At 72.9% G+C, this 55,875-nt stretch carries 52 protein-coding genes, 1 tRNA gene and 1 pseudogene (2 of these 54 only partly in view); 33 read left to right on the top strand and 21 right to left on the bottom strand.

The features are described from left to right. Both AB0Q96_RS08100 and AB0Q96_RS08095 read left to right on the top strand, forming a co-directional pair. Positions 1-293: the 3' portion of a SigE family RNA polymerase sigma factor gene (locus AB0Q96_RS08100; RefSeq protein WP_365323301.1), read on the top strand. It extends 292 nt beyond the left edge of the window; only the last 293 of its 585 coding nucleotides appear in the window; its start codon lies off the left edge, out of view; the stop codon is at positions 291-293. Beyond that, a complete protein-coding gene (locus AB0Q96_RS08095) occupies positions 290-1,396 on the top strand; it encodes a hypothetical protein (protein ID WP_365322849.1) in 1,107 nt (368 codons plus the stop codon). The genes AB0Q96_RS08100 and AB0Q96_RS08095 overlap by 4 nt, the downstream gene beginning before the upstream one ends. A gap of 67 nt (positions 1,397-1,463) precedes the next feature. Here AB0Q96_RS08095 and AB0Q96_RS08090 read toward each other — a convergent pair whose 3' ends face one another. Further along, positions 1,464-2,204: an SURF1 family protein gene (locus AB0Q96_RS08090; protein ID WP_365322847.1), complete on the bottom strand. Its 741-nt coding sequence runs from the start codon at positions 2,202-2,204 to the stop codon at positions 1,464-1,466. 23 nt (positions 2,205-2,227) lie between these two features. Next, positions 2,228-4,135 (bottom strand): prolyl oligopeptidase family serine peptidase, encoded by a 1,908-nt coding sequence (locus tag AB0Q96_RS08085; RefSeq protein WP_365322845.1) that lies wholly within the window; start codon positions 4,133-4,135, stop codon positions 2,228-2,230. Positions 4,136-4,205: 70 nt separating this feature from the next. Here AB0Q96_RS08085 and AB0Q96_RS08080 point away from each other — a divergent pair, with 70 nt between their 5' ends. Next, the gene (locus AB0Q96_RS08080) at positions 4,206-5,036 is read left to right on the top strand and encodes a class I SAM-dependent methyltransferase (protein WP_365322843.1); all 831 of its coding nucleotides are present in this window, start codon (positions 4,206-4,208) and stop codon (positions 5,034-5,036) included. On the opposite strand, the gene AB0Q96_RS08075 is transcribed toward AB0Q96_RS08080, so the two are convergent. Together AB0Q96_RS08075 and AB0Q96_RS08070 are read right to left on the bottom strand one after the other, a co-directional pair. Beyond that, positions 5,014-5,376: a DUF6191 domain-containing protein gene (locus tag AB0Q96_RS08075; RefSeq protein ID WP_365322841.1), complete on the bottom strand. Its 363-nt coding sequence runs from the start codon at positions 5,374-5,376 to the stop codon at positions 5,014-5,016. The two genes, AB0Q96_RS08080 and AB0Q96_RS08075, sit on opposite strands and share 23 nt — an antisense overlap. A 39-nt stretch (positions 5,377-5,415) precedes the next feature. Beyond that, the gene (locus AB0Q96_RS08070; RefSeq protein ID WP_365322840.1) at positions 5,416-6,486 is read right to left on the bottom strand and encodes an Lrp/AsnC family transcriptional regulator; all 1,071 of its coding nucleotides are present in this window, start codon (positions 6,484-6,486) and stop codon (positions 5,416-5,418) included. Between the two features lie 160 nt (positions 6,487-6,646). On the opposite strand from AB0Q96_RS08070, the gene AB0Q96_RS08065 reads away from it, so the two are divergent. From AB0Q96_RS08065 to AB0Q96_RS08055, 3 genes are all read left to right on the top strand, one after another. After that, positions 6,647-8,491, top strand: a complete 1,845-nt coding sequence (locus AB0Q96_RS08065) for a tetratricopeptide repeat protein (protein WP_365322838.1) — start codon at positions 6,647-6,649, stop codon at positions 8,489-8,491. Between the two features lie 61 nt (positions 8,492-8,552). Further along, positions 8,553-9,566, top strand: a complete 1,014-nt coding sequence (locus tag AB0Q96_RS08060; protein ID WP_365322836.1) for a YdcF family protein — start codon at positions 8,553-8,555, stop codon at positions 9,564-9,566. A 100-nt stretch (positions 9,567-9,666) separates the two neighbouring features. Next, positions 9,667-9,948, top strand: coding sequence for a hypothetical protein (locus tag AB0Q96_RS08055; RefSeq protein WP_361620841.1), 282 nt, complete (start codon positions 9,667-9,669; stop codon positions 9,946-9,948). Positions 9,949-10,015: 67 nt separating this feature from the next. Here AB0Q96_RS08055 and AB0Q96_RS08050 read toward each other — a convergent pair whose 3' ends face one another. After that, positions 10,016-11,041: a protein kinase gene (locus tag AB0Q96_RS08050; protein WP_365322833.1), complete on the bottom strand. Its 1,026-nt coding sequence runs from the start codon at positions 11,039-11,041 to the stop codon at positions 10,016-10,018. Between the two features lie 137 nt (positions 11,042-11,178). Then, positions 11,179-12,408, bottom strand: coding sequence for an MFS transporter (locus AB0Q96_RS08045; RefSeq protein ID WP_365322831.1), 1,230 nt, complete (start codon positions 12,406-12,408; stop codon positions 11,179-11,181). 176 nt (positions 12,409-12,584) lie between these two features. On the opposite strand from AB0Q96_RS08045, the gene AB0Q96_RS08040 reads away from it, so the two are divergent. After that, positions 12,585-13,091 (top strand): MarR family transcriptional regulator, encoded by a 507-nt coding sequence (locus tag AB0Q96_RS08040; RefSeq protein ID WP_365322829.1) that lies wholly within the window; start codon positions 12,585-12,587, stop codon positions 13,089-13,091. A gap of 146 nt (positions 13,092-13,237) precedes the next feature. Here the strand turns inward: AB0Q96_RS08040 and AB0Q96_RS08035 are convergent. Further along, positions 13,238-13,311, bottom strand: a tRNA-Pro gene (locus AB0Q96_RS08035). Positions 13,312-13,512: 201 nt separating this feature from the next. Beyond that, a complete protein-coding gene (locus tag AB0Q96_RS08030; RefSeq protein ID WP_365322827.1) occupies positions 13,513-14,451 on the bottom strand; it encodes a metallophosphoesterase in 939 nt (312 codons plus the stop codon). A 74-nt stretch (positions 14,452-14,525) separates the two neighbouring features. On the opposite strand from AB0Q96_RS08030, the gene AB0Q96_RS08025 reads away from it, so the two are divergent. Further along, entirely contained in the window at positions 14,526-14,990 is a 465-nt protein-coding gene (locus AB0Q96_RS08025; protein WP_365322825.1) for a GatB/YqeY domain-containing protein, read from the top strand. Positions 14,991-15,085: 95 nt separating this feature from the next. Here AB0Q96_RS08025 and AB0Q96_RS08020 read toward each other — a convergent pair whose 3' ends face one another. Next, positions 15,086-17,323: a transglycosylase domain-containing protein gene (locus AB0Q96_RS08020; RefSeq protein ID WP_365322824.1), complete on the bottom strand. Its 2,238-nt coding sequence runs from the start codon at positions 17,321-17,323 to the stop codon at positions 15,086-15,088. 361 nt (positions 17,324-17,684) lie between these two features. Between AB0Q96_RS08020 and AB0Q96_RS08015 the strand changes: the two genes are divergently transcribed. Beyond that, positions 17,685-18,029 carry a WhiB family transcriptional regulator gene (locus AB0Q96_RS08015; protein ID WP_207926774.1) on the top strand — a complete coding sequence of 115 codons (345 nt, stop codon included), beginning with the start codon at positions 17,685-17,687 and terminating at the stop codon, positions 18,027-18,029. Positions 18,030-18,047: 18 nt separating this feature from the next. Here AB0Q96_RS08015 and AB0Q96_RS08010 read toward each other — a convergent pair whose 3' ends face one another. After that, positions 18,048-19,346 (bottom strand): ArsA family ATPase, encoded by a 1,299-nt coding sequence (locus tag AB0Q96_RS08010; RefSeq protein WP_365322822.1) that lies wholly within the window; start codon positions 19,344-19,346, stop codon positions 18,048-18,050. Beyond that, on the bottom strand, positions 19,343-20,305 hold the full coding sequence (locus AB0Q96_RS08005; RefSeq protein ID WP_365322820.1) for an ArsA-related P-loop ATPase: 963 nt from the start codon (positions 20,303-20,305) through the stop codon (positions 19,343-19,345). The genes AB0Q96_RS08010 and AB0Q96_RS08005 overlap by 4 nt, the downstream gene beginning before the upstream one ends. 157 nt (positions 20,306-20,462) lie before the next feature. On the opposite strand from AB0Q96_RS08005, the gene AB0Q96_RS08000 reads away from it, so the two are divergent. The 5 genes from AB0Q96_RS08000 to AB0Q96_RS07980 all read left to right on the top strand — a co-directional run bounded on the left by AB0Q96_RS08000 (position 20,463) and on the right by AB0Q96_RS07980 (position 23,954). Next, positions 20,463-20,621: a DUF4177 domain-containing protein gene (locus AB0Q96_RS08000; RefSeq protein ID WP_123954897.1), complete on the top strand. Its 159-nt coding sequence runs from the start codon at positions 20,463-20,465 to the stop codon at positions 20,619-20,621. Beyond that, positions 20,618-21,088: a RidA family protein gene (locus AB0Q96_RS07995; RefSeq protein ID WP_365322818.1), complete on the top strand. Its 471-nt coding sequence runs from the start codon at positions 20,618-20,620 to the stop codon at positions 21,086-21,088. The genes AB0Q96_RS08000 and AB0Q96_RS07995 overlap by 4 nt, the downstream gene beginning before the upstream one ends. Before the next feature lie 121 nt (positions 21,089-21,209). Beyond that, positions 21,210-22,088 carry an NUDIX hydrolase gene (locus tag AB0Q96_RS07990; protein ID WP_365322816.1) on the top strand — a complete coding sequence of 293 codons (879 nt, stop codon included), beginning with the start codon at positions 21,210-21,212 and terminating at the stop codon, positions 22,086-22,088. Next, positions 22,085-22,915 (top strand): MBL fold metallo-hydrolase, encoded by an 831-nt coding sequence (locus tag AB0Q96_RS07985; protein ID WP_365322814.1) that lies wholly within the window; start codon positions 22,085-22,087, stop codon positions 22,913-22,915. Before AB0Q96_RS07990 ends, AB0Q96_RS07985 begins: the two co-directional genes overlap by 4 nt. A gap of 154 nt (positions 22,916-23,069) precedes the next feature. Continuing rightward, positions 23,070-23,954, top strand: coding sequence for a prohibitin family protein (locus AB0Q96_RS07980; RefSeq protein WP_365322812.1), 885 nt, complete (start codon positions 23,070-23,072; stop codon positions 23,952-23,954). A 122-nt stretch (positions 23,955-24,076) separates the two neighbouring features. On the opposite strand, the gene AB0Q96_RS07975 is transcribed toward AB0Q96_RS07980, so the two are convergent. After that, entirely contained in the window at positions 24,077-24,751 is a 675-nt protein-coding gene (locus tag AB0Q96_RS07975) for a Crp/Fnr family transcriptional regulator (protein ID WP_046910193.1), read from the bottom strand. A gap of 144 nt (positions 24,752-24,895) precedes the next feature. On the opposite strand from AB0Q96_RS07975, the gene nth reads away from it, so the two are divergent. From nth to AB0Q96_RS07960, 3 genes are all read left to right on the top strand, one after another. Then, positions 24,896-25,972: an endonuclease III gene (gene nth / locus AB0Q96_RS07970; protein WP_365322810.1), complete on the top strand. Its 1,077-nt coding sequence runs from the start codon at positions 24,896-24,898 to the stop codon at positions 25,970-25,972. Between the two features lie 95 nt (positions 25,973-26,067). Beyond that, positions 26,068-26,766, top strand: a complete 699-nt coding sequence (locus AB0Q96_RS07965) for a CoA pyrophosphatase (protein WP_365322808.1) — start codon at positions 26,068-26,070, stop codon at positions 26,764-26,766. Between the two features lie 47 nt (positions 26,767-26,813). After that, positions 26,814-28,013 (top strand): MarP family serine protease, encoded by a 1,200-nt coding sequence (locus AB0Q96_RS07960; protein ID WP_365322806.1) that lies wholly within the window; start codon positions 26,814-26,816, stop codon positions 28,011-28,013. Positions 28,014-28,037: 24 nt separating this feature from the next. Here AB0Q96_RS07960 and AB0Q96_RS07955 read toward each other — a convergent pair whose 3' ends face one another. From AB0Q96_RS07955 to AB0Q96_RS07930, 6 genes are all read right to left on the bottom strand, one after another. Beyond that, complete coding sequence (locus tag AB0Q96_RS07955; protein WP_365322803.1) at positions 28,038-28,226, bottom strand: hypothetical protein; 189 nt, start codon at positions 28,224-28,226, stop codon at positions 28,038-28,040. 99 nt (positions 28,227-28,325) lie between these two features. Next, positions 28,326-29,294 (bottom strand): alpha/beta hydrolase, encoded by a 969-nt coding sequence (locus AB0Q96_RS07950; protein ID WP_365322801.1) that lies wholly within the window; start codon positions 29,292-29,294, stop codon positions 28,326-28,328. Beyond that, entirely contained in the window at positions 29,291-29,755 is a 465-nt protein-coding gene (locus AB0Q96_RS07945) for a phage holin family protein (RefSeq protein WP_365322798.1), read from the bottom strand. Before AB0Q96_RS07945 ends, AB0Q96_RS07950 begins: the two co-directional genes overlap by 4 nt. A 38-nt stretch (positions 29,756-29,793) precedes the next feature. After that, on the bottom strand, positions 29,794-31,197 hold the full coding sequence (nhaA, locus tag AB0Q96_RS07940; protein WP_365322796.1) for a Na+/H+ antiporter NhaA: 1,404 nt from the start codon (positions 31,195-31,197) through the stop codon (positions 29,794-29,796). A 271-nt stretch (positions 31,198-31,468) separates the two neighbouring features. Next, positions 31,469-33,475, bottom strand: coding sequence for an acetate--CoA ligase (gene acs, locus AB0Q96_RS07935; protein WP_365322794.1), 2,007 nt, complete (start codon positions 33,473-33,475; stop codon positions 31,469-31,471). Positions 33,476-33,618: 143 nt separating this feature from the next. Then, on the bottom strand, positions 33,619-36,072 hold the full coding sequence (locus AB0Q96_RS07930; protein WP_365322792.1) for a SulP family inorganic anion transporter: 2,454 nt from the start codon (positions 36,070-36,072) through the stop codon (positions 33,619-33,621). Positions 36,073-36,340: 268 nt separating this feature from the next. Here AB0Q96_RS07930 and AB0Q96_RS07925 point away from each other — a divergent pair, with 268 nt between their 5' ends. Further along, positions 36,341-37,645 (top strand): hypothetical protein, encoded by a 1,305-nt coding sequence (locus tag AB0Q96_RS07925; RefSeq protein WP_365322790.1) that lies wholly within the window; start codon positions 36,341-36,343, stop codon positions 37,643-37,645. Between the two features lie 16 nt (positions 37,646-37,661). Here the strand turns inward: AB0Q96_RS07925 and AB0Q96_RS07920 are convergent, their stop codons facing one another. After that, positions 37,662-38,648, bottom strand: coding sequence for an ATP-binding protein (locus AB0Q96_RS07920; RefSeq protein WP_365322788.1), 987 nt, complete (start codon positions 38,646-38,648; stop codon positions 37,662-37,664). 102 nt (positions 38,649-38,750) lie between these two features. On the opposite strand from AB0Q96_RS07920, the gene AB0Q96_RS07915 reads away from it, so the two are divergent. After that, on the top strand, positions 38,751-39,569 hold the full coding sequence (locus AB0Q96_RS07915; protein ID WP_365322786.1) for a Fic family protein: 819 nt from the start codon (positions 38,751-38,753) through the stop codon (positions 39,567-39,569). A 325-nt stretch (positions 39,570-39,894) separates the two neighbouring features. On the opposite strand, the gene AB0Q96_RS07910 is transcribed toward AB0Q96_RS07915, so the two are convergent. Then, the gene (locus tag AB0Q96_RS07910) at positions 39,895-40,794 is read right to left on the bottom strand and encodes an HAD-IB family hydrolase (protein ID WP_365322784.1); all 900 of its coding nucleotides are present in this window, start codon (positions 40,792-40,794) and stop codon (positions 39,895-39,897) included. 600 nt (positions 40,795-41,394) lie between these two features. On the opposite strand from AB0Q96_RS07910, the gene ssd reads away from it, so the two are divergent. The 7 genes and pseudogenes from ssd to AB0Q96_RS07875 form a co-directional block, all read left to right on the top strand. Beyond that, entirely contained in the window at positions 41,395-42,438 is a 1,044-nt protein-coding gene (gene ssd / locus AB0Q96_RS07905; RefSeq protein WP_365323299.1) for a septum site-determining protein Ssd, read from the top strand. Then, positions 42,435-43,607 carry a TadA family conjugal transfer-associated ATPase gene (locus AB0Q96_RS07900; protein WP_365322782.1) on the top strand — a complete coding sequence of 391 codons (1,173 nt, stop codon included), beginning with the start codon at positions 42,435-42,437 and terminating at the stop codon, positions 43,605-43,607. Before ssd ends, AB0Q96_RS07900 begins: the two co-directional genes overlap by 4 nt. Further along, positions 43,604-44,479: a type II secretion system F family protein gene (locus tag AB0Q96_RS07895; protein WP_365322780.1), complete on the top strand. Its 876-nt coding sequence runs from the start codon at positions 43,604-43,606 to the stop codon at positions 44,477-44,479. The genes AB0Q96_RS07900 and AB0Q96_RS07895 overlap by 4 nt, the downstream gene beginning before the upstream one ends. Beyond that, entirely contained in the window at positions 44,476-45,225 is a 750-nt protein-coding gene (locus AB0Q96_RS07890) for a type II secretion system F family protein (RefSeq protein WP_365322778.1), read from the top strand. Before AB0Q96_RS07895 ends, AB0Q96_RS07890 begins: the two co-directional genes overlap by 4 nt. Positions 45,226-45,483: 258 nt before the next feature. Beyond that, positions 45,484-45,723, top strand: a complete 240-nt coding sequence (locus AB0Q96_RS07885; RefSeq protein ID WP_365323297.1) for a DUF4244 domain-containing protein — start codon at positions 45,484-45,486, stop codon at positions 45,721-45,723. Next, positions 45,710-46,066: a TadE family type IV pilus minor pilin gene (locus AB0Q96_RS07880; RefSeq protein ID WP_365322776.1), complete on the top strand. Its 357-nt coding sequence runs from the start codon at positions 45,710-45,712 to the stop codon at positions 46,064-46,066. Before AB0Q96_RS07885 ends, AB0Q96_RS07880 begins: the two co-directional genes overlap by 14 nt. Next, positions 46,063-46,401, top strand: a pseudogene (locus AB0Q96_RS07875) (Rv3654c family TadE-like protein); the annotation flags it as partial. The gene AB0Q96_RS07880 and the pseudogene AB0Q96_RS07875, both read left to right, overlap by 4 nt. A gap of 142 nt (positions 46,402-46,543) precedes the next feature. Here AB0Q96_RS07875 and AB0Q96_RS07870 read toward each other — a convergent pair. Continuing rightward, complete coding sequence (locus AB0Q96_RS07870) at positions 46,544-49,039, bottom strand: DEAD/DEAH box helicase (RefSeq protein WP_365322774.1); 2,496 nt, start codon at positions 49,037-49,039, stop codon at positions 46,544-46,546. Between the two features lie 79 nt (positions 49,040-49,118). Between AB0Q96_RS07870 and AB0Q96_RS07865 the strand changes: the two genes are divergently transcribed. From AB0Q96_RS07865 to topA, 7 genes are all read left to right on the top strand, one after another. Further along, positions 49,119-49,472, top strand: coding sequence for an STAS domain-containing protein (locus AB0Q96_RS07865; protein WP_329421731.1), 354 nt, complete (start codon positions 49,119-49,121; stop codon positions 49,470-49,472). A 54-nt stretch (positions 49,473-49,526) separates the two neighbouring features. Next, a complete protein-coding gene (locus AB0Q96_RS07860) occupies positions 49,527-49,985 on the top strand; it encodes an ATP-binding protein (RefSeq protein WP_365322772.1) in 459 nt (152 codons plus the stop codon). Between the two features lie 245 nt (positions 49,986-50,230). Then, the gene (locus AB0Q96_RS07855; RefSeq protein WP_365322770.1) at positions 50,231-52,585 is read left to right on the top strand and encodes a sodium-translocating pyrophosphatase; all 2,355 of its coding nucleotides are present in this window, start codon (positions 50,231-50,233) and stop codon (positions 52,583-52,585) included. A 287-nt stretch (positions 52,586-52,872) separates the two neighbouring features. Then, on the top strand, positions 52,873-53,496 hold the full coding sequence (locus tag AB0Q96_RS07850) for a small secreted protein (RefSeq protein WP_365322768.1): 624 nt from the start codon (positions 52,873-52,875) through the stop codon (positions 53,494-53,496). 92 nt (positions 53,497-53,588) lie between these two features. Then, on the top strand, positions 53,589-55,130 hold the full coding sequence (locus AB0Q96_RS07845) for a methyltransferase (protein WP_365322766.1): 1,542 nt from the start codon (positions 53,589-53,591) through the stop codon (positions 55,128-55,130). Between the two features lie 273 nt (positions 55,131-55,403). Then, on the top strand, positions 55,404-55,601 hold the full coding sequence (locus AB0Q96_RS07840; RefSeq protein WP_329421724.1) for a hypothetical protein: 198 nt from the start codon (positions 55,404-55,406) through the stop codon (positions 55,599-55,601). A gap of 235 nt (positions 55,602-55,836) precedes the next feature. After that, on the top strand, positions 55,837-55,875 hold the start of the coding sequence (gene topA / locus AB0Q96_RS07835) for a type I DNA topoisomerase (RefSeq protein ID WP_365322764.1). It continues 2,811 nt past the right edge of the window; only the first 39 of its 2,850 coding nucleotides appear in the window; it begins with the start codon at positions 55,837-55,839; the stop codon falls past the right edge of the window.

The raw sequence follows: 55,875 nt of genomic DNA, 5'->3' as shown, positions 1-55,875 counted from the left end.
TCTCGCGCTCCGCGCTGCGCCGCCGCATCCTCGGGCTCAAGCTGCTCTCGAAGCCGATGCCCGACATGGCCAGCGCCGAGGAGGGCGCCTACGACCAGCTGGAGCGGGACGCGCTGATCAAGGCGATGCGCGGGCTCCAGCGGCGGCAGCGCGAGGTCCTGGTGCTGCGGTACTTCGCGGACATGACGGAGGCACAGGTCGCCGAGACGCTCGGGATCTCGCTGGGTTCGGTGAAGGCATACGGCTCGCGCGGGATCGCGGCGCTGCGCGTCGCCATGGAGGCGGCGTCATGAGCGGCGGGCCGCACGAAGGCGACGAGCACGATGACCGGAACGACCTGAGCGGACGCGGAATGCTGAACGAAGGGCCGGAATCCGGCGCGGCCGACGAGCAGGCGCTGCGGCGACTGCTCCAGGGCGCGGTGTCCGGACTCGAACCCTCCGAGGGCACGCTGGAGCACCTGCGGCGGGCCGTGCCCGCCCGCCGGGCCCGCAAGCGGCAGGCCGTCGTCGGCATCGCCGCCGCCGTCGTCCTCGTCGGCACGGCCGTCCCGGCCCTGGTGCACGTGGCCTCCTCGGGCGGCGTCGGCGCCGACCAGGCGGTCAACGCGGGCCACGGCGAGCAGGCCCAGGGCGGCACCGGCACCGAGACCGGCGTCGAGGGCGGCCAGAAGAGCCACACCCCGCCCGTCGGGACCGCGGCGCCGGAGCAGGGCGGGACCGGGGGAGCGGGCAAGCCCAGCGTCCCGGTGCCCGGTTCGGGCGGCGGCTCCGGCGGCGAGGCCGGCGTCCCGACCAGCCCGCCGGTCCCCTCGCAGACCTGCGGGGCCGGCCAGCTCAGCGTCAGCGCCGTCCAGGCGGGCTCGCCCGACGCCGAGGGCAAGGTCTACGGCAGCTTCCGCATCGCCAACGTGTCCGGCAAGGACTGCATGGTCGGCGGTCCGGGCCTGGTCGCCTTCCAGGCGCGCGGCGCGGCTGACGCGGGGAAGATCGCGGTCGTCGAGCACACCTTCGGCGACGCGGCGAACGGGCTGCCCGACCCCACGCAGGAGTCGCCGACCCTGGTCCTGACCCCGGCCAACGCCTACGAGGTGCGCTTCGCCTGGGTGCCCAGCGAGACCTGCCCCACCACCGGCCCCGAGCCGACGCCCACCCCGACCCCGACCACGGGCGGCAACGGCGGCCCCGCGTCCAACGGCGGCGCCACCGGCGGCTCGGCCGGCACCGGCACGACCGGCAACACGGCGAGCAGCCAGCTCCTGACCGACGGCACCCCGTCCGACGGCAGCGTCGCCGTGACCCACACCGCGGAGGGCGGCGGCCCGGTGGCCGAGGCGACCATCCCCAACGCCTGCGCGGGCACGATCTACCGGACCGGGGTCCTGGACGCGTCCTGACCCGCCCCGACGGCCGCCGCCCGGGTCTCCCGGGCGGGCGCGGCGGGCGCCCCCGGCGCCCCGGGTGCTACAGCCCGAGGGCCGCGTCCCGCGAGGCCTCGGCCTCGCGGCGCACCAGCCGGAACCACATGAAGAGCACGAAGCCGGCGAAGACGAACCACTCGGCCGTGTAGCCCAGGTTCTGGAAGGCCTTCATGTCCAGGCTCGTGCCGGCGGCGGCCGACGCGGGCACCGGGACGAGCCCGGCGGGGGAGTCCACGAGGGTGATCCAGGCGTCGTAGACGTCGTCCGGCACGACGTTGACCAGCGCCGCGGCGCTGATCATGCCGAGCTGCCCGGTCGGCAGCCCGCCCGCCGTGTTGACGCCCTTGGTGCCCGGGTTCTCCGAGGCCTGCAGCGCGCCCGACACGGTGACCTCGCCGGACGGCGGGGCCGGGGCCGTGGCGCCCGAGGGCAGCCAGCCCCGGACCACCGGCAGCACCTTGCCGCCGTCCGTCTTCAGGAGGGTGAGCACGTACGCGCCGGAGCGCCCGTCCAGCGCCCGGTCGGGGACCAGGAACTGCTCCCCGTACCGCCCGCTGGCCCGCGCCACCCGGCCGGAGGTCTCCTTGTCCACGGGCAGCAGCGAGTCCAGCGGCTCGGTGCGCTGGGTCGCGGGGTCGGGTCGCCGCTCGGCCTCCCGGTGGGAGTCGACGCGGTCCTCGAACTTGCCCAGCTGCCAGGTCCCCATGAACACGCAGAACGGGATCGCCAGCAGGACGAAGACGTTGATCCCCCACCAGCGGGGCGTTCTCAGGAACCGGTACACACCCCCACGGTACGCAAGCGGGCTCAGCCCTCCTGCGGCCGGGTCCCCAGGTGCTTCGCGGCGAAGGCCAGGTCCAGGGCGACCTGCTTGATCCGCTCCTCCACGACCAGCGACCCGTGCCCCGCGTCGTACCGGTACACGTCGTGCACCGCGCCCCGGGCGGCGAGCCGCTCCACGTAGTTGTCGATCTGCCGGATCGGGCAGCGCGGGTCGTTGACGCCGGCCGTGATGTGCACCGGGGCCTTCACCGCGTCCACGTACGTGATCGGCGAGGAGGCGGCGAACCGCTCCGGCACCTCCTCAGGCGAGCCGCCCAGCAGGGTGCGGTCCAGCGCCTTCAGGGCCTCCATCTCGTCCTCGTACGCCGCCACGTAGTCGGCGACGGGCACGGCCGCGAGACCCACCGCCCAGGCATCCGGCTGGGTGCCGAGACCGAGCAGGGTGAGATAGCCGCCCCAGGACCCGCCGGACAGGACGAGCCGCTCCGGGTCGGCCAGGCCGCTCGCCACCGCCCAGGCGCGGACCGCGTCGATGTCCTCCAGCTCGATCAGGCCGACCCGGTGCTTCAGCGCGTCCGTCCACTCCCGGCCGTAGCCGGTGGAACCGCGGTAGTTGACCCGCACCACCGCGTAGCCGTGGTCGAGCCAGGCCGCCGGGCCGGACGCGAAGGCGTCGCTGTCGTGCCAGGTCGGGCCGCCGTGCACCTCGAACACCGTCGGGAACGGGCCCTCGCCCTCCGCCGGACGCTGCACGAGCGCGTGCACCCGCCCGCCGGGGCCGTCCACCCACACGTCCGCCACGGGCACCGACGGCGGCGCCTTCGGGCCGGGCGGGTCCAGGACGACCGAGCCGTCCGTGGAGCGCACCACCGGCGGCTGGGCGGCCGAGGACCACAGATACTCCACCGAGCCGTCCGGGCGGGCCGTCGCGCTCGACACGGAGCCGGCCGGGGTCTCCACCCGGACCAGGGCGCCGGTGCCGATCTCGTACCGCCACAGCTCGCTGCGGGCCTCGAAGCTGTGCACGACGAGCAGCCCCGAGCCGTCCGGGTACCACTCGGCCGACACGTCGCCCGGCAGGTCCAGGCGCAGATCGGTCTCGGTGCCCGTCGCCACGTCCCACAGCATCGGCTCCCAGCGGCCCCGCCGCTGGTGCCCCACGAGCAGCCGGGTGTCGCCGTCCACCGGCGCGAAGCCGAGGACGCCGAGCCCCAGCTCCTCCGTGCCGCCCTTGGTGTCGTCGAGCTCGGCCAGCACCGAGGCGTCGGCCGCGCGCAGGATCCGGACCGAGGAGTGCATCGAGTCGCCGTGCTCGGTGTGCTCGACCGCGATCAGGCTCCCGTCGTGCGACAGGTCGCCGACACCGGCCGACTCGCGATGCCGGTAGATCTCCACCGGCCCGGCCGCGCCCGGGCGCAGCAGGTGCACTGTCGACCCGTCCTCGTCCGTGGACCGGCCCACCACGACGGTGCCGTCCCGGCCGATGGCGAGCCCCGCCGGATAGGAGGCGTCGAGCCCCGGCACGGCCGGCTCGTCCACGCCGGCTTCCGCGCCGCCACCCGCGTGGAAGGGCTGGCGCATCCACACCCCGAACTCGTCGCCGTCGGTGTCGGCGAACCACCAGATCCACTGCCCGTCGGGCGAGAGCGTGCCGTCCGTCGTCCCGTTCGGCCGGTCGGTGACCTGCCGCTGCCCACCGGTCGCCCGGTCCCACGCGTACAGCTCGTACGTCCCCGTCGCGTTCGACACGAACAGCGAGCGGTCCGGGGCCTCCTCGGCCCACTCGGGCAGCGAGACCCGCGGCGCGCGGAACCGCTGCTGCCACCGCGGCGCGTCCGCCGCCCCGGTCGTGGCCCCGGTCGTGCTCGCGGCCGTGCCCCCGGCCTCCGTGCTCTCGGTCGTCGTGCTCTCAGTCGCCTTGCGCTCAGTCATGCAGCCATGATGCTCCGCCCGGCCGACAATTCGTTGGCCGCGTCCGCAGCCTGTGGATAACCTCCCGGACATGTACGCACCGACCCCCGACGACTGGCACGCCGCCAACCGCGCCCGCTGGGACGAACGCGTCCCGATCCACGTCGCCAGCGAGTTCTACGGCCTCGACGACTTCCGCGCCGGCAAGGACCCCCTGCGCGACTTCGAACGCGCGGAGGTCGGCGACGTCTCCGGACGCTCCCTGCTGCACCTCCAGTGCCACATCGGCCTCGACACCCTGTCCTGGGCCCGCCACGGTGCCTCGCGCGTCGTCGGCCTGGACTTCTCCGAGCCGGCCGTCGAGACCGCCCGGTCGCTCGCCGCCGACCTCGGCCTCGCGCCGGACCGGGCGGCGTTCGTCGCGGCCGACGTCCACGACGCCGCGGAGGCCGTGCCGGACTCCTCGTACGACATCGTCTACACCGGCGGCGGCGCGCTGTGCTGGCTGCCCGACCTCGACCGCTGGGCGGAGACGGCCGCCTCGCTGGTCGCGCCCGGCGGATTCCTGTACGTCGCCGAGTTCCACCCGCTGGCCGACTCCTTCGACGACGAGACCGGGACCCGGATCGTCAACGACTACTTCGTGCGCGACCCCTGGGTGGACACCTCGTCCGGCACGTACGCGGACCTCGACGCCGCGACCGTCCACAACCGCAGCGTGGAGTGGGTCCACCCGGTCGGGGAGGTCGTCACGGCCCTCGCGAAGGCGGGGCTGCGCATCGAGTTCCTGCACGAGCACGAAGCGACCCTGTACCCGCGCTTCGAGACCCTCACCCGGCACGAGGACGGCTACTACCGCTTCCCGGCCGACCGGCCCCGGATCCCGCTGATGTACTCGATCAAGGCATCGAAGGCCGCGTAGGGCCCGTCGGCCGGGTAGGACGCGTAGGCCGCGCAGGCGACGCGGGCCGCGCCGAGGACGGCACCCTGATGACGGCGCGCCCGCCCGTCAGATCCACCGTGGAGCGGTGCGGCGGGGCGCCGTCCTCCTCGTCGTCCCGCATCACGAGGGAGCTCTGCCGCTCCTTGAGTTCGTTCTGCTTGCCCTGCGAGAAGGTGGCGTGCAGCTGCTCGAAGCCGGTGGAGGAGATCTGGCCCGACCGCCGCCCGCGCCCGGTGGCGCGCAGGATCTGGTCGCCGAACGCGAGCGCGGTCAGCAGGATGACGAGCCCCGGCAGGGTCACGAACACGGCGAACTCCATGCCGCCATTCTCACCCCCGCCCCCTTGAGGGGGAAAGGGTCAGACGAGCCGGTCCTGCCCCAGCGGCGCGTGCAGATCCGGGCGTACGTGGTGCAGCCGGCGTCCGTCCGGCCCCAGCACCTGCGCGCCCGACTTGTGGGTCCGCAGGCTCAGTGTCGTCCCGGTGATCCGCAGGGCGGGCGCCGCCCGTTCCATCGTGGTGGTGATGTCGTGCAGCTCGCCGACCGAGCGCAGCCAGGCCCCGACGATCAGCTTGTGCCCGCCGGTCACCGAGGTCACCAGCCGGGTCTGCCGTAGCCGGGCCATCGCCGCCGCCGTCGACACCACCGCGAGCGAGGGTACGTCCGCCCTGATCAGCGCCCACACCGGCCGTCCCGAGAAGCGCGGTGCCGGCACGCAGTGGTGGATCAGCAGGTCGCCGGCCGTCAGGGCGTCCAGCCGGCGCCGCACCGTCGACTCGCTCGCCCCGCAGATCCGCGCGAGCTCCGCCGCGCTGCGCCGGGCGTCCCCGGCGAGCTCCAGGACCAGGTTCTCGTCGAGCTCGGTCAGCTGCCGCGGACGCCGCCGCGGCGCCCTCTTCGCGCCCTGGCCGCCCTGCGCGGGCACCGTGGGGCCGAGCAGCTGCCGGGCCTGGCGCGGGGTCAGCTGGTCGAGCTGCCACAGGTTGCGCGCGCTGTGCACCCCCGTGACCAGCTGGGTCCGCGAGCGGGTCACCCCGGGCAGCCGCTGCACCCGCAGCGACAGGTAGGAGTCCAGGGCCGCCAGGTCCGGGCAGAGCACGAGCAGCACCAGGTCGGTGTCCCCGGTCACCTCGTGCACCCCCAGGGTGTACGGGTCGCCGGACAGCGCGATCGCGGTCTCCTCGGAGCGGCCGGCCGCGCAGTCCACCTCCACCCACGCGTACAGCGGCGCCGCCCGGCCTTGATGGCGGATCAGGAAACCGTTCCACGCGTAGCCGCCCGCCGTCAGGTGGTCCCAGCGGCGGGCGAGGGTGTCGGGTCCGGCGCCGAGCACGGCCGAAAGCTGTGTCCAGCTCGCCCTCGGAACGAGTTGCAAGGCGTGGATCAGCGCCAGATCCGGCTCTCCCAGGACGGTTTCCCCGGATGGCATGCGTCTCCTTGGTCGATTCACGGCAAAACCTTGGCCGGTTTGCTTCGGGCCCCCAGGATTTTGACCCAGGGGCATATGCATTCAAGCCGTACCCGCGGTGCCCCGCTTTGAAGTCAGGTTGACGAGACCTGATCCACAGCGACGGGGCGGACAGGGGCAGATGGCTGAAACGGGGCGTTCGTTGGCGGGCCGCGAGCAGGAACTGGCGGTCCTGCGGGGCTCGATACGCGACGGAGCGAGGCTGCTGACCCTGACCGGGCCCCCGGGCCCGCTCAAGTCCCGGCTCCTGAGGGAGGCGTTGCGGCGCGAGGGCGTCGACGCCCTGTGGGAGCCCGCCGAGCTCCTCACCCCGGAGAACCTGCCCGCGCTCGCCCGGGTGCTGCGCCGCCGGCTCACCGCCCCCGGAGCCCCCCGCGTCCTCGTCCTGGACGGCTGGGAGCGGCTCGGGTCCCGTGGCACGGCCCTGGTGGCCGGCCTGCTCCGCGAGGCACCCGCCTTCGCCCCCGGCCTCACCGTGCTCGTCACGGCCCCGCGGTCACTGCGACTCGTGGAGGAGCGGACCCTGGCCGTCGCCCCCGCGCCGGACGGACCGGGCGGACCGGGCGGACCGGGCGGCCCGGACGGACCAGAAGGCTCAGACGGCCTGGACGGCCCGGACGGCCCGGACGGCGCCAGGGAAGACGGCCCGTCCGCCCTCCAACTCGCCGCCGCCGAAGACGGCTACGCCCAGTGCGACCCGCTGGAACAGCTCCTCTGGGAGCGGATCTCCGTCTTCGAGGGCTCCTTCGGGCGCGAGGCCGTCCGCGAGGTGTGCGCCTCCGGGGCGCTGCCCGCCGACTTCGTCCTCGACGTCCTGGACCGGCTGGCCCCGCTCGTCCTGCTCCCCGTGGACGACGGCGATCCCGGCGAGGAGCGCTACTGGATGCCGCCGCCGATGCGCGCGGTCGGCGCCCGCCGCCTCGCCGAGCGCGGGGACCGCTGGGCCGTCGTCCTCCACCACCGAAGGTGGTACGTGAAGGTGGCCCGGCGGGCGACCGACTGGTGGCAGGGCGGACGGCAGCACGACGCCCGCGCGCTCTCCCTCCTCGAACTCCCCGACCTGGCCGCCGCCATGGACCCGACGACCGCGCCGCTGTCGCCGGCCGCCGAGGCGGACACCGCCGTCGAGATCGCCGTCGCGCTGTGGTTCCTGTGGGTGGCCTGCGGCCGGGTCACCGAGGGCCGGTCCCGGCTGCGCCACGCCCTGTCCCTCCACCCGGGCCCCCTGCCCGCCCGCGCCCTGTGGCTCGCCGCCTACCTGGAGCTGGAGGCCGGCCACCCGGAGGACGCCGACCCGCTCCTCGCGCGGTCCTGGGCGGCGGCCGTCCGCGAGGGCGACGACAGGTGCCTGGCCCTGCTGGCCCATCTGCGCGGCTCCACCGCCCTGTACCAGGGCCGTACGGAGGCGGCGGCGGCCGAGTTCCGCGACGCCCTGGAGGGGATCGCCGAGTACCCCGACCTCGGCCCGACCCGGCAGCTCTGCTGGACCTCCCTCGCCCTGGCCCGGGTCCGCACCGACCCGGAGGCCGCCCAGGAGGCCCTGGACCGGGCCGACGTGCGCAGTTGGGCCGGGCGGGACGTCTGGGCCGACGCCTGGGCGCAGTACGCGCGCGCCGAGCTGCACTACTGGGACGGGGAGCCGGGCCGCGCCGCGGAGCGCGCCACCCGCGCCCTGCGGGAGCACCTGCGGATCGGCTGCGTCTCCGGAGCGGCCTGCGCGGCGGAGCTCCTCGCCCAGATGCGGATCCTGCGCGGCCGGCCCACCACCGCGGCCCATCTCCTGGGCGCGGTCGACCTGCTGCGCTCCTCCACCTTCGAGGACGGCTACCGCCCCGCGCACTTCTGCTCGCCGTCCCGCGAGCGCAGCGAGTCGGCCCTGCGCGAGCACCTCTCGGCCGGGGAACTGCGCCGGGCGTACGAGGAGGGCGCGCGGCGCGGCCTGCACGCGCTGGTCGCCGAGCCTTGACCGTACGCGCGCACCGCCCTGCTCCGACAACGGTGTCGGAGGCGCTGTCTACGATGAGCGCATGTTCGCCTACGTCGTGTGCGCCGTGTTCCTGCTGCTGTTCGGGGCGGGTGTGCTGCGCGACCGGCGCCGTTTCGCCAACGCGGTGTACCTGGGACTCGCCGTCACGTTCTTCGGCCTCGGTCTGCTGGCCGGGCTCGACGACACCCACCCCGCGATCTCCGTGACGGTGATGGTCGTCCTGCTGCTGGTGCTGGCCCTCGGCCCGCTCGTCCTGGCGGGGCTGCTGTGCGCGAACGGCGTGAAGATGGTCCGCAAGGAGGGCCGCCGCCCCGCCAACCTGCTCTCGCTCCTGGCCGGTCTGGGCATCTTCGGCGTGATCGCCCTGATGGCCACCGCGGTGATCACCCGCTCGAAGTCCCTGGGCATCGTCGCGGGCACGCTGGTGATGGTCCTCGCGTACGTCTCCTTCCTCTTCCTCTGCTTCATCGGCTACGCCTTCCTGTACGGCAGGATGCGCATCCGGCGCGACGCGGACTACGTGGTCGTCCTCGGCTCGGGCCTGATCGGCGGCCGTCGGGTGCCGCCGCTGCTCGCCAGCCGGCTGGACCGGGGCCGCGAGGTGTACGAGGTGCTCGCCGCGCGCCGCGAGGTGGACCGGACGCCGGTCCTCATCACCTCCGGCGGACAGGGCCCGGACGAGGAACTGCCCGAGTCGCACGCCATGGCGGACTACCTGGTGGAGCGCGGGTTCCCCGAGGACCGTGTCCTGAGGGAGGACCGCTCGCGCACCACCGAGGAGAACATGCTCTTCAGTAAGAGCCTGATGGAGCGCGACCGCCCCGGCTCCGAGTGCGTGATCGTGACGAACAACTTCCACGCCTTCCGGGCCGCGCTGATGGCCCGCAAGGCCGGGGTGAACGGGCAGGTGGTGGGCTCGCCCACCGCCGCGTACTTCTGGCCGAGCGCGACCATCCGGGAGTTCGTGGCGGTCTTCCTGGAGTACCGGGTGGTGAACCTGGGCATCTGCGCGGCCCTGATCCTGCTGGGCTGCCTGGCCTGGGCCGTCAGCTAGGTCGTCGGCCAGCCGGTCGGCCGTTCCGTCGGCCGACGTTCCCCGCGCCGTCGCCCTACGCTGGAACGGAGGGGCGGCCACCCGCGGCGGAGGCGACGTCATGAGAGCACGGCACCACTTCCACATCGACTACCGGGGCCACTCGGTCAGCGCGACCGTCCAGACCGGCCACACCCCGGTCGTCGAGGTCCTGGTGGACGGCAAGGAGACGGGCCACGCCACGACCCGGGACGACCGCCCGGTGACGGTCCGCATCGAGCTGCCCACCGACCCGCCGACCCCGGTCACCGTCCGGGCGACCCCGGGTCCGGGAGTGCCCCGCTGCCTGCTGCTCGCCCCGGAGCACCCGGACGGCCACGTCATGGCCCCCCGCATCTACTGAGCCCGGCGACTCGGCCGGGACGTCACGCGCCCACGGGCCCCCACAGGCGCACTCTGGCCGGGACGGCTCAGGAGACCCAGGCCATCCCGATCAGCAGGAAGACGACGAAGGCGATCGCCCCGGCGACCGCGGCGGTCCTGCGGGGCCGCCGCCGCGATATCGCGGCCAGCGGGTTCTCGGCCGGCGCCTGCGCCCGCCGCCCCCGGGACACGGGCGCGGTCGGCGGCGCGTGCTGCGCGGGCGCGTGCCGCTCCCGCTGGTGCGCGGGCGGGGCCGGGGCGGGCGTCACGGCCTGCGGCAGCGGGAGCGGCTGGTCCCGCCACGCCCCGGAGCTGAACCACTCGGCGATGGCCTGCGCCCCCGGCCGCTGCTCCGGCTGCTTGGCCAGCAGCGACAGCAGGAAGGACTCGAACGCGGCCGGCATCACGACCCCGGCCTGCCGCGGCGGCGTCGGCGGGGTGTCGATGTGCTGGTAGAGCAGGGCCGTCGCGGTGTCCCCGCGGAACGGTGTCTGCCCGGTGAGCAGTTGGTAGAGCACGCAGCCCAGCGAGTACACGTCGGAGGCGGGCGAGGCGGGCTGCCCCAGGGCCCGCTCGGGCGCCAGGTACAGCCCGGTGCCGACGATCTGCCCCGTGGTGGTGAGCGCGGCCGACGGGTCGTCGACGAAGCGGGCGATGCCGAAGTCGGCCAGCTTCACCGTCCCGTCGGCGTCCCGCAGCAGGTTTCCGGGCTTGATGTCCCGGTGCACGACGCCTTCCCGGTGCGCGGCGGCGAGCCCGGCCGCCGCGTGCGCGGCGACGGTCGCGACCTGCTCGGCCGACAGCACCGGCGCCTGCCCCCGGTCCCCGGCGAGGCTGTCCCCGTGGACCAGCTCCATGACGAGGTACAGCTTGCCGTCCCACGTACCGAAGTCGAAGACGCCGACGACGTGCGGGTGGCTCAGCCGCGCCGCGGTCTGGGCCTCCATCCGGAACCGGTCGGCGGCGGACGGGTCGTGTTCGTGACCCAGCATCAACTTCACGGCCACGTCGCGCCCGAGCACTTCGTCGGTGGCCCGCCACACCTCGCCCATGCCGCCCCGCCCGACACACATGTGGAGCCGATATCGGTCCGCGACCAGCACCTGAGACCCACCCTTCTTCTCGACGCCCCATCGTAGAGCCGGTTCCTGAGGCGGCTTCAGGCCGGGGACGCGCGGGGCCGTTCCGCCCGTGCGCCGGGGGCGGGGGATCAGCCGCCCAGCGTGATCAGGGCCGCGATCGCCGGGCCGAAGGCGCCGCCGAGCTGGTAGCAGAGGTTGAACAGGCCGATCGCCGTGGGGCGCTGGGCGCCCGGCGCCGCCTGGGTGGCGTACACCGCGAGGGTGGCCTGGCCCGCGCTCGTCGTGAAGACGGCCAGCGTCGCGACCGGCAGCAGCAGCGGCGCCCAGGGGCTCAGCACGGCGGTCAGCGGGGCCAGCGCCCCGACCGCGAGCAGGACCGCCAGGACCTTCGGCCGGCCGAGCCGGGCCGCGGCGGCGGCCATCAGCATGGAGAGCACGGAGCCGACGAGGAGGGCGACGAGCTGGCCGGTGCCGATGAGCGAGGTCGACCAGTCGGTGCGGTCGCGCAGCAGCTGCGGGATGGTGAAGAGGAGGGTGAAGTACGAGGTCGAGAAGGCGCAGGCGAGCAGGGCGGAGAGGGCGAACGCCCGGGTGCGCAGCAGCGACGCGGGGACGAAGCCGGTGGGGTGGGACCGGACGTGCAGGGCCAGCAGCGCGCCGCTGACCAGGGCGGCGGCCACCGCGGGGAGCGGGTGGCGGGGGATGAGCACCAGGGCGGTCGCGGTCAGGACCAGCAGGGCCGCGCCCCGGGTGTCGAAGGGGGTGGTCCGCTCGGGGGCGGACAGGTCGGCGCGGCGCATGACCGCGGGCAGGGCCAGGAGGGCGACGGACCCGACGGCGAGGGCCGCGCGCCAGGAGAGCGCGCCGGAGATCGTCGAGCCGAGCAGCGGCCCGACGGCGCCCAGCGTCCCGAAGCCCGCCGTGATGACCCCCATGCGGCGGACCGAGCCCGCCAGGCTCATCGCGGCGGTGACCAGGCCCGCGCCGCCCACCGCCTGGGCCGCCCGGCCCGCCATGGCCAGCGGCAGCCAGGGCGCCACGGCGACGACCGCGGTGCCGGCCGTGATCAGGACCGCGCTCAGCCGCAGCGCGGTGCCGAGGCCGCGGCGCCGCAGCAGGCCCGCCATGAGCGGGGTGCCGACCGCCATGGCCCAGGCGAAGACCGTGACGAGCCAGGTCGCCGTGGCGGTACGGACACCGAGCGAGCCGGCCATGTCGGGGAGGATCAGGACCGGGCTGTTGGCGCTCGCGGCGATCGGCGCGGCCAGCAGCGCCAGCCAGGCGACGGGCACGGGGCGCGAACCCGGAGCGGCGGGAGGGGCGGGAGTGGCGGGGCGGGTGCGGTCGAGCAGGGACACGACGGGCTCCGGTCGGCAGGGAGGAAGGAAGGAAGGCAGCGAGGCGGGGCGGGGCGGAGATGAGGCGCCCTGCCGTTCAACCTTGATAATCTCAACGTTGAGATAAAAGCACCGCGACTCTCTCAACGTCAAGTGTCTTAACGTTGAGAAGATGTCCATTGAGAGGAGTGAGGGCCATGAGCGATGCCGTGGACGCGATCGTCGGCCAGTGGGTCAAGGAGCGCCCGGACGTGGCGGAGGACCTCTGGCCCGTCGAGCTCTTCGGCCGGATCCAGCGGCTGGCCCGGGTGATCGACAAGTCCGCCAAGACCGCGGCGGCCGCCCACGGTGTGGAGCACGGCGAGTTCGACGTGCTCACCACGCTCCAGCGCTCGGGCCCGCCGTACACGCTCACCGCCGGCGCCTTCCTCAAGGCGTCCATGGTGACCTCCGGCGCGATCACCAACCGCATCGACCGGATGGAGGCCAAGGGCCTGGTCGAGCGCGTACGCGACGGCGACGACCGCCGCACCATCAGGATCCGCCTCACGGACCACGGCCACGAGGTCACCCGCGCCGCCTTCGCCGACCACCTGGCGAGCTACGCCCGCCTCCTCGCCGACGTCGACCGCGCCCTGGTCGCCACCACCGCCGACGGCCTCCGCCAGGTCCTGGAAGCCCTGGGCGACACGGACATCACGTAACCCCGCACCCTCCGCCCCCGGCTGCCGCGGCCCAGCCCCGACCTGACGCCCCGGCAGCCGGCCCCGCGCACCCCGCGAAACCGACGGGAAAAGCCAGAAGGGCCCGGTTCGATTTCTCGAACCGGGCCCTTCTGGTCTTACGGCTGTCGGGGTGGCGGGATTTGAACCCACGACCTCTTCGTCCCGAACGAAGCGCGCTGCCAAGCTGCGCTACACCCCGATGTCGCTGCTTTGTTCTTCACGTTGCGGCGACATCGATTACTTTAGCCCACCCGCGCCCAGAGACGAAATCCGTTTCACACGGCCCACGGGAGACGGCCGGAAACGGTCCACCGGGACCAGGGCCGGGCCCGGCGCTCAGGGGCGGGCGCCGGGGGCGGGACGGCCGCAGGGCGCGGCGCACCCGTACGGGGTCACGGCCTCAGCCGCGGGCCGTCAGGGTCAGCAGGGTCACCTCGGGCGGGCAGGCGAAGCGGACCGGGGTGAAGCGGTTGGTGCCGCAGCCGGCCGAGACGTGCAGGTACGAGGTGCGCCCGTCGACGGTGTGCGTGGAGAGGCCCTTCACGCGGTCGGTGTCCAGGTCGCAGTTGGTGACCAGGGCCCCGTAGAAGGGGATGCACAGCTGCCCGCCGTGGGTGTGGCCGGCCAGCAGCAGCTCGTAGCCGTCCGCCGTGAACGCGTCCAGGGCCCGCAGGTACGGCGCGTGCACCACGCCCACCGAGAAGTCGGCGTCCTGGTCGGGGCCGCCCGCGACCCGCTCGTACCGGTCCCGCTTGATGTGCGGGTCGTCGACGCCGGTGAAGGCGAGGTCGAGGCCCGGCAGCTTCAGCCGGCCGCGGGTGTTGGTCAGGTTCACCCAGCCCGCCGCGTCGAACGCGTCCCGCAGCCCCTCCCAGGGGTTGTGGATGGCGCCCACCACCGGCGGGTTGCCGTTGAGGCCGTGCCGGCCGTGCATCTTCTCCTTGAGATACAGGGCGGGGTTGCGCAGTCGGGGCCCGTAGTAGTCGTTGGAGCCGAAGACGTACACGCCCGGGAACTCCATCAGCGGGCCGAGCGCGTCGAGCACCTCGGGCACGGCGTTCGGGTCGGAGAGGTTGTCTCCGGTGTTCACCACGAAGTCCGGGCGCAGCCCGGCCAGCGACTGGAGCCAGGCGCGCTTCTTGTTCTGGCCGTTCACCATGTGGATGTCGGAGACCTGGAGGACCCGCAGGTCGCGCATGCCCCGGGGCAGCACCGGGACGGTCACCCGGCGGAGCCGGAACGAGCGGGCTTCGAAGCCCGCCGCGTAGACGATGCCGGCCGCGGCCGTCGCCGTGAGGCCTGCCGTGATCTTCAGGGGGATCCCGTACCGTGCGCGCATCCCCTTATCGTCGCAGACCCGATGGGCGGAAATGCGCGGGCGGTCCGGGCGCGGCACCTGACACACTGGGACCCATGACCACGCTGAAGGCCAAGCTCCACGACGACCTCACCGCCGCGATCAAGGGACGCGACGAGCTGCGCTCCTCGACCCTGCGGATGACCCTCGCCGCCATCAACAAGGAGGAGGTCGCGGGCAAGACCAAGCGCGAGCTCTCCGAGGACGAGGTGCAGACCGTGATCATCAAGGAGGCGAAGAAGCGTCGCGAAGCCGCCGACGCCTTCGCCCAGGGTGGTCGCGCCGAGTCCGCCGCCCGTGAGCTGGCCGAGCGCGAGGTCCTGGACGAGTACCTGCCCAAGCAGCTCTCCGACGCCGAGCTGGAGGCCATCGTGGCCGCCGCCGTCGCGGAGGCGAAGGGCGCCGGTGCCGAGGGTCCGCGGGCCATGGGCGCCGTCATGAAGATCGTCAACCCCAAGGTCGCCGGCCAGGCCGAGGGCGGCCGCGTCGCCGCCACGGTGAAGCGCCTCCTCGCCGGGTGACCTGACCCCGCGTCCGTACGAAGAGGGGCGCCCCTCCCGGAGTCCGGGAGGGGCGCCCCTCTTCGTGTCCTGCGCGCTCGTGCCGGAGAGCGCCGCTATCCGTTACCGCCGCCACCGCGCCCGTTGCCGTGCCCGTTCCCGCCGAACAGGTCCGGCGGGATGGTGATGCCGCCCGGCAGGGTGCCACCGGGGCGCCGGTCGCCCGGCTTGTTGTCGTCGCCGGGGCGCTTGTTCTTGTCCTTCTCCTTGTCCTCCGGCTGGGCGCCGCGAGGAACGGTGATCGGCACGAAGCCCGGCGTCTCGGAGGCGTTGAGCGCCCCGGTCATCGCGATCTTCCAGATCGGGCCCGGGAGGCAGCCACCGCAGACCTTGTCGTAGTACTGGCCGCCGATGGTGATGTCGTACATCGAGGTCTTCTCGCCGACGTCGTCACCGACCCACACCGCCGTGGACAGGTTCGGCGTGTAGCCGACGAACCAGGCGTCCTTGCGGTCGTTGGTGGTACCCGTCTTGCCCGCGTTGTCGCGGTCGCTCAGTCCGGCCCGGGTACCCGTGCCGTCCTCGACGACGCCCTTGAGCATCTGGTTGACGGTGTCCGCGGTCTTCTCGGTCATCGCCCGCGAGCACTCGGTCTGCGGGACCTTCAGCTTCTCGCCGTTGGCCGTCGTGATCGACTCGATGGCGACGGGCGTGCAGTACGTGCCCCGGTTGGCGAAGGTCGCGTACACCGCCGCCATGTCGAGCGGGGTGGACTCCTGGCCGCCGAGGGTGATCGAGGGGAGCTCCTTCAGGCTCTTGCCGAGCTCCTTCTCGTACCCCATCTTCTTCGCCATCTGGACCGTCTCGCAGAGCCCGGTCATCTGCTCCAGCTGCGCGAAGTACGTGTTGATGGACTTGCCGAGGGCGCTGGTCATGTCCCAGCTGCCGGCCTCGGACTGCATCTCGTTCTGCAGGTCCCAGTTGCCGCCGCCGGACGGGCCGCCCTTGCAGGTGCTGTACGAGCTCATCGGCACCGAGATCTTCCACGGCGTCGAGAACGACTGCGCCGGGCTCAGCCCCTTCTCCAGCGCCGCCGCGGCCGTGATCGGCTTGAAGGTCGAGCCGACCTGGAAGCCGTACGTCGTGCCGCCCATCTTCTTGCCGACGGCGAGGTTGAGCGTCGTCTGGTGCAGCTTCTGGTCGAGGCCGTACGGGCGGGACTGGCCCATCGACAGGATCTTGCCGCTGTTGGGCTGGACCTGGACCACCGAGGCGGCGACCTTGTCGTCCTTGTCGATCTTGGCGACGGCGGCCTCGTTGGCGGCGGCCTGGGCGCGCGGGTCGAGCGTGGTGCGGATGGTGAGACCACCCAGGTTCCACCGCTTCTGGCGCTCCTCGGACGTCTTGCCGAAGACCGGGTCGTTGAGGATCGTCTTGCGGACGTAGTCGCAGAAGAAGCCGGCCCCGTCCACGGCGGTGATGCAGCCGTTCTTCGGCGTCTTCACCTTCAGCTTGATCGGGGTGGCCTTCGCCTTGTCGGCCTCCGCCTGGCTGACGTCCTTCACGTCGGCCATGCGCTGGAGGACGATGTTGCGCCGCTTGGTCGCCTCCTGGATGTCGTTGACCGGGTCGTAGCGGCTCGGCGACTGCACGAGGCCGGCCATCATCGCGGACTCGGCGAGGGTGAGGTCGGCGGCCGGCTTGGAGAAGTAGCGCTGCGAGGCGGCCTCGATGCCGTACGCCTGCTGCCCGAAGAACGTGATGTTGAGGTAGTTCTCCAGGATCTTCTTCTTGCCGAGCTCCTCCTCGACCTGGATCGCGAACTTCAGCTCGCGCACCTTGCGGCCCATGGTCTGCTGGGTGGCCTGCGCGACCTTCTCGGGGTCGTCGCCCGCCTCCTCGACGAAGACGTTCTTCACGTACTGCTGGGTCAGCGTGGAGGCGCCCTGCGACACCCCGCCCGACTGCGCGTTGCGGTTGATGGCGCGCAGCACGCCCTTGAGGTCGATCGCGCCGTGCTCGTAGAAGCGCGAGTCCTCGATCGCGACGATCGCCTTCTGCATGTACGGCGAGATCTTCTCGATCGGTACGACCTTGCGGTCCCGCGAGTACACGGTGGCGATGTGGCCGCCCTCTGAGTCGAGGATGGTGGTGCGCTGACTCAGCGGCGGAGTCTTCAGATTGGACGGGATCTCGTCGAATCCCTCGACCGTGCCCTTGGCCGCCAGTCCGAGTGCTCCGGCCGCGGGCAGGGCGATGCCCGCCAGCACGGCTCCGGAGAGCACACTGACACCGAGGAACTTGGCGGCCTGCTGGGTCCCGGTCAGACCACCGCCCGAGCGCTTCTTTGCCATGGGGGCAGCCTACGTTCTCATTCGCCGGACACGCGTATATGCCTTGGCCTAAGCTGCTCTCAACTGTCACAGCAGTGTGGTCTCGCATCAAGACCCGTGCGTGACGTAGGTGTGAAATTCCGTGTACCCGAAGCACGGGAAGTTCATGCCCGAATTCGGCTCATGTCCGATAAGGGTGCTATGTCCTTCGGTCACTCCCCTGGGTGATCTGACGCGTACGCATAGTCCGTTCGGACCATTCAAGATTGGGCCCGAAGGGGGTGTTGCGCTGTGCCCACCTTCCGTAACGTCCCAACTGGCAGCGGTGAATATGCCGCTACCGCCGTGGGGGAGCCTCGATTCGGGAGAGGACGGCGCCGGTATGGGCTGGGTAGCTGACTGGAGTGCGCAGGCGGCCTGCCGCACTACCGATCCGGATGAACTTTTCGTGCAGGGAGCGGCGCAGAACAGGGCAAAGGCGGTGTGCACCGGATGCCCGGTGCGGACCGAATGCCTCGCCGACGCCCTCGACAACCGTGTGGAATTCGGCGTGTGGGGCGGCATGACGGAGCGCGAGCGCCGCGCCCTGCTGCGCCGCCGGCCGACCGTCACCTCGTGGCGCCGGCTCCTGGAGACCGCGCGTACCGAGTACGAGCGGGGCGCGGGCCTGCTGCCCGTGGCGATGGACGACGACGCGACGTACGAGACGTACGCGGCCGCGGGCTAGGCCGGACGCCCGGTCGACCTACGACGGCATGCGACCCGTCGTCAGACGGTCACCGATGGCCCGCAGACCGGCGAGGTCGTGCACATCGCCGGGCAGGGCGGCCACTTCGGCGACCGCCACCTCGGGGTGGAGCGCGGTGAAACGATCACGCGTGCGCTGTTCACGTGCGAGCACCTGCATCCGCTCGGCATGGAGACGGAGCAGTCCTGCGGTGAGCTGGTGGACATCCGTGTCCGCCTCGGCTGTGGGGGCAGCCTCGGACACGGGCGGTACGGCGGCGGTCTCGGGCGAAGTGGCTCGGGGGCCACGCCCAGCAGTCTTCCCGCCCCCCTGATCCACAATGCGCCCCTCGTCAAGATTTTCCGCGGCGGCCCGCGCCCGCTCGGCCGACAGCCGGGCGGCGCCGCTGGCGTGGACGCGGTTGATGACGAGACCGGCCAGCGGCATCTCCTCCGCGGCCAGCCGCTCCACGAAGTACGCCGCCTCGCGCAGCGCGTCGCGCTCCGGCGTCGCCACCACCAGGAAGGCCGTGCCCGGCGCCTGGAGCAGCTTGTACGTGGCGTCCGCGCGGGTGCGGAAGCCGCCGAACATCGTGTCCATCGCCGCCACGAAGGTCTGCACGTCCTTCAGGAACTGACCGCCCAGCAGCTTCCCCAGCGTCCCCGTCATCATCGACATGCCGACGTTGAGGAACTTCATCCCGGCCCGGCCGCCCACCTTCGCGGGCGCCATCAGCAGCTTGATGAACTTCCCGTCCAGGAAGGAACCGAGCCGCTTCGGCGCGTCCAGGAAGTCCAGCGCCGACCGGGACGGCGGCGTGTCCACCACGATCAGGTCCCACTCGTCCCTGGCCCGCAGCTGGCCCAGCTTCTCCATCGCCATGTACTCCTGCGTACCGGCGAAACCGGCCGACAGGGACTGGTAGAAGGGATTCTCCAGGATCGCCCGCGCCCGGTCGGGGTCCGCGTGCGCCTCGACGATCTCGTCGAAGGTCCGCTTCATGTCGAGCATCATCGCGTGCAGCTCACCGCCGTCGGAGCCCTTGATGCCCTCGACCTTCCTGGGCACGTTGTCCAGCGAGTCGATCCCCATCGACTGCGCCAGCCGCCGCGCCGGGTCGATGGTCAGCACCACGACCCGCCGGCCGCGCTCCGCCGCCCGCACACCGAGCGCCGCCGCGGTCGTCGTCTTGCCTACCCCGCCCGCGCCGCAGCACACGATGATGCGGGTGGCCGGGTCGTCGATCAGCGGGTCGAGCTCCAGGACGGGGACCGCGTCGAGACCGTTCGCCGTCGCGGCCTTCTGCGCCTCCGTCACGCGCCCACCCCTTGCCTCCGCAGTTCCTTCGCCAGCCGGTAGAGACCGGCGATGTCCGCCCCGTCGCCCAGGAAGGGCAGTTCGTACGCCGGCACCCCGATGCCGTCCAGCACCTCGCGCTGGGCCCGCTCCAGCTCCACCCGCTGGGCGTGCTCCGCGGCCTGTTCGAGCAGCGGATCGACCAGCTTCGTCCCGCCCTTGACGCCCGCCGCCGCCAGCGCGGCGGCGATGCCCTCGCGGTGGTCGCCGGAGGCGGCCCGTACCGCCGCCTCGTCGAGGACGTGCGGGCGGACCATGTTCACGATGGTCCTGCCCACCGGCAGTTCGGCCGCGCGGAGCTCCGCGATGCCGTCCGCGGTCTCCTGGACCGGCATCTCCTCCAGGAGCGTCACCAGGTGCACCGCCGTGTCCGGGGACTTCAGGAAGCGCATGATCGCCTGGGCCTGATTGTGTATCGGGCCGATCCGGGCCAGCCCCGCCACCTCGTCGTTCACGTTGAGGAAGCGGGTGATGCGGCCCGTCGGCGGGGCGTCCATCACCACGTAGTCGTAGCTGAAGCCGCCCTGCTTCTCGCGCCGCCGCACCGCCTCGCAGGCCTTCCCGGTCAGCAGCACGTCCCGGACGCCCGGGGCTATCGTCGTCGCGAAGTCGATCGCGCCCAGCTTCTTCAGGGCCCGGCCCGCGCCGCCCAGTTTGTAGAACATCTGGAGGTAGTCGAGGAGGGCCCGCTCGGCGTCGATGGCCAGGGCGAACACCTCGCCGCCGCCGGGCGCGACGGCGATCTTGCGCTCCTCGTACGGAAGCGGCTCCGTCTCGAAGACCTGCGCGATGCCCTGCCTGCCCTCGACCTCCACGAGAAGGGTGCGCTTGCCCTCGGTCGCGAGGGCGAGCGCGAGTGCGGCGGCGACCGTGGTCTTACCGGTACCGCCCTTGCCGCTGACGACCTGGAGCCTGCTCACGCCTTCGAGCCTAACCACTGCCGGCCCGGCCCAATCAGAGGGCCGCCCCGGAGAAGACCCCGACCCGACCCCGACCCGACCCCGAGGGGGCCTCCGGGCCTCCCGTCGGGGGACCGCCCCGGCGGGAGGGGCCCCCGGCAGCGGCTACAGTCGGCTCATGACCAAGTGGGAGTACGCGACTGTGCCGCTGCTGGTGCACGCGACGAAGCAGATTCTGGACACCTGGGGCGAGGACGGCTGGGAGCTCGTCCAGGTCGTGCCCGGGCCGAACAACCCCGAGCAGCTCGTGGCCTACCTGAAGCGGGCCAAGTCGTGAGCGGGGCCGTCGAGGCCAAGCTGGCCGAGCTGGGCCTGACCCTGCCGGAGGTCGTGCCGCCGCTGGCCGCCTACCAGCCGGCCGTGCGGTCGGGCGCGTACGTCTACACCTCGGGCCAGCTCCCGATGGTGGCGGGCAAGCTGGCGCTCACCGGCAAGGTCGGCGCCGAGGTCACGGCCGAGGAGGCCAAGGAGCTCGCGGCCACCTGCGCGCTGAACGCCCTCGCGGCCGTGAAGTCGGTCGCCGGTGACCTCGACCGCATCAAGCGCGTCGTGAAGGTCGTCGGCTTCGTCGCCTCCGCCGCCGACTTCACCGGCCAGCCGGGCGTCATCAACGGTGCCAGCGAGCTGCTCGGCGCCGTCCTCGGCGAGAAGGGCGTGCACGCGCGCAGCGCCGTCGGCGTCGCCGTCCTCCCGCTGGACGCGCCCGTCGAGGTCGAGGTCCAGGTCGAGCTCGTCCAGGACTGACGCCCCCAGACATCCCCGCCCGCGCCCGCGGGCGTACGAAGAGCCGGTTCTCCACAGGTGGTTTTCCACAGGCGGGGGATCGGCTCTCGTGCATTTCGATGCTTGCGCATAGCATCCGGCCATGTCGAATGGTCAGTCGAATGGTCAGTGGTACCCACCGGAATGGCCCGACCGGATCCGTGCCCTCGCCGCCGGTGAGCTGGTCCCCGCCACACCCAGGCGGGCCGCCACCGTGCTCCTCCTGAGGGACGGCGCCGAGGGCCCCGCCGTCCACATGCTGCGGCGGCGCGCCTCCATGGCCTTCGCGGGCGGGGCGTACGCGTATCCCGGCGGCGGCGTCGACCCGCGCGACGAGCACCCCGTGCGTTGGGCCGGACCCTCCCGCGAGGAGTGGGCGGCCCGCCTCGGCCTCACCGACCCCGCGCAGGCGCAGGCCGTCGTCTGCGCCGCCGTGCGCGAGACGTACGAGGAGGCGGGCGTGCTGCTCGCCGGGGAGACGCCCGACAGCGTCGTCGGCGACACGACCGGGGACGCGTGGGAGAAGGACCGGGCGGCCCTGGTCGACCGCGAGCTGTCCTTCGCGGACTTCCTCGACCGGCGGGGGCTCGTGCTGCGCTCCGACCTCCTCGGCGCCTGGGCCCGCTGGATCACGCCCGAGTTCGAACCCCGGCGCTACGACACCTGGTTCTTCGTCGCCGCCCTCCCCGCCGGCCAGCGCACCCGGAACGCGTCCACCGAGGCCGACCGCACCGTCTGGATCCGTCCGGCGGACGCGGCGGCCGGCTACGACCGGGGCGAGCTGACGATGATGCCGCCGACCATCTCGACCCTGCGCGGCCTGGAGCGGTTCGGTACGGCCGGCGAGGCCCTCGCCGCCGCCGGGGAGCGGGACCTGACCCCGGTCCTCGCGCAGGCCCGCCTGGACGGCGACGAGCTGGTCCTGAGCTGGCCGGGCCACGACGAGTTCACCAAGCACATCCCGGCGGGCGGTGGGTCGTGAGCGCCGCCGCCGAGCTCCCCGGGCAGCCGCGCGGCGCCGTCCTCTCCGGCCCGGCGACCGCCCGCGCGGTGAACGTCCTCGCGCCGAACCCCTCGGCGATGACCCTGGACGGCACCAACACCTGGATCGTCGCCGAGCCCGGCTCCGACCTCGCCGTCGTCATCGACCCCGGTCCGCTCGACGAGGGGCACCTGCGGCGGGTCGTGGAGACCGCCGAGAAGCTGGGCACGCGGATCGGGCTCACCCTGCTCACCCACGGGCACCCGGACCACGCCGAGGGCGCCGCGCGCTTCGCCGAGCTCACCCGGAGCGCGGTGCGGGCGCTCGACCCCGCGCTGCGGCTGGGCGACGAGGGCCTCGCCGAGGGCGACGTGGTCACGACCGGCGGGCTCGAACTGCGGGTCGTGGCGACGCCCGGGCACACCTCCGACTCGCTCTCCTTCCACCTCCCGGCGGACCGCGCGGTGCTGACCGGGGACACCGTCCTGGGACGCGGGACGACGATGGTGGCCCACCCGGACGGGCGGCTCGGGGAGTACCTGGACTCGCTGCGGCGGCTGCGCTCGCTCACCGTCGACGACGGGGTGCACACGGTCCTGCCGGGGCACGGCCCGGTCCTGGAGGACGCCCAGGGAGCCATGGAGTTCTACCTCGCGCACCGGGCGAGCCGCCTCGCGCAGGTGGAGACGGCCGTGGCGAACGGGGCCCGGACGGCCCCGGAGATCGTCGCCGAGGTGTACGCGGCGGTGGACCGCTCCCTCTGGCCGGCCGCCGAGCTCTCCGTACGGGCGCAGCTGGAGTACCTGAAGGAGCGGGGGCTGGTCTGACGGAAGGGACCGGCGGTCGGTCCGGAGGAAGGGACCGGGGGCGGTCCGAAGGAAGGGGCGGGTCCGATCCGCCGAGGGCGGCCCCGCAACCGGGCGGGCCCGGAGTGTGTCTTACGCTCCGCTTACGTCTGGCCTTAGCCCTGGGGGGAAGCCCGTGTTCGTCCTAGCCATCCTGTTGGTCATCACCGCGGTGGTGCTCTACATCATCGGCCGCGTGAACGACTCCCGCGGTCTCAAGTTCGGCGGCCTCGGCGCCCTGATAGCCGGCCTGTTCTCGCTGATCGTGAGCATGACGTACGTGATCAGCGCGTACGAGGTCGGCGTCCCGGTCGCCTTCGGCAAGGTCGGTTCGCCGATGTCGTCCGGGATGCACGTCAAGTCGCCGTTCACCGACGTCACGACCTTCTCGACGCGGCCGGTGGACCTGAACCTCTCCGACAAGGAAGTGGTCGAGGTCCGTTCCTCGCAGGGCGGCGTGATGTACGCCGAGGTCACCGTGAAGTGGGCGGTGCACCAGTCCAAGGCCGTCGAGCTGTACAAGCTGGCCGGCAGCGAGGATGCCATCCAGCAGCGTCTCGTCTACCCGGACAGCCGGGAGATCGTCCGCAACGTCTTCGCCCGCTACAGCAGCGAGCAGGGGTACGCCTCCGACCGCGAGAAGATCAACGCGGAGATAGCCCGGCTCATCAAGGAGCGCCTCGCCCCGCGCGGCATCGACGTCACCACGGTCAACCTGCGCAACGTGAAGCCCTCGGACGCCCTCCAGGGCCAGATCGACCGCAAGATCCAGCAGCAGCAGGCCACCGAGCGGGCCCTTGAGGCCGCCCGTACGGCCAAGGCCGAGTCCGACCGGCGCCGGATCGAGGCGGAGGGCATCGCCCGCGCCAACAAGATCCTCAACGACTCGCTGACCGACAAGGTCCTCATGAACCAGTGCATCGACGCGTACAAGGAGGCCGCGGCCAAGAACCCGGTCTACACGGTGCCCTGCGGCGGGGGCACCGCCAACCCGCTGATCGTGGACGGCACGAAGCGCTAGCGCCCGCGGGCCGTCACACGGTCACGCCGTCACACCGTCCCGCCGTACGAAGAGGGGGCCGCCCGGTCGAAACCGGGCGGCCCCCTTCCGCTTCGGGTGCGTCGCGTTCGGGTGCGTCGCGACTAGCGCGAGCGCTTCGCGAGCCGCTCGACGTCGAGCAGGATCACGGCGCGGGCCTCCAGACGCAGCCAGCCGCGCTGGGCGAAGTCGGCGAGCGCCTTGTTGACCGTCTCGCGGGAGGCGCCGACCAGCTGGGCCAGCTCCTCCTGGGTGAGGTCGTGGACGACGTGGATGCCCTCCTCGGACTGCACGCCGAAGCGGCGCGACAGGTCGAGGAGCGCGCGGGCGACCCGGCCCGGCACGTCGGAGAAGACCAGGTCGGACATCTGGTCGTTGGTCTTGCGCAGCCGGCGGGCGACCGCGCGCAGCAGGGCGCTGGCCACCTCGGGGCGGGCGTTCAGCCAGGGCTGGAGGTCGCCGTGGCCGAGGCCGAGCAGCTTGACCTCGGTCAGCGCGGTCGCGGTGGCGGTGCGCGGGCCCGGGTCGAAGAGGGAGAGCTCGCCGATGAGCTCGCCGGGGCCCAGGACGGCCAGCATGTTCTCGCGCCCGTCGGGCGAGGTGCGGTGCAGCTTCACCTTGCCTTCGGTGACCACGTAGAGCCGGTCACCCGGGTCGCCCTCGTGGAACAGCGCGTCGCCGCGGGCGAGCGTCGCCTCACTCATCGAGGCGCGCAGCTCGGCGGCCTGCTCGTCGTCGAGCGCCGCGAACAGCGGGGCGCGTCGCAGAACGTCGTCCACGAGTTCTCTCCTATGTCGACCTCAGTGCGATCAATCACAACAAGTTTGACTCACCGGACGGCCTTTCCGTACGTCAGGGGCCCGATTGGGTCGTGATCCGCACCGTGCGGGGCGGATGTCGGTGGCGACGCCTAGGCTGGCCGGGTGTCCAACTCGCCGGTGAGAGCACAGGCCAAGGGGGCTGGAAGAGTGCCGGACGAAGGTAATTCCGCTGTGGGCGAACACGGCGTGTCGAAACAGACGAAAGCGACGAAACGCGCACCGGTGAAGCCGTCCGGGGCGCGGACGAAGGCGCAGCCGAAGGCCGGGAAGGCCGCGGCGGGGCCCAAGGCGACGAAGGCCGTGGTGGAGCGCGTGACGGAGCCCGTGGGGAAGGCCGCTGCGGCGTCCGCGAAGGCCGCGAAGGCCGCCGCGGGCGCGCCGAGGACCGGCAGGACGGCCAAGCCCGCCAAGCCCGAGTCGCACCTCGCCATGGTGCGAAGGGCTAGGAAGATCAACCGGGAGCTGGCCGAGGTCTACCCGTACGCCCATCCGGAGCTCGACTTCCGCAATCCCTTCGAGCTCCTGGTCGCCACGGTCATGTCCGCCCAGACCACCGACCTGCGGGTCAACCAGACCACCCCGGCGCTCTTCGCGAAGTACCCGACCCCCGAGGACCTGGCCGCCGCCGTCCCCGAGGAGGTCGAGGAGCTGATCAGGCCGACCGGCTTCTTCCGCGCCAAGACCAAGTCGATCATGGGCCTGTCCGCCGCCCTCCGGGACGACTTCGGGGGCGAGGTCCCCGGCCGCCTGGAGGACCTGGTCACCCTGCCCGGCGTCGGCCGCAAGACCGCCTTCGTCGTCCTCGGCAACGCCTATGGAGTGCCCGGCATCACCGTCGACACCCACTTCATGCGGCTCGCCCGCCGCTGGAAGTGGACCGAGCAGGACGACCCGGTGAAGATCGAGGCGGAGGTCGCCGAGATCTTCCCGAAGAGCGAGTGGACGATGCTCTCGCACCGGGTGATCTTCCACGGCCGCCGCATCTGCCACGCCCGCAAGCCCGCCTGCGGCGCCTGCCCGATCACCCACCTCTGCCCGGCGTACGGGGAGGGCGAGACGGACCCGGAGAAGGCGAAGAAGCTGCTGAAGTACGAGAAGGGCGGCTTCCCCGGCCAGCGGCTCAACCCGCCCCCGGACTACCCCGGCCGGCCGGCCCCGCCGCTGGGCGCGAGCTCGTGAGCGCCCGGACGCCCGCCCGGGACGGGCGTCCGGCCACGGCCCGTCCCGGGGAACGAACCCACACTCCGATCGCGTTGTGAACCACGGGGGTGCCTATGACGCGCACTGGTGAAGAGATCCACGGAACGGGCGGGCTGATCAGCGGCACGGGCCTGCCCGACTGGCTGGCGCCGGTCGAGCGGGCCGCGCGCACGGTCGCGCCCGAGCAGCTGAGCCGCTTCCTGCCGCCCGAGGACGGCGGAGGCCGGCAGTCGGCGGTGCTCATCCTCTTCGGCGAGGGCGAGCGCGGCCCCGAGCTGCTCCTCATGGAGCGCGCCGGCACCCTCCGCTCGCACGCCGGGCAGCCCTCCTTCCCGGGCGGCGCCCTCGACCCCGAGGACGGCGACCCGGCCGACGGCGGGCTGCTGCGAGCCGCGCTGCGGGAGGCCCGCGAGGAGACCGGCCTCGACCCCTCCGGCGTCCAGCTCTTCGGCGTGCTGCCCCGGCTCTACATCCCGGTCAGCAGCTTCGTGGTCACGCCCGTGCTCGGCTGGTGGCGCGCCCCCAGCCCGGTCGGGGCCGTGGACCCCGCCGAGACCGCCCGGGTCTTCACCGTCCCCGTGGCGGATCTCACGGACCCCGCGAACCGCGCGACCTCGCTCCACCCGAGCGGCCACTCGGGCCCCGCGTTCCTCGTCGAATCGGCCCTGGTCTGGGGTTTCACCGCCGGAGTGATCGACCGGCTGCTGCACTACTCGGGCTGGGAGCGCCCCTGGGACCGGTCCAAGCAGGTCCCGCTCGACTGGCGCTCATGACAGTCTGACTCCGGTCGACCGAAGACGAATCTGCGAGGCTACTGACGGTGAACGTGCTGGACATCCTCTTGCTGCTCGCCGCCGTGTGGTTCGCGATCATCGGGTACCGGCAGGGATTCGTGGTCGGCATCCTGTCGGTCATCGGCTTCCTCGGCGGCGGCCTCGTCGCCGTCCTGCTGCTCCCGGTCGCCTGGAACGCGCTGACCGACCACAGCCAGGTCACGACCACGGCGACCGTGATCTTCGTGATCGTGGTCATCGTCTGCGCCTCGGTCGGCCAGGCCTTCACCACCCACCTCGGCAACAAACTGCGCCGGCACATCACCTGGTCGCCCATGCGCGCCCTGGACGCCACCGGCGGCGCGCTGGTCAACGTGGTGGCGATGCTGCTGGTGGCCTGGCTGCTCGGCTCCGCGCTCGCCCGCACCGCGATGCCCACGGTGGGCAAGGAGGTGCGCAGTTCCAGGGTGCTGCTCGGGGTGGAGCGGTTGATGCCCGATCAGGCGTCCACCTGGTTCACGAACTTCACCTCGACCCTGGCCCAGAACGGCTTCCCGCAGGTCTTCAGCCCGTTCGCGAACGAGCCCATCACCGAGGTCAGCCCGCCCGACCCGGCGCTCGTCGGCAGCCCCGTCGCCGCCCGCGCGCAGCGCTCGATCGTCAAGGTCGTCGGCACCGCCCCGAGCTGCGGCAAGGTCCTCGAAGGCACCGGCTTCGTCTTCTCCGACCGCCGCGTCATGACCAACGCCCACGTCGTCGGCGGGGTCGACGAGCCGACCGTGCAGATAGGCGGCGAGGGCAAGCTCTACGACGCCAAGGTCGTGCTCTACGACTGGAAGCGCGACATCGCCGTGCTCGACGTGCCCGCCCTCGACGCCACACCGCTCCGGTTCACCGACGAGGACGCCCACAGCGGCGACAGCGCCATCGTGGCCGGCTTCCCGGAGAACGGCGCCTACGACGTCCGCTCCGCCCGCGTCCGCGGCCGGATCAGCGCCAAGGGCCCCGACATCTACCACCGCGGCGAGGTGCGCAGGGACGTGTACTCGCTGTACGCGACGGTCCGTCAGGGCAATTCCGGCGGCCCGCTCCTCACCCCGGAGGGCGAGGTGTACGGCGTGATCTTCGCCCGCTCCCTCGACGACGCCGACACCGGCTACGCGCTGACGGCCGACGAGATCAAGGACGACATCTCCCGGGGCCGCGCCGCCAACCAGCAGGTCGACACCCAGGGGTGCGCCCTCTAGCCGGACGCGGCCCGGGACCGCGCCCTATGTGCGTGGGTGGCGCAGCCGGGCCGAGACCCAGCGGGCCCTGCGTCGCAGAATGCGCGAGATGCCCACGTCCCGCGCTTGGTGCGCGTGGCCGTGCTCTCGCGTGCCGCCCCCCTCCGGGGCCTCCGAGCCGCCGATCGAGCGGCGGTCGCGTGCGGTGTCACCGTAGTCGTGCGTCCAGCCCATACCGGGACGTCTGCCCGTGGCCCAAGGTCGGTAACCGCCCGGGGGCCCGCCAATTGGCGTATGCGCGGGGCACATGGCAGTTCGACGGACGCCCGCGCGTCAGCGGTCGGGCTCGGGGTCCTTCAGCCAGTTGACGAGCTCGGTGGAGAACGCCACCGGGTCCTCCTCGTGGGGGAAGTGCCCGAGGCCGTCGAAGAGACGCCAGCGGTACGGCGCCTCGACATACTGCCCGGAACCGGCCGCGCTACGCGTCCGCATGACGGGGTCGAGCGAGCCGTGCAGATGCAGCGTCGGCACCCGCACCGGCCGCTTCATGCGCCGGTTGAACTGCACGCCGTCGGGCCGGGCCAGGGAGCGCACCATCCACCGGTACGGCTCGATCGAGCAGTGCGCCGTGGACGGGATGCACATCGCCCGCCGGTAGACGTCGATCGCCTCGTCGTCCGCCGCCGACCGGGGGTGCGGCCCGGACCAGTCCTCGATCAGACGCCCCACCAGCGCCGCGTCGTCCGCGACGAGCTGACGCTCCGGCAGCCACGGACGCTGGAAGCCCCAGACGTGGGAGCCGGCCCGCGACTGCCCGAAGTCGGACAGCATCGCCGAGCGCCAGCGGCGCGGGTGCGGCATCGAGGACACCACGAGCCGGCGCACCAGCTTCGGGCGCATTACGGCCGCCGTCCAGGCGAGGTAGCCGCCCAGATCGTGGCCGACGAGCGCCGCGTCGGGCTCGCCGAGCGAGCGGATCACGCCGGTGATGTCGAGGGCCAGGTTGGCCGGGTCGTAGCCCCGCGGCGTACGGTCGCTGCCGCCCACGCCCCGCAGGTCCATCGCCACGGCCCGGAAACCGGCCTCGGCGAGCACGGGCAGCTGGTGCCGCCAGGTCCACCAGAACTGCGGGAAGCCGTGCAGCAGCAGCACCAGCGGGCCGTCGCCCATCTCGGCGATGTGGAAACGGGCACCGTTGGCCGCCACGTCGCGATGGGTCCACGGTCCCTCGATCCGCACCGGACCTCCGGTGCCGGGCCCGTGTCCGGTGCCGCTGCCGTTGCTGCTCTCAGGGACGGTCATGCAGACGAGCGTGCCACAACCGCGGCCTTGTCCCGCGCCGCGGTGTCGGCCGTACGGGGGTGCGGCTTGACGTTCTGCATGATCGCCGCGGTCTGCTTGGCGGAGGCGATGGACTTCTCCGGCGGCTTCATCTTGCGGAACTTCGCGTACGCCACGAGCCCGAGCAGCACCGCGATCAGCACGTTCGCCGCGAAGGACAGCAGGAAGCAGACCGAGATGTGCCAGTGGCTCCACGCCTGGATGCCGTACGCGAGCGCGAAGCTCAGCAGCGGCAGCGAGAACAGCAGCACCACGACGGCCACCAGGCCGGCCGCGCTGCCCATCGCCCCGCGCTTGACGTCCTGCTTGATCTCCGCCTTGGCCAGGGCGATCTCGTCGTGCACCAGGGCGGACATCTCGGCGGTCGCCGAGGCGACCAGTTGACCGAGGCTGCGCTCGGCTCCGTCGAACGGGTCGCTCATCGCTGCTCCCTCTTCTCCTGTAACGGTCCGACCTCAGATCATGCCGGACGGTCGGCCTCGTCGCGCGATGCCCCCGCCAGTTCGGCGCGCTGCCGGTGCTCGGCGGCCTTCTTCTCGTAGATCTCCGCCATCCGCAGATGGAAGTCGGGGTTGTCCTCCTCGTACATGTCCGGGATGCCGTCGTGGTCCTCGTCGCGCTCCTCGTCCTCGATCAGCGTCCGGTACTTGCGGACCCGCAGTTTCAGCAGCATGGAGGCGAGCACCGCCGCTATCAGGGAGCCGACCAGGACGGATGCCTTCACCTCCTCCATCAGCACGGGGTCGTCGACGAAGGCCAGCTCGCCGATGAGCAGCGACACGGTGAAGCCGATGCCGGCGAGGGAGGCGACGGCGAAGACGTCCGGCCACGCCAGGTCGGGGTTGAGCGAGGCCCTGGTGAAGCGGGCGGCGAACCAGGTGCCACCGAAGATGCCGAGGGCCTTGCCGACCACGAGGCCGAGCACCACGCCGAGGGTGACGGGCTGGGTGAAGACGTCGCGCAGGGCGCCGCCGGAGACCGTGACACCGGCCGAGAACAGCGCGAACAGCGGCACGGCGAGGCCCGCGGAGATCGGCCGGACCAGGTGCTCGATGTGCTCGCCGGGGGAGTGCTCCTCACCCTCCTCGGTGGTGCAGCGCAGCATCAGGCCCATGGCGACACCGGCGATCGTCGCGTGGACGCCGCTGTTGTACATCAGGCCCCAGATGACCAGGGCCAGCGGCACGTACACGTACCAGCCGCGGACGCCCTTGCGGAGCAGCAGCCAGAAGACGACGAGTCCGGCGAAGGCGCCGCCGAGCGCGGCGAAGTTCAGGTCGCTGGTGAAGAAGACCGCGATGATCAGGATGGCGAACAGGTCGTCGACGACGGCCAGGGTGAGCAGGAAGGCGCGCAGGGCCGAGGGCAGCGAGGTGCCGATCACGGCGAGGACGGCGAGCGCGAAGGCGATGTCCGTGGCGGTGGGCACCGCCCAGCCGTCGAGGGAGCCGTCGCCGACCACGTTGACCAGCGTGTAGACCAGGGCGGGCGCGGCCATGCCGCAGACGGCGGCGATCACGGGGAGGGCGGCGGCCTTGGGGTCGCGCAGCTCGCCCGCGACGAGCTCGCGCTTGAGCTCGATGCCGGCGACGAAGAAGAAGATCGCGAGCAGGCCGTCCGCGGCCCAGTGCTGGATCGACAGGTCGAGTCCGAGGGCGGCCGGGCCTATGTGGAAGTCCCGGATCGTCGCGTAGCTCTCCTTGAGGGGCGTGTTGGCCCAGACGAGTGCGGCGATGGCGGCGAGCAGCAGGAGCACGCCACCGACGGTCTCGGTGCGCAGCGCGTCGGCGATGTAGCGGCGCTCGGGGAGCGACAGCCGGCCGAGGAACTTGCGGTCGGTGGTGGTGGGCTCGGGCGCGGACACGGTGAGAACCTCCGGTCGGTGGGCAGGGCGAAGCACATGCCGACCAGACTTCCCGGCGCACCTAGGTGTTCTTGTCGCGTCATTGACGCGATGCTTACTTTACCTAAACGACGCGCGGTGGTGTCCGGCGATCTTCACTTTAGGCGCATAACAGGACGTGGGCATGTGTGCGCCCGCATCTGTGGACAACGGTTCTCCGGGCCTGTGGACAACGCGAAGGCGCCCGCCCCGCGGGGTGCGGGGCGGGCGCCTTCGGGCGGTTGCCGGGGGCTCAGTCCTCGCTGGAGGAGGCCGGGAGCTTGGTCTGGATGAGGGCCATGACCGAGGAGTCCGTCAGCGTGGTGACGTCGCCCAGCTCACGGTTCTCGGCGACGTCCCGCAGCAGTCGGCGCATGATCTTGCCCGAGCGGGTCTTCGGCAGCTCGGCCACCGGCAGGACGCGCTTCGGCTTGGCGATCGGGCCGAGGGTCTTGCCGACGTGGTTGCGCAGGTCGGCGACGAGGGCGTCGTCCTCGCTCGCCGTGCCGCGCAGGATCACGAAGGCGACGATGGCCTGGCCGGTCGTCTCGTCGGCGGCGCCGACCACGGCGGCCTCGGCAACGGCCGGGTGGGAGACCAGCGCGGACTCGACCTCGGTGGTGGAGATGTTGTGGCCCGAGACGAGCATGACGTCGTCGACCCGGCCGAGCAGCCAGATGTCGCCGTCCTCGTCCTTCTTCGCGCCGTCGCCCGCGAAGTACCGGCCCTCGAAGCGGGACCAGTAGGTGTCGATGTACCGCTGGTCGTCGCCCCAGATGGTGCGGAGCATCGACGGCCACGGCTCGGTGAGGACCAGGTAGCCGCCGCCGCCGTCCGGGACCTCGTTCGCCTCGTCGTCGACGACGGTGGCGGAGATGCCGGGCAGCGCGCGCTGGGCGGAGCCGGGCTTGGTCTCCGTGACGCCGGGCAGCGGCGCGATCATCATCGCGCCGGTCTCGGTCTGCCACCAGGTGTCCACGATCGGGCAGTTGTCGGCACCGATGTGCTTCCGGTACCACATCCACGCCTCGGGGTTGATCGGCTCGCCGACGGAACCGAGGACGCGCAGCGACGACAGGTCGTACTTGGCGGGGATGTCGTCGCCCCACTTCATGAACATCCGGATGGCGGTCGGCGCCGTGTAGAAGATGCTGACCTTGTACTTCTGGATGATCTCCCACAGGCGCCCCTGGTGCGGGGTGTCCGGGGTGCCCTCGTACATGACCTGGGTGGCGCCGTTGGCCAGCGGGCCGTACACGATGTACGAGTGGCCGGTGACCCAGCCGATGTCGGCCGTGCACCAGTAGACGTCGGTCTCCGGCTTGAGGTCGAAGACCGCGTGGTGGGTGTACGCGGCCTGCGTGAGGTAGCCGCCGGAGGTGTGCAGGATGCCCTTCGGCTTCCCGGTCGTGCCGGAGGTGTAGAGGATGAAGAGCGGGTGCTCCGCCGGGAAGGCCTCCGGGGTGTGCTCGGCGGACTGGCGGGCGACGATGTCGTCCCACCAGACGTCCCGGCCCTCGGTGAAGTCGGTCTCCTGGCCGGTGCGGCGGACCACGAGGACGTGCTCGACCTGCGGGCAGCGGGCCACGGCCTCGTCGATCGCCGGCTTCAGCGCGGAGGGCTTGCCGCGGCGGTAGCCGCCGTCGGCGGTGACGACCAGCTTGGCGTCGGCGTCCTGGATGCGGGAGGCGACGGCGTCGGCCGAGAAGCCGCCGAAGACGACCGAGTGCGCGGCGCCGATGCGGGCGCAGGCCAGCATCGTGACGGCCGCCTCGGGGATCATCGGCAGGTAGACCGCGACCCGGTCGCCCTTGCGGACGCCCAGTTCGGTCAGCGCGTTCGCGGCCCGGGAGACCTCGTCCTTGAGCTCGGCGTAGGTGAGGGAGCGGCTGTCGCCGGGCTCGCCCTCGAAGTGGATGGCGACGCGGTCGCCGTTGCCGGCCTCGACATGGCGGTCGACGCAGTTGTACGCGACGTTGAGCTCGCCGTCGGCGAACCACTTGGCGAACGGCGGGTTCGACCAGTCGAGGGTCTCGGTCGGCTCGGTGGCCCAGGAGAGCCGCTTGGCCTGCTCGGCCCAGAAACCCAGCCTGTCCGCCTTGGCCTGCTCGTACGCCTCCGCCGTCACGTTGGCGTCCGCGGCCAGCGCGGCCGGCGGCGCGAAGCGGCGCTCTTCCTTGAGCAGATTGGCCAAGGATTCGTTGCTCACGACATCTCCCTTTCCCAGGGCGTCCCTATGTGCCTGTGTGTCCCGTGTCATAGCTCATCAGGCGGATGCCCGGGTGACAAGAGCATCCGGGTAATTGGTTTAGACCTGTGAGGCGACACGTGGAGGTGGCCCCCGTTCCCCGAGCGGAGGGGAACGGGGGCCACACACTGTCACGCGGGAACGGAACGAATGGTTCAGGACGCGCGGGCTGGCTCCCGGGGATGGGCCCGCGAAGCGGCCCCCGGCAGCACCTGGTTGAACACGTCGTCGTAGCTGTGCACCTCGTCCGTACCGGCCAGCAGATACGCCTGGGCCTCGCCCACGTGGAAGTACATCCCGTGCAGGGTCAGCGTCCCGTCGGCGAGCCGCCGCGCCACCGGCTCGTACGCCCGCAGGTGCTCCAACTGCTGCACCACGTTGGTCAGGCACAGCTGCTCGACCGCGTCGGCCGGCAGCCGCCCCGAGATCCGCGCCCAGGCGTGGCGGCGGCTCGCCATCCGCTCCAGGCTCGGCAGGCCGTGCCGCAGCCAGCGGCGCAGCGGGCTCGGCGGGTCGTCCGCCCGGCTGTTCAGCAGGGCCTGCATCGCGCCGCAGCCGGAGTGCCCGCAGACCGTGATCGACTCGACCCGCAGCACCTCCACCGCGTACTCGATCGCCGCCGCCACGGAGTCGTCGCCGCTCTCCTCGCCGGGCAGTGGCACCAGATTGCCCACGTTGCGCACGGTGAACAGGTCGCCCGGGCCACTGGAGGTGATCATGCTGGTGACCAGGCGGGAGTCGGCGCAGGTCAGGAAGAGCTGCGAGGGGCGCTGGCCCTCCCGGGCCAGCCGGGCCAGCTCGTCACGGACCCGCGGGGCCGTGTTCCGCTGGAACGCGCCGATGCCGCTGGCCAGCCGCTGCCCCGTGGTCCCGCCGGTCTCGTCGTCAGGCGGCCGCTCGCCGCACTGGTGGTTGCGCCAGGGCGTCCAGGGGTGGCAGCAGGAGTGGCCGCCCGCCGCGTGCGAGCCGGAGCGGGCCGAGGAGCTCCCGGCGTCCTGTCCGTCGGCCGCCTCGGCGCCGGGGTCCGTGGCGGACCGGCCGGCCGGCGCGGGCTCGGCGATCCGGCCGCCGCCGGGGCCGGTCGTCTCCACCGTGCCGCCGTGGGCGAGGTGGCTCGCCTGCCAGTCGTGCAGCGTCTCGAACGCCGCGTGGTCCATGAACGAGCCGTCCAGCTCCACCACCGCGTCGGCGCCCGGCGGGATCTGGTGCAGGGCCCGGCTCAGCCGGGGCACCGCGAGGAAGGTCAACTGGCCCCGGATGCGCACCACCTGCCGCCCGTCCCGCTCCTCCCGGGTGATCCGGGTCCGGGCGAGGCGGTGCATGGCGACGGCGACCGCGACCGCGATGCCGAGGGCCACGCCCTCCAGGATGCCGACGAACACCACGCCGGCCAGCGTCACCGCGTACACCAGGACTTCACGATGACGGGTGACCGTGCGGATGTGGGTGATGCTGACCATCTGGACGCCGACGACCATCACCAGCGCGGCCAGCGCCGGCAGTGGGATGAGGTCCAGGACGGGGACGAGCAGCAGGGCGGCGAGCACGATCCACAGACCGTGCAGTATCGAGGAGTTGCGGCTGACCGCTCCCGCCGACACGTTCGCCACGCTGCGCACCGCGACCCCGGCGACCGGCAGGCCGCCGAGCGCCCCCGAGACCATGTTCGCCGCGCCCTGGCCCGCGAGTTCGCGGTCGAGCCGGGAGCGCGGGGCGGTGGTGGCGGTGCCGGTGCCGGTGGCGCGCTTCGCCGCCAGCTTGTCGACGGCGACCGCGGACAGCAGCGACTGCACGCTGGTGACGAGCGTGATGGTCAGCACCCCGGCCGCGATGCCGAGGACCGGGCCCTCCGGCAGCCCGGGCAGGGCGTGGCTGCTCCAGGACGGCAGGTCGACCCGGGGCACGCCGAGCCCGGCGAGCGCGGCGAGCGCCGTGGCGGCGGCCACCGCGGCGAGCGCGGCGGGCACCTTGCGCAGCAGCCGTCCCGTACGGCCGGGCAGGCGGGGCCAGAGCAGCAGCAGGGCGATGGTGAGGCCGCTGACGGCGAGCGCGGCGGCGGACGCGCCCGCCAGCTGGGCGGGCAGGCCGAGGGCGTTGGCCAGGGTGGAGCTCTGGGGGGTGCCGCCGAGCACGATGTGCAGCTGCGCGAGGGCGATGGTGACGCCGATGCCCGCGAGCATCCCGTGCACGATGGCGGGGGAGACGGCGAGTGCGGAACGGGCCACCCGAAGGGCGGCGAGCCCGAGTTGGGCGAGTCCGGCGAGGACGGTGATGGCGCAGGTGGTGCGCCAGCCGTAGCGCTGGATCAGCTCGGCGGTGACCACGGTCAGTCCGGCGGCGGGGCCGCTGACCTGGAGGGGTGAGCCGCCGAGGCGTCCGGCGACGATGCCGCCGACGGCGGCGGCCACGAGCCCGGCCTGGAGCGGGGCCCCGGTGGCGAGGGCGATGCCGAGCGAGAGCGGCAGGGCGATCAGGAAGACGGCGATCGAGGCGGAGAGGTCGGCGCCCGCGATGCGGAAGCGGCGTGGCGGGCCGTCCGGCGGTCCGTGCGGACGCTGGACGCGGGGCCGGGTCGTCGTGGTCGTTCGGGCAGGGGGGTAGAGGGTCATGTTCCCGTCTCCTCCGGGGCAGCGCGGTCGCGGCTCGTGCGGGGTGCAGCGGCGGGACACCGAGCTGAACGCTGGATGACGCTCGGTAAATGGATGGTAATGGAGAGTAAAGAATCCGGCATTATTTTCAGGGCAAATAGGGCAAGGAATCACTGGATCTAGTGACAGAACGTAGTGATGCCGCTTGTCGTTGACGCTCCTCGGCTGCTCGGGTGCGACGTTGACGCCGCTTGTAGGGAAATCCGAGGATCCGAGGAGAGGTGGGCGGATGTCAGCCGCGCGGAGAAGAGACCCTGTCCGTACGCCGAGGAGGACGCTCGCCGTCGGCGCCCTCGCCGTCGCCCTGACCGCCGGGCTCGCCGGCTGTTCGGGCTCCGGCGGCACGGCCCACCAGGGCGGGCAGGGCGGTGCGGGGGTCAAGAAGGAGCCGGCCGCGGCCCCGCAGAGCGCGGTGCGGCTGATCGGCGACGGCTCCACCGCCTTCACCGGCCGGCAGCCGAACCAGCCGGTCTGGCAGCGCCTGAAGCCGGGTCAGGAGCCGCCGCAGTTCGTGGTGTTCTCCTGGGACGGTGCCGGCGAGGACAGCCAGAAGCTCTTCTCCCACTTCCGCAAGGTGGGCAAGCAGTACGGCGCGGCGATGACGTACTTCCTCAGCGGCGTGTACCTGCTGCCCGAGTCCAAGCGCGAGATGTACGACCCGCCGCAGCACTCCGCGGGCCGCTCCGACATCGGCTTCAACGACGTCCAGGGCATCCGCGACACCGTGCGCGAGCTGCGCGGCGCCTGGGAGGAGGGCAACGAGGTCGGCACGCACTTCAACGGGCACTTCTGCGGCAAGGACGGGGGCGTGGGCACCTGGTCGGTCGAGGAGTGGAAGAGCGAGATCAACCAGGCCAAGTCCTTCGTGAAGAACTGGAAGACGAACGCCGGACTGAAGGGCGAGAAGCCGCTCCCGTTCGACTACGACAAGGAGCTCGTCGGCGCCCGCACCCCCTGCCTGGAGGGCCGCAAGAACTTCGTCCAGGCAGCGGCCCAGATGGGCTTCCGCTACGACACGAGCGGCGTCAACGACCAGATCTGGCCCAAGAAGGACGTGGGCCTGTGGGACCTGTCGATGCAGCTCGTCCCGGTCCCGGGCCGCGCCTTCCAGACGCTCTCGATGGACTACAACTTCCTCGTCAACCAGTCCGGTACGACGCAGGGCGACCCGTCCCAGCACGAGTACTGGGGCAACCAGATGCGTGACGGCCTCGTGCAGGCCTTCGAGCGCTCGTACCGGGGCAACAGGGCGCCGCTGATCATCGGCAACCACTTCGAGTCCTGGAACGGCGGCACCTACATGCGCGCCATCGAGGACACGATCGCCACGGTCTGCGTGCAGAAGGACGTCAAGTGCGTCTCCTTCCGCCAGCTCGCCGACTGGCTCGACGCCCAGGACCCGGACGTCGTCGCCAAGATGCGCACCCTGAAGGTCGGCGAGGCCCCGCCGGCCGGCTGGAAGGCCTTCCTGGCCCCCCAGCCGGCCGCCCCCGCGGGCGCCCCGGCAGCGGTCAAGCCGGCTGCCCGGCACTGAGCCCTTCGGACCGACGTCAGCTCGGCTGCGGCACGGCCGGCTGTTCGCCGAGTACGAACCCGGGGTCGACCTGCGCCGCCAGGTCGGCCCCGGTCTTGGCGTTGCCCCAGCTCTCCGCGTTCTTCAGGTGGAAGTGGACCATCTGGCGCGTGTAGCGCTCCCAGTCGCGCTGGGCGTACGAGTCGTCCGCCGTGTTCTGGAGGGCCTGGAGGGCCATGCGGTTGGTGGCCTCCAGGAGCTCGAAGCGGGGCGGGCGGCCCTTCTCCATGGCGCGGACCCAGTCGGAGTGGCCGACCGTCACCAGCAGGTCGTCGCCGACCTCGGCACGCAGGAACTCCACGTCGTCCGCGCCCTGCACCTTGTTGCCGATCACGCGCAGCGCGACGCCGAAGTCCCGCGCGTACTCCTTGTACTGGCGGTAGACGGAGACGCCCTTGCGGGTCGGCTCGGCGACCAGGAAGGTCATGTCGAAGCGGGTGAACATGCCCGAGGCGAACGAGTCCGAGCCGGCGGTCATGTCGACGACCACGTACTCGTCGGCCCCGTCCACCAGGTGGTTCAGGCACAGTTCCACCGCGCCGACCTTCGAGTGGTAGCAGGCCACCCCGAGGTCCGACTCCGTGAACGGGCCGGTCGCCATCAGCCGGATCCCGCCGTCGTCGAGCGCGACGGACCGGGCGCAGGCCTCGTAGACGGGGTTCTCCTCGCGGACCCGGAGCAGCCGCGAACCCTCCCCGGGAGGAGTCGTCTTGATCATCGTGTCGGGTGAGGCGATCCGCGGATTGGAGCCCCGCAGGTACTCCTTGATCAGCGGCAGGTGCGCGCCCATGGCGGGCAGCGCGGCGGCCTCCTCGTCGGAGAGGCCGAGCGCCGCTCCGAGGTGCTGGTTGATGTCGGCGTCCACCGCGACGACCGGGGCTCCGGCGGCGGCGAGGTGTCGGATGAAGAGCGAGGACAGCGTGGTCTTGCCGCTGCCGCCCTTCCCCACGAAAGCGATCTTCATGTTCACCTAGGGTAGTGGGTTCATCGCACCCCGTGGTCGAGGTGCGTGAAGAAGACCACTCCAAGGTGGGGCGGCCGCCCCGGGCGCGTAGCCTCCCTACTTATGAGTACGCACGCCTCTGACCCCCTGGCCGCCCTCGGCTCCCTGCCGGGCGTCGCCGACTCGGTGGACTCCGTACGCAAGGCCGTCGACCGGGTCTACGGCCACCGTGTGATGCGCCGCCGCAGCAACGAGATCACCGGCGAGGCCGCCCTGCGCGGCGCGCGCGGCTCGGCCGCCCTCTCGGGCGCCGACTGGGCCCTCGAAGAGGTCCGCCGGCGCACCGACTTCAGCGGCGACGACGAGGCCCGCACGGTCGGCGCCGCCCTCCGGCTCGGCGCCGAGTGCGGCCAGCTGCTGTCCATCTGGCGGCAGTCGCCGCTGCGGGTCCTCGCCCGGCTGCACCTGGTCGCCGAGGGCGACCCGCGCGACACGACCGGCCGGCCGCGTCAGGCGGGCGAACCGGTCGTCGAGCCGCTGATCGAGGCGCCGCTGCCGGACCCGGCCGAGGTCTCGGGACGGCTCGACGGCCTCGCGGACCTGATCATCGCGGGCGGCAACGCCCCGGCCCTGGTCACGGCCGCCGTGGTGCACGGCGAACTGCTCGCGCTGCGCCCCTTCGCCTCGCACAACGGCCTGATCGCGCGGGCCGCCGAGCGGATCGTGCTGGTCGGCAGCGGGCTCGACCCGAAGGCGATCTGCCCGGCCGAGGTCGGCCACGCGGAGCAGGGCCGGGCGGCCTACGTCGCCGCCTTCGAGGGCTACCTGTCCGGCACCCCGGAGGGCGTGGGCGCCTGGATCGCGCACTGCGGGCGCTCGGTGGAGCTGGGAGTCCGGGAGTCGACGGCCGTCTGCGAGGCGCTGCAGCGCGGCGCGGCCTGATCGGGAACTGATCGGGCCTCGTCCGGCCCGGAACATGGGTTGCGGCGGTACCAAGGAGCGGTACCGCCGCTGGCACGTCTACCCAGTTACCAAGCGTCCTCGATATGTGCCCATCAGGCGGGGAACTTTGCCCATCGCCTGGTGCGGCTGGCCCTTAATCGAAGGGTCGACGTCGCGTGGGTGCCAGGTTTCCATGCTTAGGTCCGTGGGGCCGTGATGCTCAACAGGTGATCCTCTCGGATGTCCTAGGTCTCGCGGGCCTGATTCCTTTCTACTCCTGTCCGGGAGGAAGCGAAAGTCCTGGCTCCGCTTCTTTGCCTTCGTCTCAAATCCGGGCAAAGCGATCGGCAAGTCCCGTGGTCCCGGCCGCCTTGGCGATATTCGCCGCCTGGGCGAGTGCGGCCTGTCTGCGACGGCTGGCGTACCAGACGAGGCCCGCGGTGGCCGCGGCCGCTCCCACCGCCGCCGCGGCGACCAGCGCCGGCCGGGGCGGCATGCGGAATTCCGGCAGACGCTGCTTGAGTCGGACCGGCTTGTCGAAGGAGAGCACCGGCCAGTCCCGGGCGGTCGCCTCGCGCCGCAGGGTCCGGTCGGGATTCACGGCGTACGGGTGACCCACCGCCTCCAGCATCGGCAGATCGGTCGCCGAGTCGCTGTAGGCGAAACAGCGCGAGAGGTCGTATCCCTCGGACTCCGCGAGCTCGCGCACCGCCTCGGCCTTCGTCGGGCCGTACGCGTAGTACTCCACCTCGCCGGTGAAGCAGCCGTCGTCGCCGACCACCATCCGGGTGGCGACCACCCGGTCGGCGCCCAGCATCTCCCCGATCGGCTCGACCACCTCCGCGCCCGAGGTCGAGACGATCACGACATCGCGCCCGGCGGCGTGATGGCTCTCGATGAGGGAGGCCGCCTCGTCGTAGATGATCGGGTCGATCAGATCGTGCAGGGTCTCGGCGACGAGCTCCTTGACCTGCGCGACGTTCCAGCCTTTGCAGAGCGCGGAAAGGTATTCGCGCATCCGCTCCATCTGGTCGTGATCGGCTCCGCCCACCAGGAACACGAACTGGATGTACGCCGTCCGCAGCGCGGCACGGCGACTGATCAGTCCGCCACGGTAGAAGGACTTGCTGAAGGTCAGCGTCGAGGACTTCGCAATGACCGTCTTGTCCAGGTCAAAGAAGGCGGCTGCGCGCGGCATCGAGTGGTTTTCCACGAGCCCGAGCATAGGTGCCCGCCATTCGGCGTACGCTGGGGCGCGTGGGTTTGCCTGAGAAGGCTCTCGGGTACACCATGGAAGTCACGGATCGTTCGCGACCGTGCTAACCCGGTCCGGCTCCTCCCCCCCCGAGTCGGCCGGAAAGACGACCCCCGCTCTCCCCCCCGGCGGGGGTCGTCGCATGTCCGGACGCGTTTTCGTCCGATGTTCCACTACTTTCGCGCCTCCTTTCGTCCTGGATCCCCTGAGAGCCGGGCGGACGAGTGCCCCCCGATTTCGCTACTCAGCGTAGTCGTCGCGCTGCTCTCCGGGCAGTCCCGGTTCGGGTGACGAAGTTATTCACAACCCCTGGCTTATCCACAGTTTTCGAGCAAGATCCACATGATTTCCGAGTCGGCGCCACGGTGATTCCGGTCGCGAAGTTCGCGGACCGCAGGAATCACGTGAGGGGTGGCTGCCGTGGAGGGATCGAAGGCTTCCGGAACGCCGGAGAACGCGGGTTCGGGTTCGGGCCCGGGTGCGGACAGGGACGAGGGCGGACGGGCCGGCGGTGGCGGCGGGCGGCGTGGGCCGGGCCCGGACGGTGGAGGAGCCAGGCCGCCCAGGCCGCTGATCGTGACCGAGGACCTCGCGCTCCTCGATGACCTGCTGCGGCTGTGCGCCGCGGCCGGCGCCGACGCCGAGGTGCACCACACGGTGCCCGAGCGCGGCGGGGGCTGGACCGACCCGCCGCTCGTCCTCGTCGGCGACGACGCCGCCGCCCGGTGCCGCGGCGCCACCCGCCGGCCCGGTGTCCTGCTCGTCGGCCGCGACCCCGACGACCCGGGCGTATGGCGGCGCGCCGTCGAGCTCGGCGCGGACGACGTGCTGACCCTGCCCGGTGACGAGACCCGGCTCGTCGACCGGATCGCCGACGCGGCCGAGGGCGTCGGCAGGCAGGCGCTGACCGTCGGCGTCATCGGCGGGCGGGGCGGCGCGGGAGCCTCCACCCTCGCCTGCGCCCTCGCGCTCGCCGCCGCCCGGGCCGGACGGCGCACCCTGCTTGTCGACGGCGACCCGCTCGGCGGCGGACTGGACGTGCTGCTCGGCGGGGAGCGGGCCGAAGGGCGGCGCTGGCCCGACTTCGCCGCCTCGAAGGGACGGGTGGCCGGCGGGGCCCTGGAGGAGTCGCTGCCCTCGGTCCGGGGGCTCCGCGTCCTCAGCTGGGACCGGGGCGACTCGGTGGTCGTGCCGCCCGCGGCCATGCGCTCGGTGCTCGCCGCGGCCCGCAGGCGCGGCGGAGTGGTCGTGGTCGACCTGCCCCGCCGGGTCGACGGCGCGGTCGCCGAGGCCCTCGCCCAGCTCGACCTCGGACTGCTCCTGGTCCCGGGCGAGTTGCGGGCGGTGGCCGCCGCGCACCGGGTGGCCTCCACGGTCGGGATGGTGCTGCGCGACCTGCGCGCGGTGGTCCGCGGACCGTACGCGCCCGGACTCGATGAGCGCTGGATCGCCGACGCCCTGCGCCTGCCCCTCGCGGGCGAACTCCCTTACGACCCCGGACTCTCGGCGGCCCGGGACGGCGATCCACCGCCCGGCGCCGACGCCCGGGGCGGGCTCGCCCGCTTCTGCACCGCCTTCTGGGAGCGGGCCCTCGTGCCGGAGCGTGCCTCATGAGCGGGGCGGGGCTGCTCGACGCCGTGCGGCAGCGGCTCGCCGAGAGCGGCGCCGAGCCGACCCCGGCCCGCGTCGCCGCCGCGCTCCGGGCCCAGGGGCGCCTGCTCGGGGACGCCGAAGTGCTCGGCACGGCGGAGGAGCTGCGCAGCGAACTGGTCGGCACCGGCCCGTTGGAGCCACTGCTCGCCGACCCGCGCGTCACCGACGTGCTGGTCTCGGCACCCGACCGCGTCTGGGTGGACCGGGGCGCGGGCCTCGAACCGACGAGGGTCACCTTCCCCGACGCGGCGGCCGTCCGGCGCCTCGCGCAGCGGCTCGCGGCGGTCGCGGGACGCCGCCTCGACGACGCCAGGCCCTGGGTGGACGCGCGCCTGCCGGACGGCACCCGGATGCACGCCGTCCTGCCGCCGGTCGCGGTCGGCTCGACCTGCCTGTCGCTGCGGGTCGTGCGGCCGAGGGCCTTCTCCGTGACGGAGCTCGCGGAGGCCGGCACCGTCCCGCCCGGCGGCGCGCCCCTGCTGCGGGCGCTCGTCGAGGCCCGCGTCTCCTTCCTCGTCAGCGGCGGCACCGGATCGGGCAAGACCACCCTGCTGTCCACCCTCCTCGGCCTCGTGGGCGAGCGGGAGCGGATCGTCATCGCCGAGGACTCGGCCGAACTGCGCCCCGACCACCCGCACGTCGTGCGCCTGGAGGCCCGCCCGCCCAACCAGGAGGGCGCCGGTTCCGTGACCCTGCGGGACCTGGTGCGGCAGGCGCTGCGGATGCGGCCGGACCGACTGGTGGTCGGCGAGGTCAGAGGCCCCGAGGCGGTCGACCTGCTGGCCGCCCTCAACACGGGCCACGAAGGCGGCTGCGGGACCGTCCACGCCAACACGGCGGCCGACGTCCCCGCCCGCCTGGAGGCCCTCGGCACGGCGGCCGGACTCGACCGGGCCGCCCTGCACAGCCAGTTGGGCGCCGGACTCTCGGCGGTGCTGCACCTGGTGCGGGACCGCTCGGGCCTGCGGCGCGTCGCCGAGGTACACGTCCTCGCACGCGACCGGGAGGGGCTGGTCGTGACCGTGCCCGCGCTGCGCTGGGAAGCGGAGGGCTTCGCACGGGAGCGGGGCTGGGAACGGCTGCGCTCGCTGATCGGAGGAGCCATGACGGGGGAGGAGGGGCGCCCATGACACCCATCACGACGGGGATCGCGGGCGGAGCCGCCGCGCAGGGAGCGGCGGTGCTGTGCGCGGGCGGCGCGCTCTGGTGGACGGCCGAGCGCGAGCGGGCGCTCCGCCGGGCGAGGACGGTCCTCGCGGTGCCGGGCGGAGGAGCGGCCTCCTGGCCGACGGCCTTCCGGCGGTGGCGGGATGCCGCCCGGCGGCGGCCGGAGTGGCTGTGTCTGCCCGTGGCGGCGCTCCTCGCCCTGCTGGGAGCCTCGTTGCTGCCGCTGCTCGCGGGCGCGGTGGCGGTGCCCCTGGTGGGCCGCCGGCTGCGGGCGGCCCGGGCCCGGCGCGAGCGGGAGGCCCGAGGCGACGGCGTGGTGGCCCTGTGCGGGGCCGTCGCGGGCGAGCTGAGAGCCGGCTGGCAGCCCGCCCAGGCCCTCGCGTTCGCGGCCCGCACGACCGGGGCGCTCGGCGGGCAGGAGGCGGCGGTCCTGGCGGCGGCCCGGTTCGGCGGGGACGTCCCCGAGGCGCTGCGCCGGGCGGCACGGCGGGACGGCGCCGACGGGCTCGCCGGGATGGCGGCCTGCTGGCAGGTCGCCGTCGACGGCGGCGCGGGCCTGGCCGCCGGGCTCGACCGCCTGGAGGCGGCCCTGCGCGCCCACCGGGACCAGCGGGAGCGGCTGCGCGCCCAGTTGGCCGGGGCCTGGGCGACGGTCGCGGTCCTCGCGGTGCTTCCGGTCGCCGGACTCGGCCTCGGAGCCGCGCTCGGCGCACGCCCTCTGCGGGTGCTGCTGCACACCCCGGCGGGCCTCGGCTGCCTGGCCGTCGGCGGCGCCCTCGAAGCCCTGGGGCTGTGGTGGGCGGCCCGGATCGTGCGGCGAGGGGAGCGCCCATGACGACGGCACTCGGAGCGCTGTGCGCCCTGGCCTGGGCGGTGAGTCTCGTGGCCGACCGACGCCGCCACCGGCGCCTGCGCCGCCGCGTCGAGGCCCTGCTCCCGGCCGCACCGGCACCGGTGCGGTCCCCCCGCCGGTCCCTGCCGCCCCGGTTGCGGGCCTGGGCCGTTCCCTGCGCGGCGGGTGTCGGCGGATGGGTGCTGATCGGCGGGCTGCCCGGCCTGGCGGCCGGGGCCGCCACGGCCTGGACCCTGCGGTGGCTGAGGGCCCGGCGTGCCTCGGGCACGGCACCGGACGACCAGGAGATCATCCGTCAGCTCCCGCTGGCCGCCGACCTGTTGGCGGCCTGCGCCTCGGCCGGCGCCGGACCCGGGGAATCGGCGGAGGCGGTCGGCCGGTCCCTGGGCGGACCGGTCGGCGAACGCCTGATCCGTACGGCGGCCGAGCTGCGACTCGGCGGCGAACCGGCCGAGGTGTGGCGGAGGTTCGGCGCGATACCGGGCGCGGAGGGACTGGCCAGATGCCTGGAGCGGGCCGCCTCCTCCGGGGCACCCGCGGCCGACGCGGTGGCCCGGCACGCCGAGAGCCTGCGAGCGGCCCGCGCCCGAGCGGCGGCGGCCCGCGCGCAGCGGGCACAGGTGCTGATCACCGCACCGGTGGGGCTCTGCTTCCTGCCCGCCTTCCTGGCGGTCGGAGTGGCCCCGGTGGTCATCGGCCTGGCCACCGGGCTGCTCGGTGGCGGGTGAGCGGGCGCGACGAGAAGCCGGGACGACGGGACGAAGAGACGGCAGACGGCAGCACGGCAGGACGGCGGGACCACGGGAGGACGAATGGCGCGACGAGGACGAGGACCAGGACGAGGACCAGGACGAGGGGGAGCCGGGATGACGAAGACGAGGGCCGTGGCGGCCTTGCACGTGATGACCACGGCCATGGAGGCCGTGACGGCTGTGAACGCGAGGAGGGAGAAGGCGATGGACGCGATGCGGACGGCGACTCGGACGATGACGGGGCGGGCGGTGGACCTGGTGAAGGTCGGCACGTTCAGGGCGGTGCTCCATGGCTGGTGGCGGGTCCGGCGGACGGCGGTGCGCGGGGACGCGGGCATGAGCACGACGGAGTACGCGATGGGCACGATCGCCGCGGCGGCGTTCGCGGCCGTGCTCTACAAGGTGCTCACCAGCGGGGCGGTCACCAAAGCCCTGGAGTCGGTGATCGGGAAGGCCCTCGATGCGCCGTTCTGACCGGGGTTCGGTGACCGCGGAGACCGCGGTCGCGCTGCCCGCCCTGGTGCTGTTCACGGCAGCCCTGCTGTGGGGGCTGGGCGCGGCCGGAGCGCAGATTCGGTGCGTGGACGCGGCCAGGGCAGGGGCGCGGGCGGTCGCCCGTTCCGAGCCGGTGGCCGCGGCGGAGGCGGCGGCGCGGGCCGCCGCGCCGGACGGGGCCAGGGTCACCGTCGAGCGGTCGGGCGAGCTGTGGCGGGTGACGGTGGAGGCGTCGGCGCCCGGCCCGGGCGGCCTGGGGCTGACCCTGCGGGCCGGCGCGGCGGCGCTCGCCGAGGACACGGTGGGGGTGGCGGTGCCATGAGGGGCGGCGACGACCGGGGAGCGGCGACCGTGTGGACGGCGTTCGCGGCCTGCGCCCTGTGCGTGGTGTTCGGGGCGGTGCTCGCGCTGGGCCAGGCGGTGGCCGCCCGGCACCGGGCGGGCGGTGCGGCCGACCTGGCGGCCCTCGCGGCGGCCGACCGGGCGCTGTGGGGCGAGGAGGACGCGTGCGCGGCCGCGACGCGGGTGGCGGCGGCACAGGGCGCCGACGTGGTCCGGTGCCGGGTGCGCGAGGACATCGCGGACGTCACCGCCCGCGTCTCGGTGGGCCCGTGGTCCCCCGAGGTCGCCTCCCGAGCGGGCCCACCGGGCCCCGCGGGCCTCCAGGCCCCGCTGCCGGGCCTTACGCCCCGAGGGCCTCCAGGCGCCCCGCTGCCGGGCCTTGCGCCCCGCGGGCCCCCAGACGCCCCGCTACCGGGCCTTACGCCCCGCGGGCCTCCAGACGCCCCGCTACCGGGCCTTACGTGGCCTCGGACGAGGGCGAGGCCCCCGCGTCCGCCCCCTCAGGCTCCCGAGCCTCCCGCAGCAGTTCCGTGAGCAGTCGGACCGCGCCTCGTTTGTGGAGGGGGTCGTTGCCGTTGCCGCACTTGGGGGACTGGATGCAGGAGGGGCAGCCGGAGTCGCATTCGCAGGAGGCGATGGCTTCCCGGGTCGCGGTCAGCCAGGCGCGGGCGGTGTGGAAGGCGCGTTCGGCGAAGCCGGCGCCGCCGGGGTGGCCGTCGTAGACGAAGACGGTCGGGAGCAGCGTGTCGGGGTGGAGCGGCACGGAGACGCCGCCGATGTCCCAGCGGTCGCAGGTGGCGAAGAGCGGCAGCATGCCGATGGAGGCGTGTTCGGCGGCGTGCAGGGCGCCGCCGAGGATCTCCGGACCGATCCGGGCGGCGTCGAGCTGGTCCTCGGTGACCGTCCACCACACGGCGCGGGTGCGCAGGGTGCGGGGCGGCAGGTCCAGCTTGGTCTCGCCGAGCACCTCGCCGGTGATCAGGCGGCGGCGGAGGAAGGAGACGACCTGGTTGGTGACCTCGACGGAGCCGAAGCAGAGGCGCCCGGCTCCCCAGGGGACCTCGGTGTCGGTCGACAGGACGGAGATGGAGGTGGTGTCGCGGGCGGTGGTCGAGTAGGGCGGGCTCGCCTCCTCGACGAGGGCCACGGAGTCCTTCAGGTCGAGCTCGCGGACCAGATAGGTGCGGCCCTGGTGGAGATGGACGGCGCCCTCGTGGACGGAGGCGTGGGAGGCGGCCTCGTCGACGGTGCCGAGGAGCCGGCCGGTGCCGGTCTCGACGATCCGTACGGGGCTGCCGCCGCCGCCCCGGATGTCGGTGAGGTCGGCGGCCCGTTCCCGGCGGGTCCAGTACCAGCCGGTGGAGCGGCGGCGCAGCAGGCCGGCCGATTCCAGCTGGGGGAGGAGGTCGGGGACGGCGGGGCCGAAGAGGGGCAGGTCGGCCTCGGTCAGTGGTAGTTCGGCGGCGGCGGCGCAGAGATGGGGGGCGAGGACGTAGGGGTTGTCGGGGTCCAGGACGGTCGACTCGACCGGGCGCTGGAAGATCGCCTCGGGGTGGTGGACCAGGAAGGTGTCCAGCGGGTCGTCGCGGGCGACGAGGATCGCCAGCGCGCCCTCCCCGGACCGGCCGGCGCGGCCCGCCTGCTGCCACAGGGAGGCGCGGGTGCCGGGATAGCCGGCGATGACGACGGCGTCCAGGCCCGAGACGTCCACGCCCAGCTCCAGGGCGGTCGTGGCGGCCAGGCCGAGGAGTTCGCCCGAGTGCAGGGCGCGCTCCAGGGCGCGGCGCTCCTCGGGCAGGTAGCCGCCCCGGTAGGCGGCGACCCGGCGGGCCAGGGAGCGGTCGACCTCGGCGAGGCGTTCCTGGGCGATCACCGCGATCAGCTCGGCGCCGCGCCGGGAGCGGACGAAGGCGACCGAGCGCACGCCCTGGACCGTGAGGTCGGTCAGCAGGTCGGCGGTCTCGGCGGTGGCGGTGCGGCGGACCGGGGCGCCCTGCTCGCCGTGGAGCTCGGTCAGCGGCGGCTCCCACAGGGCGAAGACCAGTTCGCCGCGCGGGGAGGCGTCGTCGGAGACCTCGGTGACGGGCAGGCCGGTGAGGCGGGCGGCGGCGCGGGCCGGGTCGGCGGAGGTGGCCGAGGCGAGGAGGAAGACGGGGTCGGCGCCGTACCGGGCGCAGACGCGGCGCAGGCGGCGCAGCACCTGGGCGACGTGGGAGCCGAAGACGCCCCGGTAGGTGTGGCACTCGTCGACGACGACGTAGCGCAGGGAGCGCAGGAAGGAGGCCCACCTGGGGTGGGACGGGAGTATGCCCCGGTGCAGCATGTCGGGGTTGGTGAGCACGTAGTTCGCGTACTGGCGGACCCACTCGCGCTCCTCGACCGGCGTGTCGCCGTCGTAGACGGCGGGCCGGATCCGGTTGCCGAGCGGGGCGGCGAGTTCCCGTACGGCACGGCGCTGGTCGGCGGCGAGGGCCTTGGTGGGGGCCAGGTATAGGGCGGTGGCGCCGCGCCCGTTGGCGGCCTCGGCGCCGTCCAGGAGGGTGGACAGGACGGGGGTGAGATAGGCGAGCGACTTGCCCGAGGCGGTTCCTGTGGCGATCACCACGGAGGTGCCGTCCAGGGCGTGCTCGACGGCTTCGGCCTGGTGCGCCCAGGGGTGCTCGATCCCGGCGCGCTGGATGGCGTCGATCACCTCCGCGCGAATGCGGTGCGGCCAGACGGCATGGCGGCCCTCCCGGGCGGGCAGATGCTCCGTATGGGTGATGCGCGAGGCCCGGCTCTCGCCTGCGGAGAGCCGGTCGAGGACCTGACCTGGAGAGGGGCGGTAGCCCGTCTCCCCGGCGGGTCGGCGGGGGTGGTGATTCTTGGCCATCGGCATCGAGTGTGTCACCGGCGTGACGGACAATGCTTCCAAGGCGTCGTGCATGGCAGTCGGTAAGTGATTGAATGCCATCGCGGCCGGCGTTCCGTCCCGTGACTCCGCACGGGAGTTCCGAGGGGCGGCCGCTCGATAGCTAGGTGCTGGAGGACCCGTGGACCTGTCTCTGTCGACTCGCACTGTGCCCGGCCCGGCCGGCGACCGCACGGTCGTCGAGGTCGGTGGCGAGATTGATGTGTATACCGCGCCCAAGCTGCGCGAGCAGTTGGTCGAGTTGGTGAACGATGGCAGCTACCACCTGGTTGTCGACATGGAGCGGGTGGACTTCCTCGACTCGACCGGCCTCGGCGTGCTGGTGGGCGGCCTGAAGCGGGTGCGCGCCCACGAGGGGTCGCTGCGTCTCGTCTGCAACCAGGAGCGCATTCTGAAGATCTTCCGGATCACCGGACTCACCAAGGTGTTCCCCATCCACACCTCGGTCGAGGACGCCGTCAACGCGGCCGACTGAGGCCGACGCGAGCTCCTCGCCCCGTGTAGCCGTCCAGAACCCCAGGGGGATCGCATGGCCACCGTTGAACTCCTCTTCAGTGCTCAGCCCGAGCACGTCCGCACGGCCCGTCTCGTGGCCGCCGCGGTCGCCCGCCGGGCCGGGGTCGACGAGGCGGTCCTCGACGAGGTCAGGCTCGCCGTCGGCGAGGCGTGTTCCCGGGCGGTCGGACTGCACCGGAGCAACGGTGTCACCACCCCCGTCCGGGTCGTGCTGACCGAGGAGGAGAAGACCTTCTCCATCGAGGTCGGCGACGAGGTGCCCGGTGCGGGCGTGGCGGCCGCGGACGCCGTCGGCGTGCCCGGCGCGCGCGACACCGCCCCGGCCGAGGACTTCGACGACGCCGACGGCGAGGACGAGATGGGTCTCGCGGTGATCCGCGGACTCGTCGACGACGTGGAGGTGAGCGCCGGCGAGGACGGCGGCACCATCCGCATGAGCTGGCCGGCCAACCCGGACTCCGCGTTCACCTGATCCGGCCGGAGTCCCAGGACCGGATGATCCCGGCCGCGACCCCCAGACCGGACGAAGAGGCCCTGCCCCGCAGGGCCTCTTCGCGTTTCCCGGAACCGGCGACGCGCGCCCATGCCGTCGCCGCATTCCCCGTTCGGCCGTACTTGTGAGGTATTCGGGAATTACCACTGCGGATATCCGTTTCCTGTGGGTTTAGCTCCATAGAATCCGTTCTGTCCTGACCCCGTGACGTCAAGGAGGACGGAATGGCGGTTCTCGCAGCCGCGGTGCTCACCCAGGAGAACCGCGTGATCGTGGGCGTCGTCGCCGTGGTGGCGCTCGCGGCGCTGGTCGTGGCCCGGCTGCTGGTCCGCCAGGTGCTGGCGGCCGGCGAGGGCACGGAATCCATGCGGAAGATCGCGGCGGCCGTGCAGGAGGGCGCCAACGCCTATCTCGCCCGGCAGCTGCGCACCATCGGCGTCTTCGCCGTCGTCGTGTTCTTCCTGCTGTTCCTGCTGCCCGCCGACACCTGGTCGCAGCGCGCCGGGCGCTCGCTGTTCTTCCTGGTGGGCGCGCTCTTCTCGGCGGTCACCGGATATCTCGGCATGCGGCTCGCCGTCCGGGCGAACGTGCGGGTCGCGGCGGCGGCCAGGGAGGCCACGCCCGCACCGGGGGAACCGGAGCGGGACCTGACGGATGTCGCGCACCGGGCGATGAAGATCGCGTTTCGTACGGGTGGCGTGGTCGGCATGTGCACCGTCGGCCTCGGCCTGCTCGGCGCCTCCTGCGTCGTGCTGGTCTACGCCGCCGACGCGCCCAAGGTGCTGGAGGGCTTCGGGCTCGGGGCCGCGCTCATCGCGATGTTCATGCGGGTCGGCGGCGGCATCTTCACCAAGGCCGCCGACGTCGGCGCCGACCTCGTCGGCAAGGTCGAGCAGGGCATCCCCGAGGACGACCCGCGCAACGCCGCCACCATCGCCGACAACGTGGGCGACAACGTCGGCGACTGCGCCGGCATGGCCGCCGACCTCTTCGAGTCGTACGCCGTGACGCTCGTCGCCGCCCTCATCCTCGGCAAGGCCGCCTTCGGCGACGCCGGCCTCGCCTTCCCGCTGATGGTGCCCGCGATCGGCGTGGTGACCGCGATGATCGGCATCTTCGCCGTCGCCCCGCGGCGTACCGACCGCAGCGGCATGACCGCCATCAACCGGGGCTTCTTCCTCTCCGCGCTGATCTCGCTGGCCCTGGTCGCCGTCACCGCCTTCGTCTACCTCCCGTCCTCCTACGCGGACCTGGAGGGCGTCACCGAGCCCGGCATCCCCACCCACGGCGGCGACCCGCGGGTCCTCGCCCTGGTCGCGGTCGCCATCGGCATCGTGCTGGCCGCGCTGATCCAGCAGCTCACCGGCTACTTCACCGAGACCCGCCGGCGCCCGGTCCGGGACATCGGGAAGTCCTCCCTGACCGGCCCCGCCACCGTCGTCCTGGCCGGCGTCTCCCTCGGCCTGGAGTCCGCCGTCTACACGGCGCTGCTGATCGGCCTCGCCGTCTACGGGGCGTTCCTGCTCGGCGGCACCTCCATCATGCTGGCGCTGTTCGCCATCGCCCTCGCCGGCTGCGGGCTGCTCACCACGGTCGGGGTGATCGTGGCCATGGACACCTTCGGGCCGGTCTCCGACAACGCCCAGGGCATCGCCGAGATGTCCGGCGACGTGCGAGGTGCCGGCGCGCAGGTCCTCACCGAGCTCGACGCCGTCGGCAACACCACCAAGGCGATCACCAAGGGCATCGCTATCGCCACCGCCGTCCTCGCCGCCGCCGCGCTCTTCGGCTCGTACCGCGACGCCATCGCCACCTCGGTCGCCGAAGTGGGCGCGAAGGCGACCGAGATGAACCTGTCCATGGACATCTCCCAGCCCAACAACCTCTTCGGGATGGTGCTCGGCGCCGCGGTCGTCTTCCTGTTCTCCGGGCTCGCCATCAACGCGGTGTCCCGGTCGGCCGGCGCGGTGGTCTACGAGGTGCGGCGGCAGTTCCGCGAGCACCCCGGGATCATGAACTACACGGAGCAGCCCGAGTACGGACGGGTCGTCGACATCTGCACCAAGGACGCGCTGCGCGAACTCGCCACGCCCGGACTGCTCGCCGTCCTCGCGCCGATCGCGGTCGGCTTCTCGCTCGGCGTCGGCGCGCTCGGCTCGTACCTCGCCGGGGCCATCGCCACCGGCTCCCTGATGGCCGTCTTCCTCGCCAACTCCGGTGGCGCCTGGGACAACGCGAAGAAGCTGGTCGAGGACGGGAACTTCGGCGGCAAGGGCAGTCCGGCCCATGAGGCGACCGTCATCGGCGACACGGTCGGCGACCCGTTCAAGGACACCGCGGGCCCGGCGATCAACCCGCTCCTGAAGGTGATGAACCTGGTCGCGCTGCTGATCGCGCCCGCCGTGGTGCAGTTCAGCTACGGGGACGACGCCAGCGCCGGGCTGCGGGCGCTCGTCGCCGTCCTCGCGGTCGTGGTCGTGGTCGGCGCGGTCCGGGTCTCCAAGCGGCGTTCGGTGGCCGTGGACGACGGTTCGGCGGAGCGGAACGGGACGTCGCGGGACGCCACGGTGATCCCGTAGGCGGGGTCGGGACCCGCCCGCGTACGAGGGCGCGCGGCGGCATGGGCGGCACGGGGCGGCGTGGCGCGCGAGGTCGTGAGGTGGCGTCAGGGAAGGGGCGGCGCGGCCGGGCGGTGGCGTGAGATGGCGTCAGGGAAGGGGCGGAGGGCGTGTTCTGACGTGACGTCCGCCCCTGTCTCCTTGGTGCAAACGGCTGCAATATCGGATGAATCGGTCCCACGATCGGTGGATGCCATCCGTACGGCGTGTATGTTCCGGGGCCGAGAGCCTTGGAAGGGACCGATCCGGTGAACAAGAATCTTGCGGCCACGTTGTCCGGCTGCGCGGTACTGGTGCTCGCGCTGTCGGGGTGCAGTGACGACAAGGGCGACAAGGTCAACGACTGGGCCAAGACGTTCTGCGACCAGGCACAGCCCCAGATCCAGAAGCGCGCCGACGCGAACCAGCTGATCATCTCGACGGCGGCGGACAGCAAGCCCGTCACGATCAAGGCCGCCGACTCGAAGGCCTTCGCCGACATCGCCGCCGCCGACCGCGCCCTGGCCAAGGCCGTGGAGTCCGCGGGCGCCCCGCCGGTCGACAACGGCGAGAAGATCCAGCAGGACGCGATCAAGGAGCTCAACGCCACCGCCGTGGCGTACGAGGGCCTGAAGAAGCAGGTCGACAGCCTGGACACGGCCAACCAGCAGAAGTTCGCGGACGGCCTGAAGGTCGTCTCCGAGAACCTGGGCAAGATCCAGAACATGGACCAGGACGCCGTAGCCAAGCTGCAGGCCGGCGAACTCGGCCAGGCCATGGCCAAGCAGCCGGGCTGCCAGACCCCGTCCGTCTCCCCGAAGCCGGGCGGCTCCGCCTCCCCGAAGGCGGGCTCCACCCCGGTCACCAAGTCGACCGCCTCGGCCAAGCCGTAGGGCGGGTCCGCGAAGTCCCGCCCGGCCGGTCCGGCGCCTCCGGACCGGCCCGCCCCTGTCGCTGGCGGCCGTTGTCGGTGGCGCCCGTCACAATGGGGCACGTGAGTACGACCAGCACGACCCCCAGCCTCCCGGTGCCCACGCACGCCGTCCGCCTGCGCGAGGCCCTGCTCGCCGCCGACTTCACCGCCGACGGTCTGCTCGACCTGCTCGGCGCCCAGGCCTACGCCGCGCTCGCCCGCAGCGAGACCGTGCCCGCCCTGCGGGCGACCCGCGGGGACTCCCCGCTGGAGACCCTCGTCCGGCTCTTCCTGCTCCAGCGCGCCGTGCCGCACGAGCGGGCCGCCGCCGCGCTGCCCCTGGCGGAGGCGCTCGCCGACGGCTGGGTCGTCCACGAGGACGACACCGTGCTCGCCACCGTCGACGTCCGGCCGTACGGCGGCCCGGACGGCGAGGACTGGTTCATCGTCTCCGACCTCGGCTGCGCGGTCGGCGGGGCCGGCGGCATCGGCAAGAAGGACGAGGGGGTCGTCCTCGGCGTCGGCGGGGCCTCCACCACCCTCGCCGGAATCACCGTCCGCACCCCCGTCGCCACCGCCCTCGACCTGGGCACGGGCTCCGGCATCCAGGCGCTGCACGCGGCCCGGCACGCCACGCTGGTGACCGCCACCGACCTCAACCCGCGGGCCCTCGACTTCACCCGGCTCACCCTCGCCCTCTCCGGGGCCCGGGGCGCCGAGCTGCTGACCGGCTCGCTCTTCGAGCCGGTCGACGGCGACACGTACGACCTGATCGTCTCCAACCCGCCCTTCGTGATCTCCCCCGGCGCCGGACTCACCTACCGGGACGGCGGCATGGGGGGCGACGACCTCTGCCGCACGCTCGTGCAGGAGGCCGGGGAGCGGCTCAACGACGGCGGATACGCCCAGTTCCTCGCCAACTGGCAGCACGTCGAGGGCGAGGAGTGGCAGGACCGGCTGCGCTCCTGGGTGCCGCGCGGCTGCGACGCCTGGATCGTGCAGCGCGAGGTCCAGGACGTCACCCAGTACACCGAGCTGTGGCTCCGCGACAGCGGCGACCACCGCGGCGACCCGGCCGAGTACCGGCTGGCGTACGGGCGGTGGCTGGACGAGTTCGAGGCCAGCGGGACCAGGGGGATCGGCTTCGGCTGGATCACCCTGCGCAAGAGCGCGGCCGTCGCCTCCGGGGCGGCCGAGCCCTCGATCGTCATCGAGGAGTGGCCGCACCCCGTCGAGCAGCCCCTCGGCGACACCGTCCGGGCCCACTTCGAGCGCCAGGACTACCTGCGCGGCCGGGACGACGCGGCGCTGCTCGCCGACCGGTTCGTCCTCGCGCCCGAGGTCGTCCAGGAGCAGGTCGGCCTGCCCGGCGCCGAGGACCCCGAGCACGTGCTGCTGCGCCAGAACCGCGGGATGCGCCGGGCCACCCGGGTGGACCACGTGGCGGCCGGCTTCGCGGGCGTCTGCGACGGCACGCTCAGCGCCGGGCGGATCCTCGACGCGATCGGCCAGCTCACCGGCGAGGACCCGGTCCTGCTGCGGGACCGCACCCCGCAGGCGATCCGGCTCCTGGTGGAGGAGGGCTTCCTGCTGCCCGCGACCGAGCAGCAGTGAACCGAGCAGCAGTGAACCGAGCAGCAGTGAACCGAGCAGCAGTGAACCGAGCGGCAGTGACCGGTTCGGGTCGGTTCGCCGACCTGATTCGACCGATTGACGTCCGATGAGGTGACGAAGAAGGCCGGAACGACAGCGGAGTACCGGCCATCCTCGTGAAACCGTTCAGCACCCTCCGCGTCGTTCACCGCGAATTCGCCGCCCTGACGCCGGGAGGTGCCAGCCTCGGCTCCGGTAGCCGGAGACGGCATGGCGACGGAACGGGGTACGGGCATGGAGAGCGGGCCGGCGATCTTCGCGGGAGGGGCGTTCACGCTGTTCGGGGCCGCACTGCTGGTGTGGACGGGGGTCCGGGTGGCGCAGGGCGAGCCCGTCGCGCTCGGCGTCGCGCCGAGGCCCGCCGCCGTCCTGTCGGGCCTCTTCGGCGCCGCCTTCCTCCTCCTCGGGATCTGGTGCTTCGGGCGTCCGTGAGGACGTCCGGGCGGAAGCCCCGCCCCGCCGGTCCGGCAGTCCGGGCGGCAGGAAGGGCAGGAGTCGGGTTACCGTTCGAGTGGCCGTTGCGGGCTTTCGCCGTTTGACACGGGGGCGGGTTGTACCGTCACACTCCGCAGCGACGGCAGTGCACCGTATGTGCCGCTGCCGCACGAGCCAGCACCGTACGTACGCAGTGCGTGCCGGAGAGCGTCGACCGGAGAGAAGAGCGAAGTTGTCCCCGACCAGCGAGACCGCACAGGGCGGCCGCCGA

It is taken from the genome of Streptomyces sp. NPDC093111, assembly GCF_040683955.1.
Taxonomy (GTDB): Bacteria; Actinomycetota; Actinomycetes; order Streptomycetales; family Streptomycetaceae; genus Streptomyces.
This window is presented reverse-complemented; position numbering and strand designations above follow the sequence as displayed.

Bases quoted from the DNA above. Each gene is read 5' to 3' on its own strand.
- AB0Q96_RS07910 (WP_365322784.1), bottom strand. From the start codon at position 40,794: ATGCTCGGGCTCGTGGAAAACCACTCGATGCCGCGCGCAGCCGCCTTC.
- AB0Q96_RS07840 (WP_329421724.1), top strand. From the start codon at position 55,404: ATGGAGAGCGGGCCGGCGATCTTCGCGGGAGGGGCGTTCACGCTGTTC.
- AB0Q96_RS07925 (WP_365322790.1), top strand. From the start codon at position 36,341: ATGTCAGCCGCGCGGAGAAGAGACCCTGTCCGTACGCCGAGGAGGACG.
- AB0Q96_RS07900 (WP_365322782.1), top strand. From the start codon at position 42,435: ATGAGCGGGGCGGGGCTGCTCGACGCCGTGCGGCAGCGGCTCGCCGAG.
- AB0Q96_RS07870 (WP_365322774.1), bottom strand. From the start codon at position 49,039: ATGGCATTCAATCACTTACCGACTGCCATGCACGACGCCTTGGAAGCA.
- AB0Q96_RS08085 (WP_365322845.1), bottom strand. From the start codon at position 4,135: ATGACTGAGCGCAAGGCGACTGAGAGCACGACGACCGAGAGCACGGAG.
- AB0Q96_RS08060 (WP_365322836.1), top strand. From the start codon at position 8,553: ATGTTCGCCTACGTCGTGTGCGCCGTGTTCCTGCTGCTGTTCGGGGCG.
- AB0Q96_RS08000 (WP_123954897.1), top strand. From the start codon at position 20,463: ATGACCAAGTGGGAGTACGCGACTGTGCCGCTGCTGGTGCACGCGACG.
- acs (WP_365322794.1), bottom strand. From the start codon at position 33,475: ATGACACGGGACACACAGGCACATAGGGACGCCCTGGGAAAGGGAGAT.
- AB0Q96_RS07845 (WP_365322766.1), top strand. From the start codon at position 53,589: ATGGGGCACGTGAGTACGACCAGCACGACCCCCAGCCTCCCGGTGCCC.
- AB0Q96_RS08055 (WP_361620841.1), top strand. From the start codon at position 9,667: ATGAGAGCACGGCACCACTTCCACATCGACTACCGGGGCCACTCGGTC.
- AB0Q96_RS07955 (WP_365322803.1), bottom strand. From the start codon at position 28,226: ATGGGCTGGACGCACGACTACGGTGACACCGCACGCGACCGCCGCTCG.
- AB0Q96_RS07885 (WP_365323297.1), top strand. From the start codon at position 45,484: ATGACGGGGCGGGCGGTGGACCTGGTGAAGGTCGGCACGTTCAGGGCG.
- AB0Q96_RS08020 (WP_365322824.1), bottom strand. From the start codon at position 17,323: ATGGCAAAGAAGCGCTCGGGCGGTGGTCTGACCGGGACCCAGCAGGCC.
- AB0Q96_RS07860 (WP_365322772.1), top strand. From the start codon at position 49,527: ATGGCCACCGTTGAACTCCTCTTCAGTGCTCAGCCCGAGCACGTCCGC.
- AB0Q96_RS07855 (WP_365322770.1), top strand. From the start codon at position 50,231: ATGGCGGTTCTCGCAGCCGCGGTGCTCACCCAGGAGAACCGCGTGATC.
- AB0Q96_RS08030 (WP_365322827.1), bottom strand. From the start codon at position 14,451: ATGCGCGCACGGTACGGGATCCCCCTGAAGATCACGGCAGGCCTCACG.
- AB0Q96_RS08015 (WP_207926774.1), top strand. From the start codon at position 17,685: ATGGGCTGGGTAGCTGACTGGAGTGCGCAGGCGGCCTGCCGCACTACC.
- AB0Q96_RS07895 (WP_365322780.1), top strand. From the start codon at position 43,604: ATGACACCCATCACGACGGGGATCGCGGGCGGAGCCGCCGCGCAGGGA.
- AB0Q96_RS07945 (WP_365322798.1), bottom strand. From the start codon at position 29,755: ATGAGCGACCCGTTCGACGGAGCCGAGCGCAGCCTCGGTCAACTGGTC.
- AB0Q96_RS07930 (WP_365322792.1), bottom strand. From the start codon at position 36,072: ATGACCCTCTACCCCCCTGCCCGAACGACCACGACGACCCGGCCCCGC.
- AB0Q96_RS08040 (WP_365322829.1), top strand. From the start codon at position 12,585: ATGAGCGATGCCGTGGACGCGATCGTCGGCCAGTGGGTCAAGGAGCGC.
- AB0Q96_RS07965 (WP_365322808.1), top strand. From the start codon at position 26,068: ATGACGCGCACTGGTGAAGAGATCCACGGAACGGGCGGGCTGATCAGC.
- AB0Q96_RS07950 (WP_365322801.1), bottom strand. From the start codon at position 29,294: ATGACCGTCCCTGAGAGCAGCAACGGCAGCGGCACCGGACACGGGCCC.
- AB0Q96_RS07920 (WP_365322788.1), bottom strand. From the start codon at position 38,648: ATGAAGATCGCTTTCGTGGGGAAGGGCGGCAGCGGCAAGACCACGCTG.
- AB0Q96_RS07890 (WP_365322778.1), top strand. From the start codon at position 44,476: ATGACGACGGCACTCGGAGCGCTGTGCGCCCTGGCCTGGGCGGTGAGT.
- AB0Q96_RS08065 (WP_365322838.1), top strand. From the start codon at position 6,647: ATGGCTGAAACGGGGCGTTCGTTGGCGGGCCGCGAGCAGGAACTGGCG.
- AB0Q96_RS08075 (WP_365322841.1), bottom strand. From the start codon at position 5,376: ATGGAGTTCGCCGTGTTCGTGACCCTGCCGGGGCTCGTCATCCTGCTG.
- AB0Q96_RS07990 (WP_365322816.1), top strand. From the start codon at position 21,210: ATGTCGAATGGTCAGTCGAATGGTCAGTGGTACCCACCGGAATGGCCC.
- AB0Q96_RS08070 (WP_365322840.1), bottom strand. From the start codon at position 6,486: ATGCCATCCGGGGAAACCGTCCTGGGAGAGCCGGATCTGGCGCTGATC.
- AB0Q96_RS08080 (WP_365322843.1), top strand. From the start codon at position 4,206: ATGTACGCACCGACCCCCGACGACTGGCACGCCGCCAACCGCGCCCGC.
- AB0Q96_RS08050 (WP_365322833.1), bottom strand. From the start codon at position 11,041: ATGTGTGTCGGGCGGGGCGGCATGGGCGAGGTGTGGCGGGCCACCGAC.
- AB0Q96_RS07915 (WP_365322786.1), top strand. From the start codon at position 38,751: ATGAGTACGCACGCCTCTGACCCCCTGGCCGCCCTCGGCTCCCTGCCG.
- AB0Q96_RS08095 (WP_365322849.1), top strand. From the start codon at position 290: ATGAGCGGCGGGCCGCACGAAGGCGACGAGCACGATGACCGGAACGAC.
- AB0Q96_RS08025 (WP_365322825.1), top strand. From the start codon at position 14,526: ATGACCACGCTGAAGGCCAAGCTCCACGACGACCTCACCGCCGCGATC.
- AB0Q96_RS07880 (WP_365322776.1), top strand. From the start codon at position 45,710: ATGCGCCGTTCTGACCGGGGTTCGGTGACCGCGGAGACCGCGGTCGCG.